Origin of the sequence: Actinoplanes regularis, assembly GCF_900188005.1 — a bacterium.
In the GTDB taxonomy this organism is placed as follows: Bacteria; Actinomycetota; Actinomycetes; order Mycobacteriales; family Micromonosporaceae; genus Actinoplanes; species Actinoplanes regularis.
On the sequence record NZ_FZNR01000023.1, the window covers coordinates 55901 to 113571 of the forward strand.

Sequence of the window (57671 nt, forward strand, 5' to 3'; positions counted from 1 at the left end):
GAGGTGCTCGCCGTCGGGCGTGAGCAGTTGGACGAAGCCGCCGGCCGGAGCATCCCCACCTGGTATCCGGTCCACCGCGCCGTCAGCGGGCGCCGGTGGCTTACCCCCGGCTTTGCGTTCGCCTTTCGCCATCCGTGTCTCCCTGTTCCTCTCTACGCCCGCGGCGGGTGTCGCCCGACCACGAGGCGGACCACTCGGTGCCGCGCGTGTGCCTGGTGAGGCTGCTGCGCGGCGTACCGGCGGGACTGCGCCCCTGCCGGGACGGCCCGTCGTCGCCTCGCTGATCGGCGGAAGGCGACGGCGGCGGTGCCGTCGCCCCCATCCTGACAGAGGGAGTGAGCGGCGTTACAGCCTGCGTGGATCACGAATGAAAATTTTCTGCTGACACATCGTTAAGGGTATTTGTCCGATTTAGGAGTTTTTGTACGGCCACTACCGTACGAATGGTCAGAATCTGCCGCTGCCGAACGGGTCGTGCGTCGTTCACTCCTTTGACCGGGACGGATCCAGGTTGATCTTTGGTTCGAAGGGGATGTTCACGTGCCGCACCTGCCCGACGACGACGGCTACGAGCCGCCCCTGAAGGTGCTCAGGAAGCGGTTCAACGGCGTGTACCGCGAGGATCACGGCCTCTCCGGGCCGACCCGGCGATACCTCCTGATGGTCGTCATGCTGGTCGCGCTCGCCTCGCTGCCGACTCTGGCCGTCATCACCGCGGGCACCAGCGAAATCGCCGATAACGGGCGGAATCGCGCACTGGACGAACCGTTCCTGCCGACGCCGATGGCCGGCCCGGTCCGCCCTTCCCCGACGACACCCCAAAGACGTTCCCGGTACGACGAACCGAGCCGGCCGCTGTTCGAACCCGGCGCGACGCCGATCAGGACACCGGGTGTGTCGCCCCCGGAGGGTACGAGTGCCGACGTCTCGATCATCTCGGGCCGGCCGCCGGCGCCGGACGGCCGGTTCTCACCCGGGGTCGCCCGGAGCCGGCCACGGTCCGATGTGGACTCCCGCTCACGGCCGGCTGACCAGGGAAAATCACGGCCGGGTTCGATCACGGTGTTCCCGACGGTTCCCGGACTTCCCGCGGTTCCGGACGATGACTGGGACGTTCCGCTGGCCCGGAAGGTGCCCGTCGTCCGGGATCCCGGAGCCGAGAAACCGATCGGGCAGAACGATTCCTTATCGGACAAAACGGGTTTTTCAGATGGCGCTGATTCCTCTGGCGACCCGAGCTCCCGGAGCGATGACAGCGACTCGGCGGATCAGGACGACTCCGAAGATCCGGATCAAGACGACCTCGCGCACCACGAGTGCGAGGTAGCCCTCCGTTCCATCATCTCCGACCGGCCACGCGGCTGGTCCCGCTTCAGCGGAGGTCAATCGTGACCGAACGCCCGCACATCAACGCCGCCCGGATCGTCGACTACAGCTACGCCTCCGGCGGCGACCGCAACGTCCGCCACTCGATGATCCAGCCCCGCTCCGACGAGAACCGGATCACCAACCGTCCGTACCGCGGACATCACCGCGCCGAGCACACTCTGCACGACGAACTCGTCCCGGCACGTCAGCGCAGCTCGCGAGTCGGCCGGCACCACGCCGAGTCCCCGGGCGAAGGGCGGCACGTCAACCACCGCTGAGCAGCCGGACCAGTGCCTGAGCGGCACGGACCACCGCAGCCGCCGATCATTCGTCGCCGAGACGGTCCTGGTTGGCCTGGATCCAGGCGTCGATCGCCGCGGAGTCGTTCGGGTCGACGCCCTCGGCGATCAACTGGGCCACCGCCGCGGTGGCCGGGCTGCGCCGCTCGCCGGTGGTGTAGAGCCGGGCGAACTCCGGCACCAGCTTCTCCACCTCGGCGTCGGTCTCGGCGATCGCGGCCGGCGGCAGCCCGCGCCGCCAGGTCGCGTAGGAGGACCAGGCCCGGACGACCCGGGGCAGCATCGCCGCGTCGTCCATGTCCAGGACCGCCCGGCGATGCACCCAGTCCAGCAGGAACAGGCCGGCCACGGCCGGGCTCCAGCGCAGCGGGTCGGCGCCGGGCAGGGTGGCCGCGTGATCGAGGAGCAGGCCCAGGCAGAACCGCAGGGACGGCTGGTCGGCGTCCGGCTCGGTCAGCCCGGCGCGCGCCGCCTCGGGTGAGGCCAGGAAGTCCCGCATCAGCTCGGTGACGTCCGGCCCCTCGGGCTCGTCCAGCAGCGGGGTGGTCGGCGCGGGCAACAGCGCCAACCGGGCGGTGGCCAGCGCGCGGTCGGTGGCCAGCGAGCTGTCCGCGGGCAGGTCGCCGAGCTCGTCGGTGACCTGCAGGTGCCGGTCCACCTCGTCGCGCAGCCGGCCCGGATCCTCGTCCCGGAACCAGGTCAGCTCGTCGTGCTCGCACACCGTCCGGACCTGGGCGAGGACCCGCTCGGCCGAGGTCGCGACGAACACGTCCTTGACGATGCCGATGTTGTGGTCGACCAGGGCCACCACGGCGTGCTCGGGGCCGCCGTCGGAGCTGTCGTCGTAGGCGTAGGTCACCAGGTACGACGTCTGATCGCCGTACACGTCGCCGTAGGCATAGCAACCGGTCGGCCGGACCCGGCCCAGCTGCCCGGCCCACGACGGACCGCGCGTGTCGTGCCCGACCTGGTCGGCGCCGTCGGCATCCGGCACCAGGGTGGCGAAGACCTCGCGGATGGTCGCGGCGGCCGGCTCCGGGCGCTGGTCGGTGACGGACAGGAAGTCACCGACGAAATCGCGGACAGCGGCCGCACGGTCGGTCTCCGCGACCGAGTACACGCTGCCGAGCAGCGCTGTTCCGAGCATCTCGGCGTCGAGCGCGCAGCCCAGCTTGATCACGTCGCGGGCCGCGTGCAGCACCGCCTCGTACACGCTCTGGGGTGCCGGCATGCCGCGAGCCTACCGCTCGCGGCATGTTCCGGGACTACTCCGAACGCACCACGCCGAGCGCTTCGCGCGCCTGGGCGTACGCGTTCAGCACCTCGCGCACCGGCGCCACCACGTATCCGCGGCCGACGTCGGTGATCGCCGCCCGCAGCCGCTGCTCGGCCCGACGCCGGGCGCGTCGCCCGCCGATCTCGACGAGTGGCTTCAGCAGCAGCCAGACCAGCAGCCCGGCGAAGAGCCCGCCGAGCAGCAGCACGGTCGAGAGCGGAACCGAGCCAACCTCGGGCCCGCCGATCTCGGACAGGCCGAGGGCGCTCATCACGTAGCCGAGGAGCAGCCAGATCAGGCCGGCCGTAGCCGTGGCGAGCAGCACCCACTGCGCGACGCCGGCCACGCGCCACCAGGCCGGCTGGTGGTCGGTGCCCAGGTCGGTGGTGGCGATCGCCCGGTCGAGCGCGTCCGGAAGGTCGCCGTCCCGGGACCGGGCGGCGGTGTTCAGCGCCGGTGCCCAGACCTCCGGCAGCGGTGCCGCGGCCCGTGCGGCGACCGCGCGGACCGAGAGACCGACCGCCGACTTCTGCGCTGCGTCGGCCTCCGGCAGGGACGTGCGCGGTACGACGTCGGTGGAGACCGCATCGGTCTTGACCGGCTCCCCGAGGTGCAGCTTGCGCAGCGGGTCGGGTCGCAGCCGGCGCAGACCCCGGACCAGCGGCCAGCCGGTGGCCGCGGCGGCCCGGTGCCGATAGGCGGCGGCAGCGGCGTCAGCGACCGCGGGCACCCCGGCGGAGGCCGCGAGCGTCTCGGTCAGCTGCCGCACGGTCGCCCGGTCCACCTCGTCCTCGGCGGCCGGCGGGCCCATCATCGCGGCCAGTTCCTCGCTCGCCGCGTCCAGGTCGGCGGCGAGCCGGCGCAGTGCGGCCTGCCGCCCGGCCACCGTCGTCTCCAGGGCGTTGCGCAGGTCACCCAGCATGCCGGGCTGCTTCGCCGAGGAGGCCAGCACCGGCGCGCCGGTCAGCCCGTCCTCGTCCACCAGTCGCCGCAGGTCGGTGAGGACCGTCTCGGTGTCCGCGGTGGTGAGCCGGTCGGCCTGGTTCAACACCACGATGGTCACGCCGGCGTGCGTGTTGAACTGGGAGATGTAGGCGCGGTGCAGGATCCGGTCGCCGTATTTCTGCGGGTCGACCACCCAGACGATCTGGTCGACCAGCCCGAGCAGCCGGTCCACCTCCAGCTGGTGGGCCTGCTCCACGGAGTCGAAGTCGGGCAGGTCCAGCAGGACCAGGCCGCGCAGCGCGGCCTCGTCGTCGCCGTCCAGCGCGCTCTCCCGGACGAACCGCTGCCGGGGCAGCACGCCGACCCAGTCCAGCAGACGGCTGGCCGGTTCCAGCGGACCCCAGACCACGGCGTGTGCGGTGCCGGTGGTCGGCCGGCGTACCCCGACCGGCGACAGCTTGAACCGGGCCAGCGCGTTGAACAGGCTGGACTTGCCGCTGCCGGTGCTGCCGACGAGCGCCACCACGGTGTGCTCCAGCGAGAGCGTGAGCCGCCCGCTGGCCCGCTCCACGACGGTGTGCGCCGTGACCAGCTCACTGTCCGGCAGATACGGATCGACCAACCGCAGGAACCGGGTCAGCGCCTCCAGGCGCCGGCTCAGGTCCTCCGCGTCCACCCGATCGGTGCCCCGTACCTTTTCCACCAGACTCATGACCCCGATCCGGTCAACGCGATTTCCCTCCTGGCGCTCTCCACCTCAGCGGCGGCTCGGCGCAACAGTGTGCCGGGTTCCGCCTCGCGGCGCACGGCGGCGGTCAGCTCCGTGTACCGGACGGCCTCGGCGTCGAGCAGTTCGTCGAAGCGGGCGACCAGCTCGTTGCGGGCCCGTCCGGCGAGATTACGGATGGCCTGGTCACCGAAGATCGCCTCGAGCACCTTCTGCGCGGCGACCGTGGTGCCGGCGCCGACCGCGACCTCCAGCCCGGTCGGGATGAACGCGGTCGAGGTGAACACGGCGATCATCACGGCCAGGCCGGCGCCGTTCATCGCGTACGCCGTACCGCGTGCCACCGAGCGCTTGTCGCCGGCCTCCCGGCGGACCAGGTCCAGCACCCAACGCTGCCAGTCACGGACCATCCGGTCGGTCCGTTCCGGCAGTCCGGCCGAGATCGACTTCAGCTCCGGAATCAGCAGCGCCTCCCCGGCCGGGTGCGCCTGCCACGCCGCGTAGGACTGCTCAGCGGCGTCCGTCGCCACCCCGCGCAGCAGGGTGACCAGCTGGGACTCCAGCGCGATCCGCAGGTTGCGGCTGGGCTCGGGGCGGCCGGTGACCGCCGCGACCAGCTTGTCGCGCAGCTGGCCGACCCGGGACTCCAGCCCGCGGGCGAGGTCGCCGGTCCCGATGAACTCCTGCCAGCGGGCCAGCACCTCACCGCGGAGCAGCCGGCCGTCCTGCAATCCGTCGCGCACCGTCCGCTTGGCCGTCCGGTACGCCCCGTCGACCCGCTCGTCCAGCGCCCGCGCCGTACGCTCCTGGTCCTCGGCCGCCTCGGCCAGGCCGTCCACCGCCGGGACCAGCGCGGCCAGCGCGCCGTCGAGGGTCTGGCGGGCGACCGCGTCACGCGCCGCGGGGCTGGCCGAGAGCTGGGCGAACCATTGCCGCATCGGCTGGATGACCTGGGCGGGGAGCATCCCGCGGTCGTCCATCTGGGTTTCCGGCAGCACGAACAGCGGAGCGTTGCCCAGGTTGTGCTCGATCAGCATCTCGCCGAGGTGCGCGGAGATCTCGGCGGCCGCGTCGAGCGGCACCCGGTCCAGCACCAGCGCGATCACCGTGCCGCGCAGGCGGGCGGTCTTGAGCAGCTCCCAGGGCACCGCGTCGGCGTACCGGGAGGCGGTGGTGACGAAGAGCCAGAGGTCGGCCGCGGCCAGCAGCTGGGCGGCGAGTTCGCGGTTGTGGTCGACCACCGAGTCGACGTCCGGCGCGTCCAGCAGGGCCAGGCCGGGGCCGATGCCGCGAGCGCCGATCACCTGCAAAGAGTTCGGGTCGTCGCTGGTCTTGACCGTGCGGATCAGCCCGGGCAACAGGTGCGGCTGCTCGAACCAGCCGAGGTTCTCCGGGTGGGCGACGAGCACTGGCGAGCGGGTGGTCGGGCGCAGCACCCCGGAGGTGGTCACGGGCTCTTGGATCAGGCTGTTGACCAGTGTCGACTTGCCGGCACCGGTGGAGCCGCCGACCACCACGAGCAGTGGGGCGTCCAGCCGGGCGAGGCGGGGGAGCAGGTAGTCGTCGAGCTGGGCGAGCAACGCGGAGCCGACCCGTTTGGCCTCCTCCGCGGAGGGCAGCGTCAACGGGTACGAAACAGCGCCGAGGGCCGCCCGCAATCGGCGCAGTGCCGCCGCGAGCCGGCCCACGGCCGGTTGGGGTGCGACCGGTGGGGTGATGCCGTTCTCCTTGTTCGTGGGACGGGCAGGACCGTTCCCCGTACGATCGAAAAGGTCTGCTCGCGCTGCGCTGACCTGGTCTTTTTGGTTCGTTGTAGCGGGGACGGCGGATGGGGCCGACGGGCCGCCCGCGTCTCCGTGAGTCGTCACGGATTAAAGCGTGCACGATCTATCCAGGTCCAGCAACGGGTACCGGTATGCCGTGACCGGACAGGTATATAGGTGATTTTCGCGTGGCGCGGGCGCTCAGCGTCCGACTTGCGCCGCCCCGGCTCAACTTCGATTTGACGCGTCGCGACCCCGTGGCATCATTGAGTCGGTTCCACTCAACCCTGTACGGACCAGCCGGTAATGAAGCGAGGAACACCATGGCACGTGCGGTCGGCATCGACCTCGGCACCACGAACTCCTGCGTCAGCGTTCTGGAAGGAGGCGAGCCCACCGTCGTCGCCAACGCGGAGGGCTCCCGGACGACGCCGTCGATCGTGGCCTTCGCCCGGAACGGCGAGGTGCTCGTCGGCGAGGTCGCCAAGCGTCAGGCGGTGACGAACCCCGACCGGACCATCCGGTCGGTGAAGCGTGAGGTCGGCACCAACTGGTCGATCGACATCGACGGTAAGAAGTACACCCCGCAGGAGATCTCCGCGCGGGTGCTGATGAAGCTGAAGCGCGACTCCGAGGCGTACCTGGGCGAGACGATCACCGACGCGGTGATCACCGTCCCGGCGTACTTCAACGACGCGCAGCGCCAGGCCACCAAGGAGGCCGGCGAGATCGCGGGGCTGAACGTCCTGCGGATCGTGAACGAGCCGACCGCCGCCGCGCTGGCGTACGGCCTGGACAAGGGCTCCAAGGAGCAGACCGTTCTCGTCTTCGACCTGGGCGGCGGCACCTTCGACGTCTCCCTGCTGGAGCTGGGCGACGGCGTCATCGAGGTGAAGTCGACCTCCGGTGACAACCACCTGGGCGGCGACGACTGGGACCAGCGGGTCATCGACCACCTGGTGAAGACGTTCCGCGGTGAGCACGGCATCGACCTGTCCCAGGACAAGATGGCTCTGCAGCGTCTGCGCGAGGCGGCCGAGAAGGCCAAGATCGAGCTGTCCGCGGCCAGCACCACCAGCATCAACCTGCCCTACATCACCGCCGGGGCGAACGGCCCGCTGCACCTGGACACGTCGCTGTCCCGCGCCGAGTTCCAGCGGATGACGCAGGACCTGCTGGACCGCTGCAAGGGCCCGTTCGAGTCCGCGATCAAGGACGCCGACGTCAAGCTCGCCGACATCGACCACGTCATCCTGGTCGGCGGCTCGACGCGTATGCCGGCCGTGACCGAGCTGGTCAAGAGCCTGACCGGCAAGGAGCCGAACAAGGGCGTCAATCCGGACGAGGTCGTCGCCGTCGGCGCCGCGCTCCAGGCCGGTGTGCTCAAGGGCGAGGTCAAGGACGTCCTGCTGCTCGATGTCACCCCGCTGTCGCTGGGCATCGAGACCAAGGGCGGCATCATGCACAAGCTGGTGGAGCGCAACACCACCATCCCGGCGCACCGCTCCGAGGTCTACACGACCGCGGACGACAACCAGCCCTCCGTGCTGATCCAGGTTTACCAGGGCGAGCGCGAGATGGCGTCGTACAACAAGAAGCTCGGCACCTTCGAGCTCAGCGGCATCGCGCCGGCCCCGCGCGGCGTCCCGCAGATCGAGGTCTCCTTCGACATCGACGCGAACGGCATCGTGCACGTGTCCGCCAAGGACCTGGGCACGGGCAAGGAGCAGAAGATGACGATCACCGGCGGCTCCGCGCTGCCGAAGGAAGACATCGAGCGCATGATGCGCGACGCCGAGTCGCACGCCGAGGACGACAAGAAGCGGCGCGACGACGCGGAGGCCCGCAACCTGGCCGAGCAGCTCCAGTGGCAGACCGAGAAGTTCCTCGCGGAGAGTGGCGACAAGCTCCCCGAGGAGAGCAAGAACAAGATCGGCGAGGCGCTCGGCGAGCTGCGCGGCGCGCTCGGTGGCACCGACATCGAGAAGATCAAGTCGGCGCACGAGCGGCTGTCGCAGGTCTCCCAGGAGGCCGGTTCGCTGCTCTACTCGCAGAGTGAGGCCCCGCAGGCCGGTCCCGCGGGCGCGGGTGCGGCCGATGGCGCGCCCGGCGCCGGCCCGGCGGCCGGTGGCGACGACGTGGTCGACGCCGAGATCGTGGAGGACGACAAGAAGTGAGTGCCAGGGACGACGAGAACGACGGTCAGGCGACCGAGCGGGAAGTCATCCAGGGCGAGATCGACTCTACGACCGAGGAGACTTCCGCGCCGAAGCCGGGCAAGCGTGGGGGCGCACACCGCGCACCTGAGGACGAGGAGCCGGCCCCGGCGGCCGAGACCGCCACGACCGGCCTCGGCGCCGAGCTCGCGGCGGTCCGCGGTGAGCTCGAGGAGCGGACCCGTGACCTGCAGCGGTTGATGGCCGAGTTCGCCAACTACCGCAAGCGGGTGGACCGCGACCGGGGCGCCGCGGCCGAGCAGACCACCGGTGCGGTGCTCACCGCCCTGCTGCCGGTGCTCGACGACATCGACCGGGCCCGCGAGCACGGCGATCTGGTCGGGCCGTTCGCCTCGGTGGCCGAGCAGCTCACCGCGGCGACCGGCAAGCTCGGCCTGGTGGTCTTCGGGGAGAAGGGTGACCCGTTCGACCCCAATCGCCACGAGGCGGTCGCGCACCAGACGTCCGCGGACGTCACGGAGCCGACCTGCGTCGAGGTGATGCGCCGCGGCTACACCCTGGGCGAGCGACTGCTGCGCCCGGCGATGGTCGCCGTCGCCGACCCGGAGTGAGTTTCCGTTTCTGTCCCGCCCGCCGGTCCGCCGGCGGGCGGGACTTCACCCATGATGAGTCGAGGAGGGAGGCCGAGTGAGCTCGAAGGACTGGCTTGAGAAGGACTTCTACACCGTTCTCGGCGTGAGCAAGTCCGCCTCGACCGACGAGATCAAGAAGGCGTACCGGAAACTCGCCCGCGACCTGCACCCCGACCGCAATCCGAACAACAAGGAAGCGGAAGAGAAGTTCAAGGCCGCGTCCGAGGCGTACGACGTCCTCGCCGACGACAAGAAGCGCAAAGAGTACGACGAGATGCGCTCCCTGTTCGGTTCCGGTGCGTTCCGGCGTGGGGCCGGTCGGCCCGGCGCGGGTGGCCAGTTCGATCCGTCCGACCTGTTCGGCGGCTTCACCGGGGCGACCGCCGCCGGTGGTGCGGGCGCCGACCGCCGGTTCGGCGGCACGGGCTTCTCCGACATCTTCAGCTCGATCTTCTCCGGCGGCGCCGGTGCTCCGGCCGGGCGGCGCGGCCCGCAGCGCGGCCGGGACGTGGAGACCGAGGTGACGCTCGACTTCACGCAGGCGGTGCGGGGCACGACGTTGCCACTCTCGCTGCGCACGCCGGGTGCCTGCGATACCTGCCAGGGCAACGGGGCCAAGCCCGGGACCACCCCGCGCTCCTGCCCGAAGTGCCACGGCACCGGCCTGATCTCCAGCAACCAGGGTTCGTTCAGCTTCTCCGAGCCGTGCCGGGACTGTCAGGGTTCGGGCAGCATCGTGGACGAGAAGTGCCCGGAGTGCCGGGGCAGCGGCGGCGTCACCAAGACCCGGACGATCAACGTCCGGTTCCCGGCGGGTGTCGCCGACGGGCAGCGGATCCGGCTCAGCGGCCGAGGCGAGCCGGGCGACCGGGGCGGCCCGGCCGGTGATCTGTATGTGCAGGTCAAGGTGCGTCCGGACGAGCTCTTCGGACGGAGCGGGGACGACCTCACGCTGACCGTGCCGATCACTCTCGCCGAGGCCGTTCTCGGCACCGACCTGCGGGTTCCGACCCTGGACAACCCGGTCACGCTGCGCGTCCCGGCGGGCACGCCGAGCGGTCGCAAGCTGCGGGCCCGGGGCAAGGGTGTGGCCCGCAAGGAGGGCCAGTCGGGCGACCTGATCGTCACCGTCGATGTGCAGATCCCGTCCGGCGTGACCAGCGAGGCTCGGGACGCGCTGGAGAAATTCGCGAAACTCACCCCGCCGGCCGGGCGGGACCGGCTCGAAGCGCGCCTGCGCAAGAGCGACTAGGGATCCTTCCGGAGGTGGCACATGTATGAAGAGATCAGCATCTCGGTGGAACAGGCCTCCGACGCGAAGGTCCTGATCATCTCGGTGGCCGCGCGGCTCGCCGGCATGCATCCGCAGACGTTGCGCCAGTACGACCGGCTCGGCCTGGTGCAACCCGGCCGCACCGGCGGTGGTGGCCGGCGGTACAGCGAACGGGACGTGGCGTTGCTCCGCGAGGTGCAGCGCCTGAGCCAGGAGGACGGCGTCAACCTGGCTGGCATCAAACGGATCATCGGTCTCGAGCAGATGGTCGGCGACCTGCAGCATCGGGTCGCTGAGCTGGAGCAGCAACTGGAGGACGCGTATACGCGGATCGCCCAGATCGAGGCGATGAATCCGTACGTCGGACGGGGCGACCTGGTCCGTCAGGAGACCCAGTCCACGGCGCTCGTGGTGTGGCGGCCGCGTCGCTCACCGGATAAGTAGAACGGCGGCCCCCGATGGGAGGGCCGCCGTTACTGCACGTAGTTACTACCTGATCACCGTCGGTTGAAGAGTCCCAGCCGGCGCGGGTTACGCACCAGGCCGCCCTCCATCCAGTCGTGGTGGTCGAACAGCTCCGGCCGGGTCATCAGGACCCGGCAGTTGTGAGCCCAGATCTGCATCGGCTCGTCGCCGACCTGCTCCGCGCGCTCCATGAACTTCTTCAGCCGCCGCTTGCGCTGGCTGCTCGCGTTCTGCCGGACCCCGTCCGCCGCGTAGATGTACATGCAGTGCTGCGCGAACCGGCGGGCCGGGCACTGCCGGTCCATGGCCAGTTCGAACAGGGTCGGGCCGAGCACATCGCCGGAGATCAGCAGATCCCAGTCCCGTGGCATCGCGCTCAGCGGTACCGACTCGGGCTGGTAGGCCCATGTCTCCAGTTCGGTCGATCGCGGATCGACCGGGTTTTCGAACCCGAGGAAAGTCGCCTCTCGCACACTCAACGCCGCCGCCTTATTCACCGCTCGTACCGCGACAGGAATCACATCGTCCGTCGCACGTGTCGAACGTCCCAATACAGAGAGTCGTCGCGGCGCAACGTTAGCGCGATCAAGGAGTGAACGGAAGTGTCAAGACTTCACATTCAGATACTGGATGGTAACTTTTTGGCACCGGCCTGGGTAACCGAGATCACTCGACGCTGGGTACGGGTTTCGCCGCGGCGCGCTGGGCCGCCAATCGACGGTGGACCAGGGTCTTGAACCACGTGTAATCCGGCAGCCGGGCGAGTATCGGGCCGAAGACGACGGTGATCAGAACGTAGGCGGTGGCGAGTGGAGCGAGCGACGGCTCCACCCCGGAGGCGACCGCGAGGCCGGCGATGACCACGGAGAACTCGCCGCGCGGGGTGAGCGCGAGACCGGCTCGCAGCCGGCCGGGCAACGCGATCCCGGCGCGCCGGGCGGCCAGGTATCCGGTGGCCACCTTGGTCAGCATGGTCAGCACGGCCAGGCCGAGCGCCGGGAGCAGCACCGGCGGCATGTCCGCCGGGTCGGTGGAGAGCCCGAAGAAGACGAAGAACACCGCCGCGAACAGGTCGCGCAGCGGCGACAGGATCTGGGTGGCGTGGTGTGCGACCGGGCCGGAGAGGGCGATTCCGACCAGGAACGCGCCGACCGCGTCGGAGACCTTCAGCTCGGCGGCCACCCCGGCCACGAACAGGGTCAGCCCGAAGACGCTGAGCAGCAGCGCCTCCGGATCCTTCACCGACATGAACCGGCTGATCTGGGTGCCGTACCGGATCGCCACCACCAGGACCGCGACCACCGTGACGACCGCGACGCCGAGCGCGCTGAGACCACCGAGCATCCCCGCACCGGCCAGCACCGCGGTGGCGATCGGCAGGTAGAACGCCATCGCCAGGTCCTCGATGACCAGGACCGAGAGGATCATCGGGGTCTCCCGGTTACCGAGCCGCCCCAGGTCGCCGAGCACCTTGGCGATCACTCCGGACGAGGAGACCCAGGTGATCCCGGCGAGTACCAGCGCCGCCTTGATGTCCCAGCCCAGCAGGATCGCGAAGAGCGCGCCGGGTAGCGCGTTCAGCGACATGTCGAGGAAGCCGGCCGGGGCCGCGGTGCGCAGGTTGTCGACCAGTTCGTCGGCCGAGTACTCCAGGCCGAGCATGACCAGGAGCAGGATCACCCCGATCTGGGCGCCGATGCCGATGAACTCCTCACTGGCCGAGAGCGGGAGCAGGCCGCCCTTTCCGAAGCAGAGGCCGGCGAGCAGGTAGAGCGGGATCGGCGAGAGGCCGAAGCGGCGCCCGGCCCGGCCCAGCATGCCGAGCGCGAACAGGAGTGCGCCGATCTCGATGAGCAGGACCGTCGTCTCGTGATGCACCGGAGCGTCAGCTGTCGGTGTCACCGGCCAGGATGGCGGTGACGCCGTCCAAGCCGTCGCGGGTGCCGACGGCGACAACTACGTCGTTCGCCTCGAACTGGAAGGACGGTCCGGGAGAGGCGATCACCTCGCGGTCACGCAGCACCGCCACGATCGACGCGCGGGTGCGGCTGCGGGCCCGGGTGTCGCCGAGCCGGCGGCCGACGAACGGGGAGCCGGCCGGCAGCGCGATCTGCTCGGTGACCAGCCCGGCCGCCTGCTGGCGTAGCCCGGCCAACTGGCCCAGCATCAGCGAGGCGCCGAGGACGTCGGCCAGGGCCTCCGCCTCGTCATCGGTCAGTGGGATCGAGGCCAGGCAGGAATCCGGATCGTCGACGTCGTAGAGGACCAGGTCGCGGCGCCCGTTGCGGTGCGAGACCACCCCGACCGTGCGCCCGGAGGACGTCACCAGGTCGTGTCGGACGCCGATTCCCGGCAGCGGAGTCTGTTCCACCCGTACTCGCACGAGCACCACGTTAACCCGCGAAAGTGATTTTCGTCGCAGGTGTCAGGGGTTGTCGGCGCTGACCTCCGGGAGGGGCTTGCTGGCCGGGCGGGCCGTCGGCCTCGCCGTCAGGAGCAGGAGCAGGCCGAGGGCGGCGAGGATCAGATTCATGACGTACGCGAGGCGGTAGCCGTACTCCTGGGCCAGTCCGAAGAGCGGGGCGGTGAGAATCTGCCCGAGCGGAAACGTATTGGTGAACAGGGTGGTCGCACGTCCGGGTTGCAGCGGCATCAGGTCCTGCACGTAGGAGATGCCCAGCCCGGAGCTGGCCGCGATGAACAACGCGTTCAGCACCTGGGCGGCGGCCAACATCCAGATCGACTGGGCGGAGGCGGCCAGCGCCTGGTAGGCCACCGCGAACACCGCGCCGATGAGGACCAGTCGACGGACCGGGATCCGGGTGCTCAGCGCGCCGAAGCCGAGCATCAGCGGGATCTCCAGCGCCGCGCAGAGCCCGAGGATCAGGCCGGAGTCGCCGACCGTACCGCGCAGGTCGGTGCTGACGTAGAGGGACATCGCCTGCACGCCGAGCACCATGGTGGTGGTGAGCAGGGCGAAGCCCGCGATGATCCGGTAGATCCCGCGCGGCGGCCGGGCGCTCTCGTGGCCCTCGGTCGGTGCGGCGGGAGGTGCCGCGATCTCGGGCAGCCAGCGCGTGGCGATCAGTGCCGCGGCCAGGTAGAACACCGCGGCCGCGCCGTAGACGTACCGGAAATCGGTTTTGTCCAGGATGATGGCGGCCACCGGCGGCCCACCGACCCAGGCGATCGAGAAGATCGTGCGCAGCGTGCTGATCCCCATCGCGGCCCGGTCCGGGTCGTCTCTGGTCAACGCCTCCCGGGCATACGCGAAGGACTGTGGATAGAGCGTTCCGGCGACGGCGGTCGCCGTGACCGTGAGCGCCAGCAGGATCCAGTAGTTCCGGACCACCGAGGTCAGCCCGGTGCTGGCGAAGCCGGCCAGGGCCGCGGCGATGAGCAAGGTCCGCCGCATCGGGCGGCTGTCGGAGATCCGGGCGATCCCGTGCGCCATCGCGACGCTGGAGAGTGACGCGACGGTCATGAACGCGGAGACCTGCACCGGGCCGGCGTGGATCGCGCTGCTGAGGAACAGCCCCAGGAACGGGAGAACCACCGCGCTCGCCATCCCGGAGGCAAGAAAGATGAAGCCGAGCGGGAGCAGTCGCCGGGACAGGAGGCGCGTCACGCTTCGTACGTTACGGCCGTGACCGAGAGAGCGCTCTCGTGGGTGGCGACCGTCACGCCTCGTTTCCGGGCCCTCGCCCTGGCAACTCAAGTTGAGTGGAATACGCTCAAGTCTGTTGGGTTACACCCGGAGGGAAGCTGATCAGGGGAGCTCATGAACGCCGAACGTTTGACCACCAAGAGCCGCGACGTGATCAAGAGTGCCGTCGCCACCGCCGCGCAGAGCGGGCACGCCACGGTGGAGCCGTGGCACATGTTGCTGTCATTGCTGGACACCGCCGGATCGACCGCGCCGGCACTGCTGCGCGCCGTCGGTGCCAACCCCGCGGACGTCCGCCGGGCCGCCGCCCGTGCTGTCGAGCAGCTGCCCAGCGCCCGGGGCGCCAGCACCGCCGAGCCCAGTCTGTCTCGCGAGTTCGTCAACGCGATCGGCGAGGCGGAGCTGATCGCCAAGCCGCTCGGGGACGAGTACGTCTCGACCGAGCACCTGCTGGCCGGACTGGCCCGGGTGGGCGGCGCGGTGGGCCAAACGCTCAAGAGCACCGGCGCCACCGAGGAAGCACTGGTCAACGCATTCCCGCAGGTGCGCGGTGGGGACCGGAAGGTGACCAACGCCGACCCCGAGCAGACGTACAAGTCGCTGGAGAAGTACAGCGTCGACCTGACCGCCCTGGCGCGAGAGGGCCGGATCGACCCGGTGATCGGCCGGGACACCGAGATTCGCCGGGTGGTGCAGGTGCTCTCCCGGCGTACCAAGAACAATCCGGTGCTGATCGGTGAGCCGGGCGTCGGCAAGACCGCGATCGTCGAAGGGCTGGCCCAGCGGATCGTGGCCGGCGACGTGCCGGAGACCCTCCGCGACAAGAAGCTCGTCTCGCTCGACCTCGGCGCGATGGTCGCCGGCGCGCAGTACCGCGGGCAGTTCGAAGAGCGACTCAAGAGCGTGCTGGAGGAGATCCGCAGCTCGAACGGCCAGGTCGTCACGTTCCTCGACGAGCTGCACACGGTCGTCGGCGCGGGCAAGGGCGAGGGCTCGATGGACGCCGGCAACATGCTCAAGCCCATGCTGGCCCGCGGTGAGCTGCGCATGGTCGGCGCCACCACGCTCGACGAGTACCGCGAGCACATCGAGAAGGACCCGGCCCTGGAGCGGCGCTTCCAGCCGGTCGTGGTCGGCGAGCCGACGGTCGAGGACACCATCGGCATCCTGCGCGGCCTCAAGGGACGGTACGAAGCGCACCACCGGGTGCAGATCACCGACGCCGCGCTGGTCGCCGCCGCCAGCCTCTCCGACCGCTACATCAGCGACCGGTTCCTGCCGGACAAGGCGATCGACCTGATCGACGAGGCCGCCTCCCGGCTGCGGATGGAGATCGACTCCCGGCCGGTCGAGCTGGACCAGCTGGAACGCCAGGTGAACCGGATGCGGGTGGAGAAGCTGGCGCTCAGCAAGGAGACCGACCCGGCGTCGGTGGCCCGGCTGGAGCGGCTCGATCGCGATCTGGCCGACCGGGAGGAGGAGCTCACCGCGTTGAGCGCCCGGTGGGAGCGCGAGCGAGGCGGCCTGAACCGGGTCGGTGAGCTGAAGAAGCATCTCGACGAGGCGAAGGCGGCCCAGGAGCGGGCGCAGCGTGACGGTGACCTGCTCCAGGCGTCCCGCCTGCTCTACGAGGTGATCCCGAGCCTGGAGAAGGAGATGGAGGCCGCCGCCGAGTCGGAGGAGGAGAGCGCCGAGCCGCCGATGGTCAAAGAGGAGGTCGGCGCGGATGACATCGCCGAGGTGATCTCCGCGTGGACCGGCATCCCGGCCGGCCGGATGATGGAGGGCGAGACCGCCAAGCTGCTCCGCATGGAGGAGTCCCTGCAGGCCAAGGTGATCGGCCAGCGGGAAGCGGTCGCCGCTGTCGCCGGCGCGGTCCGCCGCGCGCGGGCCGGCATCGCCGACCCGGACCGGCCCACCGGCAGCTTCCTCTTCCTCGGCCCGACCGGCGTCGGCAAGACCGAGCTGGCGAAAGCCCTGGCCGGCTTCCTCTTCGACGACGAGCGGGCGATGGTCCGGATCGACATGAGCGAGTACGGGGAGAAGCACTCGGTCGCCCGGCTGCTCGGCGCCCCGCCCGGTTACGTCGGGTACGAGGAGGGCGGCCAGCTGACCGAGGCGGTGCGTCGACGGCCGTACAGCGTGGTGCTGCTCGACGAGGTCGAGAAGGCCCATCCGGACGTCTTCGATGTGCTCCTGCAGGTGCTCGACGACGGGAGACTCACCGACGGCCAGGGTCGTACGGTCGACTTCCGCAACGCCATCCTGGTCCTGACCTCGAACCTGGGCTCGGCGAGCACCGACTTCACGATGAGCGACGAGGAGCAGCACGAGGAGGTGCTGGCCGCGGTCCGGGCCCACTTCAAGCCGGAGTTCCTGAACCGGCTGGACGACATCGTGGTGTTCCATGCCCTGACCAAGGCCGACCTGACCAGGATCGTGGACATCCAGCTCGAGCGGCTCCGGACCCGGCTCGCCGAGCGCCGGCTCAAGCTGTCGGTGTCCGATCAGGCGGTCGAGTGGCTCGGTGAGCACGGTTACGACCCGACCTACGGGGCCCGGCCGCTGCGGCGGTTGGTCCAGGCCACGATCGGTGACCTGCTCGCCAAAGCACTGCTGGCCGGGGAGATCCGGGACGGTGACACCGTGCTGGTCTCGCTCAACTCGGCGAAGGAAGGTCTGACCGTCCAGCGTGGGCTTTGACCTCCCGCCAGACGAAAGGCCCCGGGTCTCACCCGGGGCCTTTCGCCGTTCGTTACGAGGCGGTCGCCCGGTGCCGGTAGGCGTGGGTCATCAGGACGTCCGTGATGGCGTGCTCGCCGTCCGCGGACCAGATCCTGATCCCGTCCCGATGGAGTTGATACCGGACGTCTTTGAAACGGGTCCGGGTGTCGTCATGGTGAACGACGGTCAGGGTGTCTGCGTGGGGCATGGGACTCACCGGTCCTTGTCAGGTCGGGGGCGGCCGCGGAGTGGTCACGCGGCATGCGCAATCGGAAGGGTGCCCGAAATCGGTCTGCCTCGGCCCCGGCGATATATGAGCGGGGCGGGCGACTCGTGCGGGCAGAGGGCGTCGCTGGAGGTCTCTGGTGCCTGCCGGACGCCACGTCATGGAAGTGTAGGGGCTGGTGTCCAGCGGTGTCGCCCCTCGAACGAGCGACACTTTGCGGCATTTGAGCGGCGACGCCCGATGTTGGCACGGGGTTGCGCAACGTGTACTCCGGTCACGGGAGACGGCCTTTGCCCGATACCGTGAATGGATCTAGAGGAGGGTGTTGTGACCGTTCCCACATATCCACCGTCGTACCCGATGGCACAGCCACCGCCGGGACGTCCGGCCACCGTCACGGTCGCGTCCGTCCTTCTTTTCGCGGTCGCCCTGATCCAGTTGGTGTACTCGATCCTGGTCTTCTCCGTGCTCGACCAGGCCGGGGAGGTCTACGACACGGAGTACAGCGGCACCGAGCTCGAGAACGTCGGGACCGTCATCGGCGGGTTCGCGGGCATCCTGATCGTGCTGTACCTGATCATCGGGATCGGCATGGCGCTGCTCGGTGTCTTCAACCTGCGTGGCAGTCAGCCGGCGCGAGTGATCACCTGGGTTCTGTCGGGCGTGCTGATGTGCTGCACGGTGTTCGTGCCGCAGACCGCGACGGGTCTGGTGACGAGTTTCGCCTCGGCGTTCGCGGACGTCGAAGGCAGCGGATTCGGTCTGCCGACCCAGCGGGAACTGGACGCTCGGCTCGTGGACGTGGTGCCGGGGTGGTTCGGGTCGATCGGCGTGCTCGTCACGTTGTCGGGGATGCTGGCGCTGATCGCGGTGGTCATCCTGCTGGCGCTGCCGCCGTCGAACCGGTTCTTCCGGAAGCCGGTGGCGGGCGGGTGGAGCCCGTATCAGCAGCCGGGGTATCCGGGTGGGTATCCGCAGCCGATGTACGGACAGCCGTATCCGGGGGGATTCGGGCAGCCGGGTCAGTCGCCGTTCGGACAGCCGCCTTCCGGGCAGCCGGGCCAGCCGCAAGGTGGGCAGCCGCCTTCCGGGCAGCCGGGGCAGCCGCAATTCGGGCAGCCGCCGTTCGGGCAGCCGGGGCAGCCGCAGGGTGGGCAGCCGGGTCAGCCGCCGTTTGGGCAGCCGCCTTCCGGGCAGCTGGGGCAGCCGCCGTTCGCGCAGCCGGGTCAGCCACCGCTCGGTCAGCCACCGCTCGGTCAGCCGCCGTTTGGGCAGCCGCCTTCCGGGCAGCTGGGGCAGCCGCCGTTCGGGCAGCCGCCGTTCGCGCCGCATGGCCAGCCGCAGGGTGGGCAACCGTCTTTCGGGCAGCCGGGGCAGCCGGCGCCGGGGTTGCCGCCCTATCCCGGGCAGGCGGGTGGGCCTGGTGCCTTCCCGGCTCCTGCTGTCCAGCCGGGCGAGCCAGGGTTCCCCGGCAACCCGTGGCAGCCGCCGGCGTCCGCTCCACCGGCGTCCGCGCCGCCGGTCTCGGGGCCTCTCTCCGGGCCGCCTTCGTATGGGGCACCGCCTTTCTCCGGGCCGCCGTCGTATGGGCCACCGCCCTTCTCGGGACCGCCTTCTTCGTATGGACCGCCTTCCTACGAGCCGTCGGCTTTCCAGCCGCCGGTTTCGGAGCCATCGACCGGCTTCGGGCCGCCGAGCGACCCGTGGCAGTCGCCGCCCCCGCCTCCGGACGTCTCCTTCGACCGGCCCTCGGGTGGTGAGCAACCTCTGCCCAGTTCGGATTCGGGTGAGCAGGACGAGCGGCCGCCGTCCGCACCGCAGTCGGCGCCTCCCTCCGACGAGCAACGGCCGCCGCGCGACTCGGCCTGACCCGCGACGTCAGCCCATCCTCTCCGACGTTTCCTGAACCGGCTCGCCTGTCCACAGGCGGGCCGGTTCGCTATCCACAGGCGTTCCGGTCGGCCCGCGGCACGTCTCGGACACGCGATAGGTTTCGTGCCAGCCGAACACCGCGGGAGCCATCGATGTCCTACGCAGCCGTGCCACCCGTCACCGCGCCGCCGCCACCCACCGGTGGCCGGCCGCCAGCCGTGACAACCGCCTCCGCCCTGCTCTGGCTGATGGGTGCGGCCGGGCTCTGCTACGCCATCGTCACCGTCGTGATCGCCGCCGGCACGGTCAGCCGTTTCCGGGACGTGGCCAGCGGAAACGAGGCGGACAACTTCGTCGCCGTGATCTGGCTCGATGCCGCGCTCGCCGCGGTGCTGTCGATCCTGTTCTTCGCGCTCCTCGTGGTGCTCGGCATCGGCCTGCGCCGGGGCAGCCGGGTCGCCCGGGTTACCTCCCTCGTGATTTGCGTGCTGGGTGTGTTCGGGGGGCTCGTCTCGTTCGTCACGGTGCTGGTGCAGCGCGCCGGAGACCCGGTGCCGGGGTCGGTCAGCGACGTGCTCGGGTCGGCGTACCCGGAAGGGTGGATCGGCCTCAACGTCGTGGTCGCGGCTCTCCAGGTCCTTGCCTACCTCGCCGTCAGCGCGATGCTGTTGGCCGCCCCTCGGGCGTTCTTCGGCCTTGCGCCCAAGCCCCTCTCGCCTCGTGGCACTCCGCCCGCGCCGCCCTATGGGGTTCCGCTCGGCTCAGCTGCCGCGCCCTACGGCGCTGCTTCGGGCGGACCTTATGGCCCGCCGCAGCCGTCCTACGGTGCCCAGCCCGGCACGCCCTACGGTGCCCAGCCCGGCACGCCCTACGGTGCCCAGCCCGGCACGCCCTACGGTGCCCAGCCTGGTCCGTCTTACGGCGCGCAGCCCGGGTCGCCCTACGGCGCGCAGCCCGGGTCGCCCTACGGCGCGCAGCCCGGGTCGCCCTACGGCGCGCAGCCCGGGTCGCCCTACGGCGCGCAGCCCGGGTCGCCCTACGGCGCGCAGCCCGGGTCGCCCTACGGCGCGCAGCCCGGGTCGCCCTACGGCGCGCAGCCCGGGTCGCCCTACGGTGCCCAGCCCGGGTCGCCTGACGGCGCCCAGCCAGGGTTGCCTTATGGCGCCCAGCCCGGAGTGTCCTATGGCGCGCAGCCGGACGGTTCCTACGGCCTCCAGCCCGGCGGGCCGTATGGGGCGGCGCCGTGGTCATCGCCGGGAGCGCCCGGTGAGATGACTTCAGGGGCCCCCTATGGTGCGCTCTATCCGGGGACTGCGGGCCCGCAAGCGGGATACCCGCCGGTCGGTGGCTTCCCCGCCACGTCACCTGTCGGCAGCCCGCCGTCTGCCGGTTCCCCGAGCGGTGCGCCTGAGGGCTCGTCAAGCGGTGTGTCCGCTGGTTCCTCGAGCGGTGCGCCTGGGGGCTCGTCAAGCGGTGTGTCCGCTGGTTCCTCGAGCGGTGCGCCTGGGGGCTCGTCAAGCGGTGTGTCCGCTGGTTCCTCGAGCGGTGCGCCTGGGGGCTCGTCAAGCGGTGTGTCCGCTGGTTCCTCGAGCGGTGCGCCTGGGGGCTCGTCAAGCGGTGTGTCCGCTGGTTCCTCGAGCGGTGCGCCTGGCGGCTCGTCAAGCGGTGTGCCTGCCGGTTCCCCAAGCGGTGCGTCCGCTGGTTCCCCAAGCGGTGCGCCCGGCGGCTCCTCAAACGATGCACCCGCTGGCCCCCCAAGTGATGGACCGGGTGATGCCACCCTGGCGGTCCCGTCTGAGGGTGGTGCGTCGGGTGACGAGGGCGCCGACAGGTAGCCGGGCCTCTGGAGGCTGCCGTCGCTGCCAGCCCTAAGGAGTGACGGCCCGGTCGGATTGCCGACTGGGAGGGGTCTCGAGGGAAGCGGACGGCCGCCTCGGGCGCCTCGCTCGCTCTCGGTGGATACGCGCCGGGCGATGTGACGCAGGGTCCGAGAGCGGAGCCGGCCGCGGGTTCGGCTACGGAGAGTGTTCAAGGGCATCCCGAAGTGGTCTCGCGGCCGCCTGATCGGGCCGTAAACCGGCCCGCGCCTGGATCCGATGACGAATACTGGCGTCGGACGCCCGAGTGACCATGCGGAAGCGTGCCTAGATCCGGTTCCGTATCGACGACTGTGGGTCACTCGAACGGGTACAGACGGTTTCCTTCGCTGTCACTCGATCGGCTGTCCGGATAGCGGCAGATCGGCCGTCCGGTGGGTGTTTTTGCCTGGACGGACAAACGTGATTCCAGGCGTTCACAGCACTCTCACAGCCCGGCTACCAGGTGATCCTGGGGGATGGATGGGTACCGTGACGGTGTTACCCGCTTTGAGCTGCATCTATGGTCACGGGAAAGGTCGAGCCCACTTGCGTGATCGGTAAACTTTCTTTACAGAGCCATGTAGAGCCCTGGGTCAATAGTTCCGTTACGCCCCGGCGGGGCGAAAGATTCCGGTTTCCTTCAAGCCAGTACGCTCGATGTCGTGGAAGCACGGCAAGACCTGGGTAAATTCATCACTGAATTGCCCGTCGCACAGCGTGGCGTCGTGCTTTCATCGGGTCGTGAGGCGCGCAGCGACCCGTTGATCGCGCAGCGTGGCGTGACTGCCTCGACGCGTTCCGTGCCGAGTCATCGTTCGGATCGGTGAAACGAAACAATCGATGAATAGACAATGTGGGTTGGCTCACTCCCGAGAAGGGGATCGAGGGCTCGACACGGATAGGTAGCGACCAAGTGGCGGCTGAGGCGTTGCAGGAGGCAGAGACCGAAGTCGTGTTGCCGGGAAGGTTGATCGGATGAGCGGTGCGGTACGGGGTTCCGAACCGTGTCGGCGGTTGACCGACAAGGCGATCGATGTCGGCCTTACGGCCTGAAAGTTAGCCGGTTCGTTCCTGCTCACATGCAGGAGAATCGATGCAGTTGGTGGAAGGATGGAGATCGTGGGAACTGCGTTGGCGGAAATGACGATGCCTCAGATCTCGCCGCTTGCCGGCGAGCCAATTGAACGCGCCGACGCCGAGCGCCTGGCGGGAGTGCTGAAGGCGCTCGCCGACCCGGCACGGCTGCGGCTGCTGAGCCTTATCCAGTCCGCGACGGACGGTGAGGCCTGTGTCTGCGACCTCACGGCTCCGCTGGGCCTCTCACAGCCGACCGTGAGTCACCACCTGCGGATTCTGACCGAGGCGGGTCTGCTTGAGCGTGAGAAGCGGGGAGTCTGGGCGTACTACCGCCTGGTGCCGACCGCGATCGCGACCATCGCGGACCTGCTGACGCCGCCCCGCAAGCGGGCGACCAAGAAGGCTCGCTGAGCGGTGGGTAATGCCTGGCGTCACTGACACATGGGGGCGTGACGCCAGGCCGAGGACCTCTTCCCTGGCCACCCCTGGCGATTCGAGGAGGAACGCGTGAACTACGTGCCCGGTGACCTGCGTGATCAGCTCGCGCACGTGGGTTACGACGTGGTCCAGGCCGGACTCGTCTGTGGCTCGGGCGGCAATCTGTCCGCCCGGATCCCCGACGAGGACGCCATCTGGGTCACCGCGAGCGGCGCCTGGCTCGACCGGCTCAGCCGGGCCACCTTCGCGCCGGTTCGGATCACGGACGGTGAACTCGCGACGGTCGGCGCCCTGCCACCGCCGCGCATCGAGCCGACCAGCGAGCTCGCGTTGCATCTCGCGCTCTACCGCGCCCGGCCGGACGTCAACGCCGTGGTGCACCTGCACCCGCAGACGGCGTTGCTGCTCGACGCGATCGGGGAGCACATCCGGATCGTCACCACGGACCATGCGTACTATCTGCGCCGGGTGTCGACCGTGCCGTTCCGGCTGCCGGGTACGACCGAGCTTGCCGCCATGACCGCCGCGATGGCCGCTGACGGGACCGACTGCCTCGTCCTCAGCCAGCACGGGTGTGTGGTTGTGGGCGACTCGGTGGAGCTGGCGCACAAGCGCGCCCGCAACCTCGAGGAGGCGGCTGCCTTGACGTTGAAGGCGCTGACCGCCGGTCGTTTGGAAAATCTCCGGGACTGCCCGGAAGAGTTCCTGGGCCGGCTCTCCGGGTCCGCGGCGGTCACCGTCTAGTCCGGACCCTTTGACGCTGCCAGCCGGCCGTCCCTATGGCCGGCTGGAATGCGTCTACGCTGAGCCTGGCCGTCACGGCCAGGCTCTTTCTGTGCCGGGGACGTCTTCGAGCCCTGGATGCATCTCAGCCGGCCCTGGGGCTTCAGGACCGGCTGAGTGGTGGACTTCCGGTCAGGCGCGGTGCGAACGCGGCCGACGGTTCCGCTCGTCGTCCTCGTTGTCGAGGAGGTGGGCCGCCTCCGCGAGCCCGGCGATGCTGGCCGCGGCGACCACACCGACCGCCGCCGACGGCTGCGGGCCCTGGTGGGTGCCGTTCTTCTTCGCCTTCCGTTCGCGCAGCATCTCGATGAAGATCGGTAGCGCGGACAGGAGCACGATCACCACGACGACCGGCAGGATGTAGCGGTCGATCTTGTCGCCGATGGCGTTGTAGATCTGCTTGGCGAGCGCGTAACCGATCAGCAGCACGCCGTCGGTCCAGAGGATGCCGCCGACCACGTTCCAGATGAAGAACTGCCGGGCCGGCATGCCGAGGGTGCCGGCCACCGGGTTCAGGAACGTCCGCACGATCGGGATGAACCGGGCCAGCACCACGGCCTTGGCCGGCCCGAACTTCTGGAAGTAGTACTCCGCCTTCTCCACGTACTCGCGCTTGAAGAGCTTCGAGTCGGGCCGGTCGAACATCTGGCGGCCATACCGGGCGCCGAGCCAGTGGCCGAGTTGGGCGCCGACGATCGCGCAGATCGGGGCACCGATCAGCAGGCCGATCAGCGAGATCTGGGTGCCGCCGCCGAAGATCGCGTCGGCCACCGGGGACGCGGCGATACCCGCCAGGAACAGCAGCGAGTCACCTGGGAAGAAGAAGCCGACCAACAGGCCGGTCTCCGCGAAGAGGATGGCCCACACGCCGGGCAGCCCGAAGGTGTGCAGCAGGTCCTTCGGATCCATCGGGTTCAGGGCGAGCTGCTCGGTGAGCGCACGGATGTCCACGAGTAGCCAGGGTACCGGCCCCCTGGTCGCCCCGGCCTGTACGACCGCTGTGGATATCTTGTGCTCGCGGACAGGAAACGAGAGGTCACCCGGGGTGCCGGCCGGGTGATCGGCCGGTCCCCGAGGATGCTCGGGGACGCGGCTCGATCGGTTCCGACCCGGTGATCAGGATGCTGACCGGCCGGCACCTGGGGTGCTCAGAGACGCGGGTCGACCGGCTCCGACTCGGCGGCCAGGATCGCGAAGACCAACTCGTGGACCCGCCAGGACGGCGCGCCCTCGGCCAGCCGGTCCAGCGCTGCCAGGCCGAGCCCGTGCTCGCGCAGCGCCAGACCCCGCTTGCGGCCGAGGTTGCGCCGCCGCAGACCGTCGAGCTGCTCCCGCCGGGTGTACTCCGGGCCGTAGATGATCCGGAGGTACTCCCGGCCACGGCACTTCACACCGGGCTGCACCAGCCGACCCTTGCCGTCCACGGCGGCGAGGCCGGCGTACGGCTTCACCACCATGCCCTCCCCGCCCGCCCCGGTCAGGGTCAGCCACCAGTCGGTGGCCTCGGCCTCGGCGGCGGGATCGGCCAGGTCGAGCACCATCCGCCGGGTCGGGGTGAAGATCTCCGGATCGGCGGCGACCAGTCGGTCCGCGATCGCCAGGTGCCAGCCGTGATCCTTTTTGGCGAACGTCGTCCCGGCACCGGCCAGCACCGCGAACGGCGCGAGCGTGACACCCTTCAGCCCGTCGGTCGGTTTCACGTACGCCCGGTACGCCGCCGAGTAACCGTCGATCTCCGCCGAGCGCAGCTCGATCCGTTCCCGCAGGTCAGCGACGTCCAGGCCACGACGGGCTGCCCTGCCCAGCAGGTCCAGGGCGGTCGGCAGAGCGGCCCGGCCGGCCACGCCCACCCCGGCGTAGTGGTCACGGATCAGGCTGCCCGCCTTCGCCGACCAGGGCAGCAACTCGGTGTCGAGCAGCAACCAGTCGGTCTCCAGCTCGACCATGATCGGCTCGGCCGCGGCCCGGACCCGGGCCAGCAGCGGCTCGTCCAGTTCCGGGCCGAAGAACGGCCGGCCGGTCCGGGTCCAGATGGCGTCCCCCGTTCCGGACAGCGACACCCGGACCACCGCCCGGGAGCCCATGTGCTTCTCCTCGCAGACCACCCGGTCGATACCGGCCGAGCGCAGATCGGCGAAAGCAGCGGACGGGTGTTCCAGGTAGCCCTCGACGGTCGAGCTCGAGCACGGCGCCATCGTCGGCGGCAGCCAGATCAGCGTCTCCGGGTCGACCGCGAACCGGCCCATCACCTCCAGGGCGGCCGCGGCGTTCTCGGCGGGGACGGTGGTCCGGCCGTACCCGTAATCGAGGTGTTTGCGGCCGGTGACGTCGGCGATGTCCAGACCGCGGTCCGGCTCCGCCTCGACGGTGCGCAGCGGCCGCACCGGCGCGTAGTACTCCTTCGCCGCCGGCGTGTCGATCAGCTGCCGCTCCGGCCAGCGGAGCGCGGTCAGCGCGCCGCCGAAGACGCAGCCGGTGTCCAGGCAGATGGTGTTGTTGATCCACTCCGGCTGCGGGGTGGGCACGTGACCGTAGACGACGGCGGCGGAGCCCCGGTACTCCCGCGCCCACGGGTAGCGCACCGGCAGGCCGTACTCGTCGGTCTCACCGGTCGTCTCGCCGTACAGCGCGAAGCTGCGCACCCGGCCGGAGGCGCGCCCCTGGTACGCCTCCTTCAACCCGGCGTGCGCCACCACCAGCTTGCCGTCGTCCAGCACGTAGTGGCTGACCAGGCCATCGATGAAGGATCGCACCTCACCGACGAACTCCTCCGGCTCCGCGGCCAGCTGCTCCAGCGTCTCCGGCAGCCCGTGGGTGAGCTGGACGTTGCGCCCGTTCAGCTTGCGGGCCAGCTTCTGCTCGTGGTTGCCCGGCACACAGATCGCGTGACCGGCCGCGACCATGCCCATCACCAGACGCAGCACGCCGGGCGAGTCCGGGCCGCGGTCGACCAGGTCACCGACGAAGACGGCCTTGCGGCCCTCCGGGTGCACGGCGTCGACCGGGCGGCCCGACCCGTCCCGGATCAGCTCCCAGCCGAGCTTGCCGAGCAGCGCCTCCAGTTCGGCGCGGCAGCCGTGCACGTCGCCGACGATGTCGAACGGGCCGTGCTCGTCGCGCCGGTCGTTGAAGAGCTTCTCGTAGCGGATCTCGGCACCGGCGATCTCCTCCGAGCCGCGCAGCACGTGCACCTTTCGGAAGCCCTCGCGGGCCAGCTGGCCGAGCGAACGCCGCAGGTCGCGCTGCATCCGGGTGAGGACCTGGCGGCCGAAGGCCCGGTCCGTTCGCGCCTGTGTGCGCTCCCAGGCCACCGACTCGGGGACGTCCAGGACGATCGCCACCGGCAGCACGTCGTGCTCGCGGGCCAGCTTGATCAGGCCGGCGCGAGCGTGCGACTGCAGGTTGGTGGCGTCCACCACGGTGAGCCGACCGGCGGCCAGCCGCTTGCCGGCCACGTAGTGCAGCGCGTCGAAGGCGTCCGCCGAGGCCGACTGGTCGTTCTCGTCATCGGCGATGAGACCCCGGAAGAAGTCCGAGGAGAGCACCTGGGTGGGCGCGAAATGGGCGCGGGCGAAGGTGGACTTGCCGGATCCGGAGATGCCGACCAGCGCGACCAGGCTGAGCTCGGGAATGTCGATCATGCGGTCACCTCCGTCGAGGTCTCGGTCTTGGTGAAGAGGGCGAGCTGGGTCGGTGCACCGGTGGTCTCGTCCGGATCGCCGACGCCACGGGTGGTCACCGTGTAGCCGTAGCGCTCGGCCACCTCGTTCGCCCAGGTGGCGAACTCGGCGCGGGTCCACTCGAAGCGGTGGTCGGAGTGGCGCATCCCGGTCAGGCCCTCGTAGTGCACGTTGTACTCCACGTTCGGCGTGGTCACGATGACGGCACCGGGCCGGGCGCGACCGAACACGCTGGCCTCCAGGGCCGGGAGACGGGGCAGGTCGATGTGCTCGATCACCTCCATCAGCACGGCCGCGTCGTAACCGTTGAGCCGGTCGTCGTGGTACGTCAGCGCGGTCTGGACCAGTTTGATCCGGTCACGCTGGCGCGGTGCCATCCGCTCCAGCCGGAGTCGGCGGGCCGCCTGTTCCAGCGCCCGGGAGGAGACGTCGGCCCCGACGATCTCGGTGAACCGGGCGTCCTTGAGCAGCGCGGACAGCAGCGCACCGGGCCCGCAGCCGAGGTCGAGCACCCGGGCGGCGCCGACCTCGGCCAGCGCGGCGAGCACCGCGTCCCGGCGCTGCTCGGCCAGCGGCGCCTTGCGGGTCACCGGAAGCTCCGACTCCTCCTCGGTGACCGGCTGGTCCGCCTCGAGCAGTTCCAGGGCGGTGGTGGCCAGTGACTTGCGGTGCGCCAGGTAGCGCCGGGCGATCAGAATCCGCTCCGGGTGACCGGCGAGCCAGCCCGAACCCGCGCGGAGCAGCTTCTCGATCTCGTCCGGGGCGACCCAGTAGTGCTTGCCGTCGTCGAGCACCGGCAGCAGCACGTACAGATGGTTGAGCGCGTCGGCGAGCCGGAGCGTGCCGGTCAGGAGCAGGTCGACGTAGCGGCTGTCGCCGCCGATCTCCGGCTCGAACGGGAGCGGGGTGGCGGTCACCGCCCAGCCCAGCGGGGCGAACAGGCGGGTGACCAGCTCGGTGCTGCCGCGGAGCACGGGCACCCGGATCTCCAGCGGGATCGCCTCGGCGGCCAGCTCGGGGCGGTCTTTCGAGGCGCCGCGCAGGGCGCTGCGGAAGACCTTGGACAGGGCGCTGGCGAGCAGGCTCGAGGCGGCGTAGGGCCGATCGTTGACGTACTGACTCAGCTCGAAGGCGTCGGCTCGGGCGCGGAGCTTTTGCGGATCGACGTCCAGCAGCAGGGCGGCGGTGCACCGGTCCTCGGCGGCCTCGGGATACATGACATACGCCGTACCGGTGGGCATCTCGAACGAATGGACCTTGTCGGGATGCTTGACCAGCAGGTATCCAAGATCTGTCGCAGGGCGGTGGGTCGTCGTCACGGTCAGCAGCACGCCGTCGATGGTCGCAGCGCCGCGTCGCCGGTGCGATCGAAATTTCTGTTCCTGTGGACAACGGGCGCAATGCTTCCGGTGCCCGAACCCGTCATAGGAGCGGAGGTGGTCGTGACCTACGAGGAGTTCGCCGACAGCAGGCTCAGCGCGCTGCTGCGTTATGCCGTCATGCTGACCGGCGACCCCGTCCTCGCCGAGGACCTGGTTCAGGAGACCATGCTCCGCGCCCAGCTGCACTGGTGGCGGGTGGCTCGCAGTGACTCGCCCGACGGCTACGTGCGCAAGATCTTGACCAACCAGTTCATCGAGTCACGCCGCGCCTCGTGGTGGCGTCGTGTGCTGCTGCGAGCCGATCCTGATCCGGTGGTCGCGGCGCCCTCCGATCATGCCGCCGAGAGCGCCGAGCGGGACCGGGTCTGGTCGATGCTCGCCGGCCTGCCGCGCCGGCAGCGCGCGGCTCTCGTCCTGCGGTACTACGAGGACCTGCCCGACCAGGAGATCGCGGACATCCTCGGCTGCGCCGTCGGGACGGTCCGATCCGCCATCTCGCGGGGGCTCGTGGCGCTGCGCGCCGAGTTGGTGGAGGCCCGATGAACAAGATCGAGGAATCGGACGGAGCGATGAGCAGGGTCGAGGAGGAGCTGCGGGCCGCCTTCGAACGACAGGAGGCGCTGGTCCCGGATGCCGCTCCGATGCGGGACCGCATCGATTTCGCCTGGGTGCGGGTGAAGCGCCGTCGCGCCAAGCGACGGGTGATCGGCGCGGCCGTCGCCGTGCTGATCGCCGGGGTCGCGGTACCGGTCGTGTCCACCTCCTGGTGGCACGGGGGACAACCGGTGCCGGCGATCGGTACGGCGGATATGCGTGCTCCCGTCTCCGGCCCGGTCGACGTCCTGCTGCTGGGCACCGATCGTCGTGCCGGTTCCGCGGCACGCCGGGCGGACACGATCATGCTGCTGCACGTGCCAGCCGACCGGAACTCGGCCTGGATGATCAGCCTGCCACGCAACGGCCTGGTCGAGATCCCCGGCCACGGCCGGCAGAAACTCACCGCGTCGCTGGCGCTGGGCGGCCCGGAGTTGACCCGAGCCACGGTTGCGAAACTGACCGGGGTCGACCTGGATGCCACCGTGACGGTCGATCTCGCCGCCCTGAGCGCGGTCACTGAAGGGGTGGGTGGCGTGACGGTCTGCCTGGACCAGGCGATTCCGCCACAGGCCGGTCGCAAGGGCCTCGCCGCCGGCTGCCAACGGATCGAGGGCGACGACGTGGCGCCGCTGCTGCAGGGACAGGACGGGCTGAAGAGGTTCGCCCTGGACCGGGATCAGAACAATCGGCGATTCCTGCGCGCGTTGGCGACCCGAGTGACGACCGACGACTCGATGGCCGATCCGGCTCGGTTCCAGCAGCTGTTGGATGCCGGTCGGGAAGGTGTTCGGATCGACAGCGATGCGATCGATCTGCTGGGCGTGGTCGCGAAGCTGTGGAAAGCGGATCTGGTCGGGGTCGGCCAGCCGACGTTCAACAGCGCGGCTGACGGCGAGATTGTCGACAGTGCGCCATGGCTGAGCCTCTACCAGGCGATTCGTGACGACCAGCTGCCGAGCTGGGCCGAGGCCAACCCGAGTTTCATCGATCACTGACGGTCCGGGCCGCACTCGGCCCGGACGAGCACGTCAGCGGTACTCGTCGTCGAACTCGACGACGCGGTTCTGTTCCTCGGCGTCCCACTCGTCTGCTTCGGCGGAGGTCGGTGCCGTCATCCCGATGTAGGCAGGCTTCTCGTCGGAATCGTCGTCCAGCCAGGCCGGAATCGCCTGCTCGGCGGCGTCCACCTCGGGCGTCTCCAGGTCAACTTCGTCAATCAGGCGCGTCATCCTCGGCTCCCTTCTCGTGTCGCCAGGCCCCCGTCTCATGGTGCACGCTTGCCCGGTCGGATGCTGCACAAACCGCACCCGCCCATCAGGCATCACGGAGAGTGGTGGGCGGCGCAGGTCGCCGGGAAGCGATGCCCGTCGTGGTCCCAGCAGCGTGGATCCGTCACAGAAGTGCGGACATGACCCAGCACCGATCTCCCCTCACGGCGTGTCCGGAAAGATCGGGCGGGGAATTTCGGGGCGATTTACGCTACGCAACGCGACTGCGGAATACTGCCTGCTGGAGGACAGCGCGGTCCTGCCCTCTGCCCGTTTGAATGAGCAAGGAGCGCACCGATGCCTATCGCTTCTCCTGAGGTCTACGCCGAGATGATCGATCGCGCCAAGGCCGGCGCGTTCGCCTACCCGGCGATCAATGTGACGTCCTCGCAGACGCTCAACGCGGCCCTCCAGGGCTTCGCGGAGGCCGGCAGCGACGGCATCGTCCAGATCTCCACCGGTGGTGCCGAGTACGCCTCCGGCCCGACCATCAAGAACATGGTCACCGGCGCGGTCGCGCTGGCCGAGTACGCCACCGAGGTCGCGAAGCACTACCCGGTCAACATCGCGCTGCACACCGACCACTGCCCGAAGGACAAGCTGGACTCGTACGTCCGGCCGCTGATCGCGATCTCCCAGGAGCGCGTCAACAAGGGCCTGGCCCCGCTCTTCCAGTCGCACATGTGGGACGGCTCGGCCGTGCCGCTGGACGAGAACCTGCAGATCGCCGAGGAGCTGCTGGCCTCCGCCGCGGCCGCGAAGATCATCCTCGAGATCGAGGTCGGCGTCGTCGGTGGCGAGGAGGACGGCGTCTCCGCCGCGATCGACGACAAGCTGTACTCGACCGTCGAGGACGGCCTGGCCACCGCCGCCAAGCTGGGCCTGGGCGAGAAGGGCCGCTACCTGACCGCCCTGACCTTCGGCAACGTGCACGGCGTCTACAAGCCGGGCAACGTCAAGCTGCGCCCGGAGATCCTGAAGGAGATCCAGGACGCGATCAGCGCGAAGTACGGCAAGGAGAAGCCGCTCGACCTGGTCTTCCACGGTGGCTCGGGCTCGCTGCTCTCCGAGATCCACGGCGCGCTGGACTTCGGCGTGGTGAAGATGAACATCGACACCGACACCCAGTACGCCTTCACCCGGCCGGTCGTGGACCACATCATGCACAACTACGACGGTGTGCTGAAGATCGACGGCGAGGTCGGCAACAAGAAGGCGTACGACCCGCGCGCCTGGGGCAAGCTGGCCGAGAACGGTCTGGCCAAGCGCGTCGTCGAGGCCTGCGAGCACCTTCGTTCGACCGGAACCACTTTCTCGAAGTAATCGTTGGACATCGGCCGGTCCCCATTCGGCGGGGGCCGGCCGACGTCGTATTGCGTTGTTACACAGCGACACGGGTACGATCGTGCGGTCTTGATCAAGGGACGGTGATCGTGCTCGCTATCGAGGGCTGGAAACCCGAGTGGCATCACGATGCCGAGGCCCTCGCCGCCTCGCACCGGCACATGTTCGTGCGGCTCATCGGGCGGAGACTGCGATCAAGCTGGCTGCTCTGGGACATCGCTCAGCGTGGCTGGTTCGCCGACGGCCCAGTCATCCTCGACTTTGGACCGAGTAGCGTCGAGATCACTCACCGTAAGTTCGATGAGTGTGCGATCACCTGGGGCCAGATCGACATGTCGGTCCCGATCGGCGACTACGGACACTTCGACTGGCGACCCGACCCGCATGCCGCGCTGCGGAAAGCCCGGGGCCGCCCGCTGCGCGCGGTCAACATCATCGAACGGACCACTTCGGTCGACTGGCGTCCACGGGTCCTGCACGCGATCGAGTTCCTGTTCGACGGCGCCCGGCTCGCCGTCTACAACGCGATGGACGAGAACGGGCTCACCGACGTACCGGAAGAGGATCTGCCGGCGGCGCACTGGCGCCGGGTGCACATCGCCTGAGCAAGTCGCGAGCGGCAGGCCGGGTAGCTGCCGCAACGAGCCGGAGAGGCCCGAGTGGCGGGCTCAATCGCTGCCGCCGCCGCCACCGCTGTCGCCGCCACCGAACGAGCCCCCGCCGTCGCCACCCCACGACGAGCCGCCGTCGTGGTGCCCGTGCCCGCCGTGATGGTGCCCGGAGGAGTCCCAGGAGGTGCTGTCGGCGCCCTCCGCGCCGAAGTACGTCGTTCCCGCGGCACCGTGCCGGCCGCGGCTCCGCCGCCCGACCACCGCGGCGAGGATCACCATCAGGATGATGCCCACGAGGAGTAGCAACAGAAACGTCATGTCCGCAGTGTGCGCCCCGCTGCCAAATCCCTGCGACCAGGGATTATGCGGCCAGTGCCGTCATCGCCTCGTCGAGCGAGTCGGTGACCACGATCAGCCCGGACTGGTCACCGTGCGGTGATCGCGCCAGGAGCGTGCCCAGCAGGTCCACCACTGGAAGATTGGTCCAGTGCGCCACTCCGAGGAAGACGAACGCCCCGGACGGCCCGTCGGTGCGGTAGAACGTCTTCGTCGCGGCCTGGAAAACCTCCTGCACCGTGCCGGCCCAACCGGGCGCGAAGACGATCCCGCCCCGGGACAGCCGCAGGATCGAGTCCTCGCGGACGGCGTTGGAGAAGTATTTGCCGATCTGCCCGGCGAACAGGTTGGCCGGCTCATGGCCGTAGAGCCAGGTGGGCAGCGCCAGGCCGCCGTATCGGAGCCGGTCGGCGAGGTCCACTGCGGGCAGTGGATAGGACGCCCGGACGTTCAACGCCGCGGCGGTGTACGGATCGTGGTCCAGGAAGTCCGTGGCGGGCGCCAGCATGTCGATCGCCGTGTCCAGTTCCCGCTCGGTCCGGGAGGCGAAGTACGCACCCAGGTTGGCCGCCTCCATCACACCGGGACCGCCGCCGGTCACGATCAGCCGCCAGTCCTTGGCCAGCCGCCGGGCCAGCGTCGCGGCCATCCGGTACGACTGGGACCCGCGCGGCTCCGCGTGCCCGCCCATGATCCCGACCGCGCCCGCGGTGCCGTTCGCCGACGCCCAGGCGGCCAGCGTCTTGCCCAGCGCGTTGTCGATCGCGGCGTCGTGCATCCGCTGGGCGAGCGCTTCGCGGATGTCCGGGGACGCGCCACCGCGATCGACGAAGTGCCGGTAGACGACGGTGTCGTACATGCCGGCGAAGCCCGCCTCGGTGAACCCGGCGGCCAGGTCCTCCGGGGTGTAGAGCAGCGCCGGGTGGGTCGGGTAGGGCAGCGTGCGGAACGGCGGCACCACGTGCGCGCCCCGCCGGATCAGGTCGATCTCCACCTCGGGGGAGGCGAACCGGCATCCGACGAAGAGGGTGTCGGACACGTCGACCGAGGTCAGAGCGGGCGGGTTACGGTCCAGCCGTAGACCGAGAACGATCAGTCCGGCCAGGGTGTTCTGGACGAGATGGATGTCGAGCTCTTCACGAGACTCGATCTCGAACGCGGTGGCGTCGAACGGCACGTCGCCGCCGAGCACCGGCTGTAGGGGGTCCGGCATCCGTACATGGTGCTCCGCCCGTGCGAGCGGCAGGCGCACACCCCGCCCGTTGACGCGGAACCTAGAGTTGCAACATGCGAGCTGCGTCGGGATCGATGTTCGGGTTGGCCTACGGGGATTCGCTGGGTAAGCCCACTGAATTCATGGACTACCCGGCGATCGTCTCCCGATACGGCCCCGGCGGCCCGCGACAGCTCCAGGGCGAACCGGCCCTGGTCACCGACGACACCCAGATGGCGCTCGCGGTCGGCGAGGCGCTGCTCGAGGTGCGCGACCCGACCCCGGAGCGGCTCGAGCCGGTGCTCCGCCGCCGCTTCCTGGCCTGGGCGTACAGCCCGGAGAACGATCGCGCGCCGGGCATGACCTGTCTGCGGGCGATCGGTGCGCTGGCCGAGGGCGGGCCGTGGACCGAGGCGACCCAGTCCGGCTCCAAGGGCTGCGGGGCGAACATGCGGGTCACCCCGGTCGGCCTGGTCCCCGGGCTGACCGACGACCAGCGTGCCGGCGTGGCTCAGCTGCAGGCCGGCCTGACCCACGGGCATCCGACCGGTCTCGCGGCGAGCGAGCTGACGGCGTACGCCGTCTTCTGGCTTCGCGGTGGTCTCGCGCCGGCGGACCTCCTCGCCGCCCTCCGCAACCGCTGCGACGAGCAGCGAAAAATCTACCGCGGGGAGTGGCTGGGCGACCTCTGGCGGCGGCCGATGATCGACTCGCCGGAGGAGTTCATCGGGCGGGGCTGGGACGAGTGCGCGGCCGCGCTGGACAAGGTCGCCGCGGGACTCGCGGCCGGCCGCTTCGAGGGCGACCCGTGCCTGGTCACCGGTGCGGGATGGATCGCCGAGGAGGCGCTGGCCAGCGCGCTCTACTGCTACCTGATCTCCCCGGAGGAGCCGGTCACCGTCCTCGGCCGGGCCGCGGCCTCCTCCGGCGACTCCGACTCGATCGCCTGCCTGGCCGGGGCCTTCGCGGGCGCCGCGCTCGGCCTGGGCGTTTGGCCGGGCGGCTGGCAGACCCAGATCGAATATGCGGACCGCTTGCTCAGGTTGGGTACTGCCTGGGATTGAGCAACGGGTTGAATGAGGTCATGCAGAACCTCCTTCCCGAGCCGCCGGCGACCCGACTGCCGGCTGACGCCGAAGCCGACCAGGCCCTGGCCGCCGCGGCGATCGCCGGTACCGACGAGGCGTACAAGGCGGTCGCGGCCAAGTACCCCGCCTACAGCGCGGCGTGGGCGCCACTGGCCGCGAACGCTCTCGCCGAAGGCGAGCCGGTGACCGCTTACGCCTACGCCCGCACCGGCTACCACCGCGGCCTCGACGCGCTGCGCCGCAACGGTTGGAAGGGCCACGGCCCGGTGCCCTGGTCGCACGAGGCCAACCAGGGCTTCCTCCGTTGCCTGCACGCGCTGTCGCAGGCGGCCGCCACCATCGGCGAGGCCGACGAGGCGGCTCGCTGCGCCCAGTTCCTCCGGGACAGCGACCCAGCCGCCGCCGACGCCCTGACCTGACGATGAGCCGGCCGGGGTCAGGCGTAGACCGCCCAGGCCCCGGCCTCGGTCCACCAGGACTTCTTACGGCTGGTCGAGCCGGCCACGCCGTCGTCGAGGAACTGCAGCTCACCCTCGCGGGGCAGGACCGACACGGCACGTCCGCTGGCGCGGCGCACCTCGATCCGTACCCGCGTGCCCTTGAAACGCTGTTTGACGATGATCGGGACCGCCACCGCGACCTCGACCCGGCCGTCCGCCGGGTTCCCCTCGGCCAGCAGCCGCAGCCCGTCGAACTCGGCGTAACCGCCACCGTTGCCGATCGCGCAGGCCAGGATGGGCTCCTCGCCCTCGGTGAGAACGCTGTCGTCCACCTCGACCCGGCCGCGCCACGGCACCGCCGCGCCCCGGTCGTCGGCGCCGCCGAGCAGCGCTCCGTCCAGGGTCACCGAGCCGCCGTCGTTGCGCAGCAGATCGAGGCGGCGCACCGCACCGGCGAGCACCGCCTTCGCCACCTCGTCCGGGGTGCGCGGCAGGCCCAGCTGGGCGGCGAGATCCGTGCTGTTCCCCGGGTCGAGCGGGAGGATCGCCAGCGGCGGCAGATCCGGCACGGTCCGGGTGGCCTCGAGATCCGAAGGGCGCTTGCTGGGCGGCGGCGCCCAGCGCCGGACCATCCGGCGCAGGACGGCGCGCAGCTGGCCGTCACTGGCGCTGGCCACCACCAGCCGGCGGTCGGCCGACAGCGAGGGCCAGGTCAGGCCGTCCGACCGGGCCGGCCCGTCGAACCGGGCCAGCACCGCGTCGATCTCCTGATCCGAATCGGCCACCACCGTCTCCACCTGCGCGCCGGCCTCGCGGAGTACGTCCGCGCAGGCCAGCACCGGGGTCCGCGGGGTGGCGCAGGCGGTGTTGCAGCCGCCGCACCCGGAACCGCACGAGTCGCCCGACCCCTCGGCCAGGCTGAGCAGCACGACCTCCATCAGGCGTCGCCAAGCACCGAGTGCCGCTCGATGACCGCCTCGCGGCCGGGGCCGACGCCGACGATCGAGATGCGCGCGCCGATCCGGGCCTCGACGAACTCGACGAAGGCCTGCGCCTCGGCCGGCAGGTCCTCGAACTTGCGGCAGCCGGAGATGTCCTGCTTCCAGCCGGGCAGCGTCTCGTAGATCGGCTTGGCGTGGTGGAAGTCGGTCTGGTTGATCGGCATCTCGTCGTGGCGGACGCCGTTCACGTCGTACGCCACGCAGACCGGGATCTCGTCCAGTCCGTCGTAGTTGTCCAGTTTGGTCAGCGCGAAGTCGGTGACCCCGTTGACCCGCTGCGCATACCGGCCGATCACCAGGTCCAGCCAGCCGATCCGACGCGGACGGCCGGTGGTGGTGCCGTACTCGTGGCCGACCTCACGCAGGTAGTCGCCCCACTTGTCGTGCAGCTCGGTGGGGAACGGGCCCTCGCCGACGCGGCTGGTGAACGCCTTGAGCACCGCGACGACCCGGTCGATCCGGGTGGGCGGGATGCCGGAGCCGGTGCAGGCGCCGCCGGCAGTCGCGTTCGAGCTGGTCACGAACGGGTAGGTGCCGTGGTCGACATCGAGCAGGGTGGCCTGGCCGGCCTCGCAGAGCACGACCTTGTCCCGGTCGATCGCCTGGGACAGCTCCAGGGCGGTGTCCGCCACGTACGGCCGGAGCCGGTCGACATAGGACAGCAGCTCCTGGACGACGTCCTCGGCCTTGACCGCGCTGCGGTTGTAGATCTTCGACAGCACCTGGTTCTTGTAGACCAGGGCGGCGGTCACCTTCTGCCGCAGGATCGACTCGTCGAAGAGGTCCTGCACCCGGATGCCGACCCGGTTCATCTTGTCGGCGTAGGTCGGGCCGATGCCCCGGCCGGTGGTGCCGATCCGGCGGGCGCCCAGGAACCGCTCGGAGACCTTGTCCAGCGAGCGGTTGTAGGACGCGATGACGTGCGCGTTCGCACTGATCCGCAGCCGGGAGGTGTCGATGCCGCGGGCCTCCAGGCCGTCGATCTCCTGGAACAGCACGTTCAGGTCGACGACGACACCATTGCCGATCACCGGTACGACGTTCGGGGAGAGGATTCCGCTCGGCAGCAGGTGGAGCGCGTACTTCTCGCCGTCGATGACGACGGTGTGGCCCGCGTTGTTGCCACCGTTGAACTTCACCACGTAGTCGAGCCGGTCACCCAGCAGATCCGTGGCTTTGCCCTTGCCCTCGTCGCCCCACTGGGCGCCGACCAACACGATCACCGGCACTGGAGTGTTGCCTTTCCCGAACAAGCAGGTCGTACCTGGAGGAGCCCGGGTACTGCCGAAGTTTACGCGACCGTGTCACCGGTAGGATGGGCCGTCGTGCGCGTACTTCTGATCGGCTCCGGTGGGCGCGAGCACGCGCTTGCCGTCGGGCTCGCCGCCGACCCGTCCGTCGACTTCCTGGCCTGTGCGCCCGGTAATCCGGGCATTGCCCAGGTCGCCGAGCTGCACGAGGTGAAAGCTGTCGATCCCGCGGCGGTCGCCGCGCTCGCCGTCGAGCTGAGCGCCGACCTGGTCGTGATCGGCCCGGAGGCCCCGCTGGTGGCCGGCGTCGCCGACGCGGTGCGCGCCAAGGGCATCGCCTGCTTCGGCCCGAGCGCCGCCGCCGCGCGGCTGGAGGGCTCGAAGGCGTTCGCCAACGAGGTCATGGCCGCCGCCGGGGTGCCGACCGCCCGCTCCTTCGCCTGCACCTCCGTCGCCGAGGCCGCCGCGGCCCTCGACGAGCTCGGGGCGCCCTACGTGGTGAAGAACGACGGCCTGGCCGCGGGCAAGGGCGTCGTGGTCACCGACGACCTCGACGAGGCGCTGATCCACGCGGAGGCGTGCGGCAAGGTCGTCATCGAGGAGTTCCTGCCCGGTCCCGAGGTCTCCCTCTTCGTGGTCACCGACGGGACGGCGGTGGCGCCACTGATGCCGGCGCAGGACTTCAAGCGGCTGCTCGACGGCGACGAGGGTCCGAACACCGGCGGCATGGGTGCCTACGCCCCGCTCGACTGGGCGCCGGCCGACCTGACCGAGCGGGTGCTCCGGGAGACCGTCGAGCCGACGCTCGCCGAGATGCGCAAGCGCGGGACGCCCTTCGCCGGCCTGCTCTACGTCGGCCTCGCGCTCACCCCGGACGGCCCCAAGGTCATCGAGTTCAACGCCCGCTTCGGCGACCCGGAGACCCAGGTCGTCCTGGCGCTGCTGGCCACGCCGCTGGCCGGCCTGCTCAACGCCGCGGCCACCGGCACGCTCGCCGATCACCCGCCGCTGACCTGGCACGAGGGTTCCGCGATCACGGTCGTCGTGGCCAGCCACAACTACCCCGGAGTCCCGCGCGTCGGTGACGTGATCACAGGAGCCGAGGTGCCCGGCGTCATCCACGCCGGCACCGCCCGCGACGCGGACGGCGCGCTGGTCTCCGCCGGCGGCCGGGTGCTCAGCGTGACCGCGACCGGCGCGGACCTGACGGCCGCCCGCGAGGCCGCGTACCGGCTGGTCGAGGGGGTCCGCCTGGACGGCGCCCAGTACCGCACCGACATCGCGCTCCGCGCCGTCGAGAAGAAGATCAAAATCTGAATCCCGCTCCGGTACGACCGATGGAGCTCCGTGGCCGGCCCTCGCGGGCCACGTCCCGTGCTGCTCTCGCGCGGCGCGGTCCCGGCGGCGTGGTCCCGGCGGCGCGGTGCGGCCGGAAGTGGGCAGCCGTGTCGCGCGAGATCGTCACGGGGCTTGGCCGGAGCCTGCCCAGGGGGCTCCATCGTTCGTACCGCAAAAGGGTGTGAGGCCGGGTCGCGTGAACCGCAACCGGACCGCACACCCTTTCCGCGCGGGCCCTGGATCCGAAAGACGGACCCGGACCCGAAGTCAGGCCTTGCGGGGGATCACGCCTTGGGCAGGTCGAAGAGCTTGGCGATGCTGGCGGCCAGGGCCAGGTCGCCCTTCGCCTTGATCTTGCCGGTCATGAACAGCATCATCGGGTTGCCGTCGCCCGCGACGACCTTGAGGAACGTGACCGCGTCCATGGTCATGGCCAGCTTCGGCTCGCGCGCCGGCTCGTTGGTGACGGTGCAGGCACCGTTCTCGATCACGGTCTCGTAGGTGTTCGAGGCGTCCGACCCGGTGATGATCCAGTGGATGACGGCCTGGGCGTCGCCGGCCTTCTCGGCGCGGAACAGCGAGGGCATCCGGTTGAAGACCTCGTCGAGGATCTTGCCGCGCGCGTCCGACGCCAGGGTCTCGGCGAGCTTCGCGTCCGGGGTGGACTTGACGAGCTGAGCGAACTCCTTCGGGCCGATCGAGGAGAGCGACTCGGTGTTGAATTCAGTCATCGGTGGACCTTTCGGAATGAGCATCGAACCTACTCGCCAGTAACGTTAGCGAGGATGCCGCCTTTTCGTGCAGTGTGCCACTCTCAAACAACTGTTGGACGGTCGACCCGCCCGTCGCCTAGGCTCCCCAATATGTCTTTGGGGGAAGCGGCACGAGGCGATCAGGCCGCCTTGCGGGCGCTGGCACATCCGGTCCGGCTGCGGATCCTCTCCCTGCTCACCGGTGCGTCGCTGACCGCCGCCGAGGTGGCCCGCGAGCTCGGCCTCACCCATGCGAACGCGAGCTACCACCTGCGCAATCTGCTCTCCAGCGAGCTGATCCAGACCGCCGGTGAGGAGCGGATCCGTGGCGGCCTGGCGAAGCGATACCGCTACGACCCGGCGAGCCGCTCCAGCCCGTTCACCCCGGAGCAGACCAGGTCGTTCTATCCGGCCGCGGCCGACGAACTGGCTCGGCGCGCCGCTGAGGGGCACCGGCCCGGCGGCGTCGGCGTGATGGGTGACGCCGAGGTCTGGGTCGACCCGGCCATCTGGCAGAGCGTCCGCGACCGAATAGCCGCCGCGTTGCACGATCTGCACGCGGCCGCCCGCCCGCCGGGCACCTCCGGGACGATTCGCACCAGCACGACGGTCGCCCTCTTCGAGATGGAACCCGGGTTCCACGGCCCGTCGAGGCCGTCGGGGTTCCACAACTCGGCGCCGATGGATCGAGGGCCGCGGTGAGCAGTTGGTCCGTGTTGCGCCGGCCGGCTTTCCGCCTGTTGATCGCCGGCCGCGCCGTGGACGCGTTCGGCAACGCGTTCGCCCCGATCGCACTCGCGTTCGCTGTCCTCGACCTCACCGGCTCGGCCCGTGACCTCGGCCTGGTCGTCGGCGCTCGCACCCTGCTCAACGTGCTCTTCCTGCTCTTCGGCGGCGTCCTCGCCGACCGGCTGCCGAAGAACCTGCTGATGGTCGGCTCGAACGTGGCCGCCGCGCTGACCCAGGTCGCGGTCGCGGCCCTGGTGCTCACCGGCACCGCGACGATCCCGTTGCTGATCATGCTGTCGGCGATCAACGGCGCGGTCGCCGCGGTGGCCATGCCGGCCAGCGCCGCGCTGGTGCCGCGCACCGTCGCCGCCCCGGACCGTCAGCAGGCCAACGCCATCAACCGGCTCTCCGTCACCAGCGCGGCGATCGTCGGCGCTCCGCTGGCCGGGGTGGTGGTCGCGGCGCTCGGCCCCGGCTGGGGCATCGCCGTCGACGCCGGGACGTTCGTGCTCTCCGCGCTCTGCTTCGCCCTGATCCGCCTGCCGAGCCAGGAGCGCCCGCCGGCTCGCGAGAGCGTCTTCACCGAGTTGCGCACCGGTTGGTCGGAGTTCCGCTCGCACACCTGGCTCTGGGTGGTCGTGGCCGGTGCCTGCGTGATGAACATGGCCTGGTCGGGCGGCACGCATGTGCTCGCCCCGGCCCTCGCCGACGTCACCATCGGCCGCCGGGCCTGGGGCCTGGTCCTGGCGGCCCAGACCGCCGGCATGATCGTCGGCGGCCTGGTGGCGATGCGCCTGCGGATCCGACGATTTCTGCGGTACGGCGTGATCGCCCTGATCGCGATGGCCGCACCCCTGATCGTTCTCGGTCTCCACCCGCAGGTCCTCCCGCTGGCCGCCGCCGCGTTCGCCGCCGGGGTCGCGCTGGAGCAGTTCGCCGTCGGCTGGGAGACGACGATGCAGGAGCACATCCCGCCGGACCGGCTCGCCCGCGTGTACTCGTACGACATGGTCGGTTCCTTCGTCGCCGTCCCGATCGGCGAGATGGCCGTCGGTCCGATCGCCGACCGGTTCGGTCTGCAACCCACCCTGCTCGGCGCGGCCGGGGTCCTGCTGGTCGCCGTCCTCGCGATGCTGAGCAGTTCGGACATCCGCACCCTGCGTCACCGGCTGCCGAGGACCGACCCGGAGCACATGGAAGAATCACTGTCGTGACCATCCCGAACGTGCTCGCCAGCCGCTATGCCTCCGCCGAACTCGTCACTCTCTGGTCTCCGGAGGAGAAGATCCGGATGGAGCGCCGGCTCTGGCTGGCCGTCCTGAAGGCCCAGCGGGACCTCGGCATCTCGGTGCCCGACGGCGCCGTCGAGGCGTACGAATCCGTTCTCGACCAGGTCGACCTGGCCTCGATCGCGGCCCGCGAGCGAGTCACCCGGCACGACGTGAAGGCGCGCATCGAGGAGTTCTCCGAGCTCGCCGGCTTCGAGCAGATCCACAAGGGGATGACCTCCCGCGACCTCACCGAGAACGTCGAGCAGCTGCAGATCCGGGCGTCGCTGGAGCTGATCCGGGACCGGGTGGTGGCCACCCTGGCCCGCCTCGCCGCGCTCGCCGTGGAGCACTCCGACCTGGTGATGACCGGCCGTTCACACAACGTCGCGGCCCAGGCCACCACGCTTGGCAAGCGGTTCGCCTCGGCGACCGAGGAGCTGTTGATCGCCCACGAGCGGCTGGACGACCTGATCGGCCGCTACCCGCTGCGCGGCCTCAAGGGCCCGGTCGGCACCGCCGCCGACCAGCTCGACCTTCTCGACGGTGACGAGGAGAAGCTCGCCCGGCTGGAGACGAAGGTGGCCGAGCACCTCGGCTTCGCCCGGGTGCTGAACAGCGTCGGTCAGGTCTACCCGCGCTCGCTCGACTTCGACGTGGTGTCCGCGCTGGCCCAGATCGTCGCCGCCCCGTCCTCGCTGGCCACCACGATCCGCCTGATGGTCGGCCAGGAGCTGGTCACCGAGGGCTTCAAGCCCGGCCAGGTGGGCTCGTCGGCGATGCCGCACAAGATGAACACCCGGTCGTCGGAGCGGGTCAACGGCCTGGCCGTGATCGTCCGCGGTTACCTGTCCATGGTCGGCGAGCTCGCCGGTGACCAGTGGAACGAGGGTGACGTCTCCTGCTCGGTGGTGCGCCGGGTCGCGCTGCCGGACGCGTTCTTCGCCGCCGACGGGCTGTTCCAGACCTTCCTCACCGTGCTGGACGAGTTCGGGGCGTACCCGGCCGTGATCGCTCGCGAGCTGGACCGCTTCCTGCCGTTCCTGACCACCACCAAGCTTCTGGTGGCGGCGGTGCGCAAGGACGTCGGCCGGGAGGTCGCGCACGAGGTGATCAAGGAGCACGCCGTCGCTGTGGCGCTGGCCATGCGGGAGAAGGGCGCGGCCGTGAACGATCTCTTCGACCGGCTCGCGACCGACGGCCGGTTGGGGCTGACCCGGGCGGAGATCGACACCCTGGTTGCCGACCGGGCCGCCTTCGTCGGCGCCGCGCCCGCTCAGGTGCGCGCGATCGCCGACCGGGTCGCGGAGATCGTGGCGCGGTACCCCTCGGCCGTCGGCTACACCCCCGCGCCGATCCTCTGAACTGCCCCAACGCCCGGCCGAGTCGGCCGCCTGACAGCGGTCGCCGGTTCGGCCGGAGGGTTGACCAGGTAGGCTCCTCCGTGCTTACACCTATCAGTCAGGAGTGCCCGTGGCTCGCGTCGTGGTCGACGTCATGCTCAAGCCGGAGATCCTGGATCCGCAAGGTCAGGCGGTAGCGAACGCGCTGCCCCGGCTCGGCGTCACCGATGTCTCCTCTGTCCGCATCGGCCGTCGGATCGAGATCGAATTCGATGGCGAACCCGATCTGGATCGGGCTCGCGAGATCGCCGACAAGCTGCTCGCCAACCCGGTGATCGAGGACTACACGATCCGGGTCGAGAGCGCGGCGGAGGTCGCCTGACCATGCGGATCGGTGTGGTCACCTTCCCCGGATCATTGGACGACGGGGACGCCGCCCGCGCCGCCCGGATCGCTGGAGCCGAGGCGGTCCGCCTCTGGCACGGCGACCCGGATCTGCACGGGGTCGACGCCGTGGTCCTGCCCGGCGGCTTCTCGTACGGCGACTATCTGCGTTGCGGCGCCATCGCGCGATTCGCTCCGGTCATGGAGTCGATCATCGATGCGGCCCGCGGCGGCCTGCCCGTGCTGGGCATCTGCAACGGTTTCCAGGTCCTCTGCGAGGCGCATCTGCTGCCCGGCGCGCTGACCCGGAACCAGCACCTGCACTTCCGTAACCGGGACCAGTGGCTCAAGGTCGAGGCGACGAACACCGCCTGGACCAACGGCTTCACCCCCGGCCAGGAGATTCTCATCCCGGTGAAGAACGGCGAGGGCTGCTTCGTCGCCGATCCGGCAACGCTCGACAAGCTCGAAGCCGAGGGCCGGGTGATCGCGCGCTACGTCCGCGGCAACCCGAACGGCTCGCAGCGCGACATCGCCGGGATCACCAACGAGGCCGGCAACGTCGTCGGCATCATGCCGCACCCGGAACACGCCGTGGAGGCGCTGACCGGTCCGTCGCTCGACGGCCTCGGCTTCTTCACCTCCGTCCTGCGGGCCCTGGCAGGGGCGGCCGCGGGTGGTCAGCTCGCAGGGGGACAGCAGTGACGACGCAGCAGGACAAATCCGGTTTCGCTGCGACCGACGTACTCGCCAACGAGTTCGAGGACGGGCCGGATACTGTCGCGAAGGCCGAGCAGTCTCCGGACGAGCTCCAGCCCTTCGCCGACCTGGGTCTCAAGGACGACGAGTACGCCAAGATCCGCGACATCCTCGGCCGCCGGCCCACCGCGTCCGAGCTGGCGATGTACTCGATCATGTGGAGTGAGCACTGCTCGTACAAGTCGAGCAAGGTGCACCTGCGTGAATTCGTCGCCAAGGTTCCGAAGAACACCCGGATGCTGGCCGGCATCGGCGAGAACGCGGGTGTCGTCCAGGTCTCCGACGACCTGGCGGTGACCTTCAAGGTCGAGTCGCATAACCACCCCAGCTACGTCGAGCCGTACCAGGGCGCGGCCACCGGCGTCGGCGGCATCGTCCGGGACATCCTGGCGATGGGTGCCCGTCCGATCGCGGTGATGGACCCGCTGCGCTTCGGCGCGGCCGACCACCCGGACACCGCCCGGGTGCTGCCCGGCGTGGTGGCCGGCATCGGCGGCTACGGCAACTGCCTGGGTCTGCCGAACATCGGCGGCGAGATCGTCTTCGACCCGTGTTACCAGGGCAACCCGCTGGTCAACGCGCTGAGCATCGGTGTTCTCCCGGTCGAGCGGCTGCAGAAGAAGGAGGCGACCGGCACCGGCAACATCGTCGTGCTCCTCGGCGCGCGCACCGGCCGGGACGGCATCGGCGGTGTCTCCGTGCTGGCGTCCGCCACCTTCGACGAGGAGGCCGAGCAGCGCCGCCCGTCGGTGCAGGTCGGCGACCCGTTCATGGAGAAGCTGCTGATCGAGAGCTGCCTGGAGCTGTACGACGCCGGCCTGGTCTCCGGCATCCAGGACCTCGGCGGCGCCGGCCTCACCTGTGCGCTCACCGAGACCGCCGCGGCGGCCGGCACCGGTATGCGGGTCTGGCTGGAGCGGGTTCCGCTGCGCGAGCCCTCGATGTCGCCGACCGAGATCCTGGCCAGCGAGTCGCAGGAGCGGATGCTCCTGATCGTCACGCCGGAGAACCTGGACGCGGTGCTCAAGGTCGCCGAGAAGTGGGGCGTCTGGGCCACCGCGATCGGCGAGGTCACCCCGGCGGGCGAGGACGGCACTCCCGGCCGCCTGCTGATCACCTGGAACGACCACGTCGTGGTGGACGTGCCGCCCGGCTCGCTCGCCGACGACGGTCCGATCTACGAGCGGCCGCTGCGTGAGCCGTCCGACCTGATCCTGCTGCAGGCGGATCGGGCGGAGACGCTGCCGCGCCCGTCGACCGGGGCCGAGCTGCGGGAGACCGTGCTGCGGATGATCGCGTCGCCGAACCTGTGCGACAAGACCTGGGTGACCGAGCAGTACGACCGGTACGTGCTCGGCAACACCGTCCTCGCCCAGCCGGAGGACTCCGGCGTGCTGCGGCTCGACGAGGAGACGAACCTCGGCGTGGCGCTCTCGGTGGACGGCAACGGCCGTTTCGCCCGCCTCGATCCGTACGAGGGCGCGAAGCTGGCGCTGGCCGAGGCGTACCGGAACGTCGTCGTCACCGGCGCCGAGCCGATCGCTGTCACCGACTGCCTGAACTTCGGCTCGCCCGAGGACCCGGCCGTGATGTGGCAGTTCGCCCGGGCCGTGCAGGGTCTGGCGGACGGCTGTCAGCAGCTGGGCACCCCGGTGACCGGCGGCAACGTCAGCTTCTACAACCAGACCGGCGCCGTGGCGATCCACCCGACCCCGGTGGTCGGCGTGATGGGTCTCTTCGCGGACGTCACCCAGCGCGTCCCGATGGGCTTCCCGGTGCCCGCCAAGGCCGGCGGCGACCTGCTCTTCCTGCTCGGCGAGACCCGGGCGGAGCTGTCCGGCTCGGAGTGGGCCTGGGTGACCCACAGCCACCTCGGTGGCCGTCCGCCCAAGGTCGACCTGGCGGCCGAGCAGGCGCTCGGCAAGGTGATGACCCGGGCGTCGCAGACCGGTCTGGTCAGCGCGGCGCACGACCTCTCCGACGGTGGCCTGGCTCAGGTGCTGGTGGAGAGCTGCCTGCGGTACGGCGTCGGCGCGAAGGTGACCTTCCCGGCGGAGGGCGAGTCGGCTTTCGTTCAGCTGTTCAGCGAGTCGGCGGGACGGGCCCTGGTGTCCGTGCCGCTCGGCCACGAGAAGGCGTTCGTCGCGCTGGCGGCCGAGTTCGGGGTTCCGTGCACGCAGATCGGTGTCACCTCCGAGGAGGCGACGCTGGACGTGGCGGACCAGTTCTCGATCCCGCTGGAGGAGCTTCGGGCGGCGTGGTCGGCGACCCTGCCCCGACTGTTCGGTGCTCCGGTTCTGGGCGGGCAGCCCGAGGCGGAGACCGCGGTCCGGTCGGTGACGCTGGAGCTGACCGAGCCGAAGCAGCAGCCGGGCGGTCCGATCGAGTCCTGATCGGACGAGTCAGCTGAGAAGAGCCGGTCGGGGATCTCCCCGGCCGGCTCTTTCAGGTTCAACGGGAACGAAAAGGCCCCGCACCGAAGCGCGGGGCCTTTTCTCAGATCAGATCATTGTTCCCAGTTGCGGCGGTTCGGGTCCTGCCCGTACGTCCCGCCGTGCTGGTCGTAGCCACCCTGCTGGTTGCCGTAGCCGTTGTTCTGCTCGTACCCAGCGGCCTGACCACCCTGACCACCCTGGCCACCCTGGCCACCCTGGCCGGCGTAGTTGCCGCCGTGCTGGTCGTAACCCTGGTTGTCGTAACCGCCCTGGTCGTAGCCGCCCTGAGCGCCGTAGCCGCCGCCCTGGTCGTAACCACCCTGGGCGCCGTAGCCGCCCTGCGGGCCGTATCCGTCACCGTTGTCGGGCTGGTTGCCCCAGCCGGCCTGGTTGCCCTGGTTGCCGTAGCCACCCTGGTCGTAGCCGCCCTGAGCGCCGTAACCGCCCTGGTCGTAACCACCCTGGGCGCCGTAACCGCCCTGGTCGTCATACCCGGTGCTGTTCGGCTGGTACATGTTGGTCTGCTCGTCGTACCGCTGCTGACCGTTGTCGTAACCGCCGGCCTGGCCGCCCTGACCACCCTGGCCGCCGTAGACGCTGGTCGCACCGCCGTAGTTGCCACCGGCGCCCTGGTCGGCCCACTGGCCGTTGCCCGCCCCGACGAAGCCGCCCTGCGGCGGGATCGGAGCGCCGTACGGGTCGGGGAACTCGTCCTCGACCGGCGGCCGGTGGATCATCGTCGGCGCGTCACCCAGCCCGCTGGCGCTCATTCCGGCTCCGGCGACCATCGTGGCGTCCTGCCCACGGCCGGCGCCCACCGGCGCGGCCACCCGGGTGGCGTCGGCGCCGCCGAATCGGCCGGGGCCGGCCGGGCCGCCGGTCGGGCCGCCGAATCCGGCACCGGTGTCCGAGTCGTCGTTGCCGGCGGCGTTCCTGCGGCGCATCCAGACCATGACCATCACGCCGATACCACCGGCGACCAGCAGACCGCCCATGAGGATCATCATCCAGGAGGTGCTGCCGCTCTCCGCGGAGGTCTTATCGGTGGCTGCCTGCGTGTTCGTCTCGTTGGTCTCGTCGGTGGTCTCTTCGTCGGTGGGCTCTTCCTCGGTCGCTGCCGCGCTGACCGAGGCGGTGGGCGACGCGCTCGCCGAGGCGGACGGGGTGGTCGCGGCCTTGAGCGTGATCGGAGCGTTGACGGTCTTGTCCGCGCGGCCGGTGACGCTGGTCTCGGCGCCGGTGTAGCCGTCGAGCACCGCGGCGACCGTGATCTTGCCCACCGCGATCGGAGCGGAGTCCGACGAGGTGAAGGAGTAGAGGCCGGCGCCGTTCGTGGTGGTGCTGTACTGATGCCCCTGGCTGTCGCTCATGGCGACCCGGGCGCCGCTGAGGGCCTTGCCCGAACCGTCCTTGACCTTGCCGGAGACCTGCCGCACGTTCGTCGGGGCCGCAGGACCGTTGACCGTGATGGTCACTTTGTCCCTGACGTTGTCTCCGGCATCCACGGTGACTTCGACCTTTTGGTTCGCGCCTGCCGCGACATTCGGCATTCTGACCACCGCGGAGCCCTTGACGTTGGTGGCCCCGGCGGGGACTTTCAGGGGGTCGCACTGCACGCATTCGGCGCTGCCCGGGGAGATCTGGACGGTGATGTCCTTACCGTCCTGGCCGGGCTCCGTGGGGTTACTAACCGTGTATGAAACGGTTACTCTGTCACCGGAGTTGGCGGTGTCCTGCGCGCCGGCCTCCAGGCTGGGGGCTGCCAGGGCAGCCGTCTGCACGCCAGTCACCAGACCAACGACCAGGGCCAGGAACGCACCGGCCTGAACAGCCCGGCCTCGTAGGTGCGTCGTCACGTCCACCGCCTTCCGTGTCGCGTCCTGGCGGTTCCTTGCCCGTCAGATCTCCCACGACTTGTACGCCGTCGGCAACTATGCCTTGTCACACGCCTTTTGCGCGACCCAGGGGAGTGTGCCGTTGTCGGCGAACCGCGTCGTATCGTCCCGACATGTCGTCTGAGCACAGCAAATTCGAAGCGGTCTCCGAGGCATTGGACACGCTGGACCGGGGTGTCGAACCCGACCGGGCAGTGCTGCGTGACGCGGTCCGAGCGCTGCTGACCGAGTTGTCCCGACGCACCCCTGGCCGTTCGGTGGAGGTGCGGATTCCACCTTTCGGTGCGATTCAGTGCGTCCCCGGTCCGCGGCACACCCGCGGCACACCGCCCAATGTGGTCGAAACGGACCCGATGACCTGGCTGCTCGTGGCCACCGGCCGCATTGAATGGGACGAGGCGGTTCGTGACGGACGTCTCCGGGCCAGCGGAATCCGTACCGATCTGAGCGACTACCTGCCGCTGACCCCGGAATGAGCCCGGTTCGGGTGGCTCCGGGCTCGCGTACACTTGGCGATCGGAGCGATCGGAGTTCAGGCAGACCAGCGGTTCCGGTTTGGCAGGCCAGCGGTTCGGCTTGAGCAGTGGCTCAGGTCGGGTGGTCGCGGGTCGATCAGCGGGTGCGAACTGGTCGGCGCTTCGAGCAGTTCGTGCGGATCCGACATGAGGGAGCGAGCAGGTGCCCCGAGGCGACGGCCTACTGACCGACGATCTCGACCCCCAGGAACGCGGCCCCCAGGACGCCTGCGGCGTCTTCGGTGTCTGGGCCCCCGAGGAAGAGGTCGCCAAACTCACGTACTTCGGGCTCTACGCTCTGCAGCACCGCGGCCAGGAGGCCGCCGGCATTGCGGTGAGCGACGGTTCCGGGGTCGTGGTCTACAAGGACGTCGGCCTGGTCTCGCAGGTGTTCGACGAGCCGACGCTGGCCAGCCTCCGCGGCCACCTGGCGATCGGCCACGCGCGGTACTCGACGACCGGTGGTTCGAACTGGGAGAACGCGCAGCCCACGATCCGGGCCACCACGGCCGGCACGACCATCGCGCTGGCCCACAACGGCAACCTGGTGAACACCGCCGAGCTGGCCAAGGAGGTCGCTGACCGCGGCCTCGACGTGGGGGACTCCACGTCCGACACGGCCCTGGTCACCGCGCTGCTGGCGGGCCGCCCCGACCTCTCCGTCGAGGCCGCGGCCCTGGAGGTGCTGCCGACCCTGCGCGGCGCCTTCAGCTTCGTCTTCATGGACGAGCACACGCTCTACGCGGCGCGGGACGCTCAGGGTGTCCGCCCGCTGGTCCTCGGCCGGATGGAGCGTGGCTGGGTGGTCGCCAGCGAGACGGCCGCCCTGGACATCACCGGCGCCAGCTTCGTCCGTGAGGTCGAGCCCGGCGAGATCATCGCGATCGACGAGCACGGCCTGCGGTCCTCGCGGTTCGCCGCGCCGGAGCCCAAGGGCTGCCTCTTCGAGTACGTGTACCTGGCCCGCCCGGACACCACGATCGCCGGCCGCAACATCTACGCCGCGCGGGTCGAGGTCGGCCGCAAGCTGGCCAAGGAGCACCCGGTCGAGGCCGACCTGGTGATCGGTGTCCCGGAGTCCGGCATCCCCGCCGCCATCGGTTACGCCGAGGCCTCCGGCATCCCGTACAGCGCCGGCTTCATGAAGAACGCGTACGTCGGCCGCACCTTCATCCAGCCCTCGCAGACCATCCGCCAGCTCGGCATCCGGCTCAAGCTGAACCCGTTGCGCGAGGTGGTCCGGGGCAAGCGGATCGTCGTGATCGACGACTCGATCGTGCGGGGCAACACCCAGCGTGCCCAGATCCGGATGCTGCGTGAGGCCGGCGCCCTGGAGGTGCACGTCCGGATCTCCTCGCCGCCGGTGAAGTGGCCGTGCTTCTACGGCATCGACTTCGCGACCCGCGCCGAGTTGATCGCCAACGGCCTGGAGATCGACGGGATTCGCCGCTCGATCGGTGCCGACAGCCTGGGCTACGTCTCGCTGGACAACCTGGTGCAGGCCACCGAGCAGCCGAAGACCCGGCTCTGCATGGCCTGCTTCGACGGGGAGTACCCGATCGAGCTGCCGGCCGCCGACCTGATCGGCAAGCACGTGCTGGAAGGCGTCGGCCGCCGAGCCGGCATGCCGGGCGCCTCGGGGCAGGCGGCCGAGGCCGCCGTCACCGAGTTCGAGGCCGGTTACGAGGTCCGCGAGCAGGCAGACGATCATGCGGCACCGGAGCCGTTGGTCGCCAGCCCGGGCGGCGCGAACGCGCTGCACCATCCGTGACTTTTCCACATTTTGCAGAACCGCTAAGGGGAGAACCGTGACGCACGTGTCCGAGCGCAGTGCCGGATCGAACGGCGCTGAGGGCGGCGATCGACAGCCGTGGACGGCGGGCGCCGGCCGTGGGCCGCGCAAGCGCTCCGCGACGTACGCGGCGGCGGGTGTCTCGATCGACGCCGGCGACCGGGCCGTCGAGCTTCTCAAGGCCAAGGTCAAGAAGACCACCCGGCCCGAGGTGATGGGTGACCTGGGCGGCTTCTCCGGCCTGTTCCGGCTCAACACCGCGAAGTACAAGAGCCCGATCCTGGCCTCGTCCACCGACGGCGTCGGCACCAAGCTGGTGATCGCCCAGCAGCTCGACATCCACGACACGATCGGCATCGACCTGGTCGCCATGGTCGTCGACGACCTGGTGGCCTGTGGCGCCGAGCCGCTGTTCCTGCTCGACTACATCGCCTGCGGAGAGGTCGTGCCGGACAAGATCGCCGAGATCGGCGCGGGCATCGCCGACGGCTGCCGGTACGCCGGTTGTGCTCTGCTCGGTGGCGAGACCGCCGAGCACCCGGGCGTCCTGCGCCCGGATGAGTACGACGTCTCGGCCACCGGCGTCGGCGTCGTCGAGGAGAGCGAGATCCTCGGCCAGGACCGGGTCGAGGTGGGTGACGCGGTGATCGCGATGCGCTCCTCCGGCCTGCACTCGAACGGTTACTCGCTGGTCCGGCACGTCCTGCTGGGCGCCGGCCGGATGCGTTTGGACACCGTGGTCGACGACTTCGGCACCTCGCGCACCCTGGGCGAGGAGCTCCTCACCCCCACCAAGATCTACGCCAAGGACTGCCTGGGCCTGATCGAGGAGACCGACGTCCGGGCGTTCTCGCACATCACCGGTGGCGGCATCCCCGGCAACCTGAACCGGGTGCTGCCTCCGACGATGGACGCAGTGGTGGACCGGTCCACCTGGCGCCCGCAGCCGATCTTCGACCTGATCCAGGCCAAGGGCCGGATCGAGGACTCGGAGATGGAGGCCACCTTCAACATGGGCGTCGGCATGTTCGCGGTCGTCTCCTCCGACGACGCGGACCGCGCGATGGCCTACCTGGCCGGCCGCGGTGTCGAGGCCTGGCAGGTCGGCGAGGTCCTGGAGGGCACCGGGCAGGTGCAGATGATGGGCTCGTACACCCGGGGCTGACAGCGCGTGACGGTTGCTGTGACCTCGTTGTGAGATCACTGGCCGCCGGATCGTGAGTCTGGTTCGCTGTAGACCGAACGTGAAATGATCCGTGTGTGCTGATGTCCGGCACATACGGATCTTTCGCATGAGTGGTGGACCGCGGGACCTAGCCTGGCCGTGTGTCACTGGCCAGGACGGGAGGTGCGCGATGGCGGACGCGTGGAGCGGGATGCGGGGCATCTCGGCGGAACCCGGTTACGTCGTCATGCAGCCGACTACTCTCTGCAACCTAGCCTGTAACTACTGTTACCTGCCGTTCCGGCGGGAGAACCGGAAGATGCCGGTAGCCGTCGCCGAGGCGGTGGCCACCGAGATCGCCGACTTCGCCCGGTCCGGTCGGTTCTCCGTGGTGTGGCACGGCGGGGAGCCGCTCGCCGCGGGGGCGGACCATCTGGCCGCCCTCTTCGCTCCGTTCGGCGCGGGCGTGGAGCACCATGTTCAGACGAATGCCACGCTGATCGACGATGCCTGGTGCGAGTTCTTCGCGGCCCACGATGTCCGCGTCAGCGTGAGCGTGGACGGCCCGCGCGGCCGCAACAGCGACCGGGTGGACCGTGCCGGCAAGCCGGCCTATGACCTGATCGCGAAGGGGATCGGCGCGCTGCGACGGCACGGGATCCCGTTCTCCACCCTCTGTGTGGTCTCCGATCCGCGACCGGGCGTGGCCACCGAGCTCTACGAGTTCTTCCTCGGCCTGGGCTGCGACGTGCTCGGCATCAATGTGGAGGAGCAGGAGGGCGTGAACCTCCGACTGAATCGTTATGATCCGGTCGCGGTGAGTGCGTTCTGGGCCGAGCTGGTCGGCGCCTGGCGTAGGACTCCCCGGATTCACCTGCGGGAGGTGGAGTGGTCGCTGCGGTATGTCGCCGCGGTCCTCGACGGCACCGCCGACAGCCTGCTGCCCCGGCGGCTGGACCCGATCCCGACCATCGCCCAGGACGGCTCGGTGGTGCTGCTCTCGCCCGAGCTGGCCGGCTTCCACGATCCCCGATACGGCGACTTCAGCAGCGGCAACGTGCTCACCACCCCGCTGCGGAAGATCCTCGCGAGCGCGGCGGAGACGCCGTGGATCGGTGAGTTCCTGCGGGGGATCGAGGCGTGCCGGCAGAGCTGCCCGTACTTCGGTTTCTGTGGCGGCGCCCATGCGGCCAACCGCTACTTCGAACACGGCAGGTTCGACGTCACCGAGACGAACCACTGCCGGAACAGCAAGATTCGCCTACTGGAGGGAGTGCTCGACCATGCCCGAGACCACGAGGCCACGGCTGTCTGACGGCGTGGAGATGGATCCGGTGACGGCACGGGTGCACGACACCCGAAACGGGTTGGCCACGCTGATCGCGGAAGCGGAGGAGGCCCGCCGGCAGCGCGCCGAGGAGGCGCCACGCGATGGCGGCTCGGCGGTCTGCGCCTGGAACCACTTCGAGAACATTCCTACGTTCTACAACTGGAACAACCGCCCGCGCTGAGCGCAGGTGGTTGAAGCCCACGCGGGCTACCCCGCGTGGGCTTCATTGCAACTGTAGGAAGGTGACCGCGACACGCCGGAGCACGCGGTCACGCCTCGTGCTCTGTGCGATGCGGATCAGCGCCTTGTCGGCGACCAGGTATCCCGGTCGTCTTCCGCGTCGTCGTCATCCTCATCATCATCGACGAACTCGTCGTTGTCGTCGTCGAAGTGATGATTCGACTTACCGGCACCCGCCAGTTCGCGCTGCAAGGCGGTGAGGTCGGTGTTCGGGGAGTGGTACTTCAACTCCCGCGCCACCTTCGTCTGCTTGGCCTTAGCACGGCCGCGCCCCATGGCTCGACCCCCTCGCACAGAATTCGGGGCAGCCCGAAGGCGGGCCCCGATGACGTCAGGCATCTCTCGTGGGTCTTACGGTACATGGACGATGCCGCGTTCGGCACCTCGGGTTGCGTGTGACACTGCCGCGCGTCGCGGTTCTCCTTCCTCCACGCCGCGCGGCAGGCCATGAACCGGTCTAGTTCAGGTAAATCGAACGCAGTCGGCCGACCTCGGCCATCCGGCGCTCGGCGAGCCGGTCGGCGGCCACGGCGGGCGGCACGCCCTCGTCGCCGGCGAGCTGGAGGATCCGGCGGGTGGTTTCGAAGATGCCGGTCGCCCGGAGCTTCGCGCGGTCGAAGTTGAAGCCCTCGATCTCGTCCGCAACCTGGATCACGCCACCGGCGTTGACCACGTAGTCCGGCGTGTAGAGGATGCCGCGGTCGTCCAGCAGCTTGCCGATGCCCGGGTGGGCGAGCTGGTTGTTGGCCGCGCCGGTGACCACCTTGGCGCGCAGCAGCGGGACCGTGTCGTCGTTCAGCGCGCCGCCCAGGGCGCACGGCGCGTACACGTCCAGGTCCGAGGCGATCAGGGCCTGGTTGTCCGGCACCAGGTTGACCTCCGGGTAGGTGGTGCTGGCCCACTCCAGGGCGGCCGGGCTGACATCGGTGGCGACCACCGTGGCGCCGTCCTCGACCAGGTGGCCGACGAGGTACTTGCCGACCTTGCCGAGGCCGGCGATGCCCACCGTGCGGCCGGTCAGCGTCGGGCTGCCCCAGGTGTGCTCGGCGGCCGCTCGCATGCCCTGGTAGACGCCCCAGGCGGTGAGCACCGACGAGTCCCCGGCGCCGCCGTGCTCGACGCTGCGGCCGGTGACGTAGCGCGTCTCACGGGCGATCACGTCCATGTCCGGCACGTAGGTGCCGACGTCACAGGCGGTGTAGTAGCGGCCGCGCAGGGTCTCGACGAATCGGCCGTACGCCCGCAGGAGCGCCTCGGACTTGGTCGTGGCCGGGTCGCCCCAGATCACCGCCTTGCCGCCGCCGAGGTCGAGGCCGGCCAGCGCGTTCTTGTACGCCATCCCGCGGGACAGCTTGAGTACATCGGCGAGAGCGGCTTCCTCGCTCTCGTACGGGTAGAACCGTGTGCCGCCGAGCGCCGGCCCGAGGGCCGTCGAGTAGATCCCGATGATCGCTTTCAGACCGGAGACCCGGTCCTGGCAGAAAACGACCTGTTCGTGTCCGGAGGCGTCGTTGCCGTCGGTTTCGAACACACCCATCGTTGCTCTCCTGACTCTTCTGTGCGGGCCTTCGTGGGGCCCCGGGCCCGGCGGGGTAGGCCGGACAAAGCGAGCCTAGCTGTGTGAGTGGCACATCGATTACGCCCGCGCGGGAAGTTCCACCCGGCCGGATCTGTGAAACGATCGCGCCGTGCCGTCACTGTTCGCGTCGTACCTACGGATTTACGAGCCGCTGACCGCCTTCGACCGGGACCGTCAGGTCTTCTGGCGTCGTTACGCCAAGGAGGGCCGCGACCTGGGCCTGATCGAAGGCCCGGCGAAGCAGCGCACCGCCGTGCTGGAGGCCCTCGGGGCGGGTTGGACCCGGCTGCCCGACCTGCCCGACGAGGCGTATGTGCTGGAGTGGGAGAACTCCCTGCTGATCTGCCCCTGGAACCTGCGCCTGCGGGTCGCCGAGGCCGCCCTGAACGCCCGGGACGGCGTTCCAGCCGTGCTGGCCGACGCGTTCGTACCGCCGGTGCTGGCCGGACAGGCCAAGGCAGTCGTGGAGGACTGGCGCAGCGGCGCCAAGGTGCTGGAGCAGGGCGTGCCCCGGGTGCACGAGCAGATCGCCACCTGGGGGGTGCCGCTGCGCTGGTTCGCCTTCGTCGACCTGGAGGAGCGGGAGATCTCGCTGACCGGCCGGCGGCGTGGGCTGCGCTACCGCACCGAGATCTCCAAGGCCCGCCGGCGGGCGCATCGGGCGGTCTCGGTGCTGCGCAAGTCGCTCGGCGACGCACCGATCACCGAGGCGGTCGAGGAGGGTGCCCGGTGGTTGGAGGAGTTCCATCCCCGATCGGTGGTCGAGTTGGATTACGGGGGGCTGGTAAACCTCCTTCCGGAGGACAAACTGACCGGTGACGACTCCCCGGGTCTGGTGGCCGCCGGCCTGTCGGCGCTGTCCCGTGGTGACGCCGACGCGGCCAGCGAGGCTTACGAGAAGTTGGTCGCCAGATGGCGGGTCGTCCAGCTTCTGGAGCGGTGCAACTGACCTGCGGAAACGGGACAGACCGGGAAGTTTCTCCGCCCGTGGAAGCGCTCCCGAAGCGAACACTCTTCGTGATCGCCGACCGACGAAGCGTGATAATCGGACTAAACGAGACACTATCTGGCGTAGAAAACACGTAAAAATCGGGCATGCTTCATCCGTCTATCTGGGGACGTTCGTCCGTTCGGCCCATGTCGGACATCGGGGACTAGCCGGACCATGAGAGACGCACCGGCCGGCGGGACCCCGGCCGATGTTTTTAGGTACCTGTGGAGGAGTGACCGATGGCATCGCGTACGCACGATCCTGAGCCGCTACTAACGCCGGCCGAGGTGGCGTCGATGTTCCGAGTCGACCCGAAAACCGTCACCCGGTGGGCGAAGGCGGGCAAGCTCAGCGCTATTCGCACGTTGGGCGGCCACCGTCGCTACCGGGAGTCGGAGGTTCGCGCCCTGCTGCAGGGGCAGATTCCCACGCAGCGTCAGGGTGACTGACCGGTTCGACCTAGATCGTTGTAAGGGGCGTGCGCTGGGGAAGGCGTATCGCCCCTTCTTCGTTTCTTAGATCAACGAGCCGGGTCGGGGCAGGATACGAGGAATGATCCCGAATCGCCCTGTGCCGTTGTGAGCAGGACATACTTCCCCGAGCCGAGTTGCTCCCGCGCGGCCGTGCCAGAAGAGTAGTGGCCATGGAGCAGCCGACGATCGGCGACGCCTTTGGCGAAATGATCAGGGACGCGTACGCGGTCCGGACCGGCATCGGCCCGCGCCCGCTGGCCGGCGGCCGCCTGCCACGGCCGGTGATCGAAGTGATCGAACGGGACGACGGCCTGATCAACGGCGCGCCCGCCGATCACTATCTGGACGAGCCGGAGTCCTGGCAGCCACACGACCACCGGGCCCTGCGCCTGTGCCGCGGGCACGTGCTGGACATCGGGGTGGGCGCCGCCCGGATCGCGCTGGAACTGCAGCGTCGCGGCATGGCGGTCACCGGCCTGGACACCTCACCCGGCGCGATCGAGGTGGCACGTAAGCGCGGCCTGCGCGACACCGTCCTGAGCACCGTGGACGGGTATGCCCGGGCCCGCGCCCGGTACGACACGTTCCTGCTGCTCGGCAACAATCTGGGCCTGCTGGAGGGCCCGGCGCGCGCGCCGGTCTTCCTGGAGGCGCTGGCCCGGCTGGCGAACCCGGGCGCGCGGATCCTGGCGCAGGGCGCCGACCCGTACGGGACCAAGGACCCGGTGCACGTGAGCTATCACCAGCGGAACCGGGCCCGTGGGCGCCTCGGCGGGCAGCTACGGCTGCGACTGCGCTACCGGCTGGTGGCCAGCGAGTGGTTCGACTACCTGAACTGCTCGGTGGACGAGTTGGAGGAACTGCTCAAGGGCACCGGGTGGCGGCTGAAATCGATCGACCAC

The 57671-nt window shown here is 70.0% G+C and carries 53 protein-coding genes (2 of these 53 running past the window's edge); 31 read left to right on the top strand and 22 right to left on the bottom strand.

Translation table 11 applies throughout. The annotated features are described in order from the left end of the window. Positions 1-132: the 5' portion of a pyruvate dehydrogenase (acetyl-transferring) E1 component subunit alpha gene (gene pdhA / locus CHC09_RS37200; protein ID WP_239138870.1), read on the bottom strand. 1056 nt of this gene lie to the left of the window's left edge; only the first 132 of its 1188 coding nucleotides appear in the window; it begins with the start codon at positions 130-132; the stop codon falls past the left edge of the window. A gap of 537 nt (positions 133-669) precedes the next feature. Here pdhA and CHC09_RS37205 point away from each other — a divergent pair. Together CHC09_RS37205 and CHC09_RS37210 are read left to right on the top strand one after the other, a co-directional pair. Continuing rightward, positions 670-1392, top strand: a complete 723-nt coding sequence (locus CHC09_RS37205; protein WP_143232801.1) for a hypothetical protein — start codon at positions 670-672, stop codon at positions 1390-1392. After that, positions 1389-1646, top strand: a complete 258-nt coding sequence (locus CHC09_RS37210; protein WP_089297972.1) for a hypothetical protein — start codon at positions 1389-1391, stop codon at positions 1644-1646. The genes CHC09_RS37205 and CHC09_RS37210 overlap by 4 nt, the downstream gene beginning before the upstream one ends. 46 nt (positions 1647-1692) lie before the next feature. On the opposite strand, the gene CHC09_RS37215 is transcribed toward CHC09_RS37210, so the two are convergent. From CHC09_RS37215 to CHC09_RS37225, 3 genes are read right to left on the bottom strand one after another with little or no spacing between them, the layout of a single operon-like run. Beyond that, a complete protein-coding gene (locus CHC09_RS37215) occupies positions 1693-2898 on the bottom strand; it encodes a hypothetical protein (RefSeq protein ID WP_089297973.1) in 1206 nt (401 codons plus the stop codon). Positions 2899-2932: 34 nt separating this feature from the next. Beyond that, positions 2933-4600: a GTPase family protein gene (locus tag CHC09_RS37220; RefSeq protein ID WP_089297974.1), complete on the bottom strand. Its 1668-nt coding sequence runs from the start codon at positions 4598-4600 to the stop codon at positions 2933-2935. Beyond that, a complete protein-coding gene (locus tag CHC09_RS37225; protein WP_373872021.1) occupies positions 4597-6483 on the bottom strand; it encodes a GTPase family protein in 1887 nt (628 codons plus the stop codon). Before CHC09_RS37225 ends, CHC09_RS37220 begins: the two co-directional genes overlap by 4 nt. A gap of 218 nt (positions 6484-6701) precedes the next feature. On the opposite strand from CHC09_RS37225, the gene dnaK reads away from it, so the two are divergent. The 4 genes from dnaK (at position 6702) to CHC09_RS37245 (ending at position 10904) form a co-directional block, all read left to right on the top strand. Then, positions 6702-8555: a molecular chaperone DnaK gene (dnaK, locus tag CHC09_RS37230; RefSeq protein WP_089297976.1), complete on the top strand. Its 1854-nt coding sequence runs from the start codon at positions 6702-6704 to the stop codon at positions 8553-8555. Continuing rightward, complete coding sequence (grpE, locus tag CHC09_RS37235) at positions 8552-9166, top strand: nucleotide exchange factor GrpE (protein WP_089297977.1); 615 nt, start codon at positions 8552-8554, stop codon at positions 9164-9166. The genes dnaK and grpE overlap by 4 nt, the downstream gene beginning before the upstream one ends. A 76-nt stretch (positions 9167-9242) precedes the next feature. Further along, positions 9243-10439, top strand: a complete 1197-nt coding sequence (dnaJ, locus tag CHC09_RS37240) for a molecular chaperone DnaJ (RefSeq protein WP_089297978.1) — start codon at positions 9243-9245, stop codon at positions 10437-10439. 21 nt (positions 10440-10460) lie between these two features. Continuing rightward, positions 10461-10904 carry a heat shock protein transcriptional repressor HspR gene (locus CHC09_RS37245; protein ID WP_089297979.1) on the top strand — a complete coding sequence of 148 codons (444 nt, stop codon included), beginning with the start codon at positions 10461-10463 and terminating at the stop codon, positions 10902-10904. A 53-nt stretch (positions 10905-10957) separates the two neighbouring features. On the opposite strand, the gene CHC09_RS37250 is transcribed toward CHC09_RS37245, so the two are convergent. From CHC09_RS37250 to CHC09_RS37265, 4 genes are all read right to left on the bottom strand, one after another. Further along, positions 10958-11404, bottom strand: a complete 447-nt coding sequence (locus CHC09_RS37250) for a hypothetical protein (RefSeq protein WP_089298032.1) — start codon at positions 11402-11404, stop codon at positions 10958-10960. A 187-nt stretch (positions 11405-11591) separates the two neighbouring features. Next, positions 11592-12743: a cation:proton antiporter gene (locus tag CHC09_RS37255; RefSeq protein WP_239138871.1), complete on the bottom strand. Its 1152-nt coding sequence runs from the start codon at positions 12741-12743 to the stop codon at positions 11592-11594. A gap of 67 nt (positions 12744-12810) precedes the next feature. Continuing rightward, positions 12811-13308, bottom strand: a complete 498-nt coding sequence (locus tag CHC09_RS37260; RefSeq protein WP_089298033.1) for a cation:proton antiporter regulatory subunit — start codon at positions 13306-13308, stop codon at positions 12811-12813. Between the two features lie 42 nt (positions 13309-13350). Then, positions 13351-14553: a sugar efflux transporter gene (locus tag CHC09_RS37265; RefSeq protein WP_089297981.1), complete on the bottom strand. Its 1203-nt coding sequence runs from the start codon at positions 14551-14553 to the stop codon at positions 13351-13353. A 153-nt stretch (positions 14554-14706) separates the two neighbouring features. On the opposite strand from CHC09_RS37265, the gene clpB reads away from it, so the two are divergent. Next, positions 14707-17295, top strand: coding sequence for an ATP-dependent chaperone ClpB (gene clpB / locus CHC09_RS37270; RefSeq protein ID WP_089297982.1), 2589 nt, complete (start codon positions 14707-14709; stop codon positions 17293-17295). Positions 17296-17347: 52 nt separating this feature from the next. Here the strand turns inward: clpB and CHC09_RS46810 are convergent, their stop codons facing one another. Further along, the gene (locus CHC09_RS46810) at positions 17348-17524 is read right to left on the bottom strand and encodes a hypothetical protein (protein WP_179277440.1); all 177 of its coding nucleotides are present in this window, start codon (positions 17522-17524) and stop codon (positions 17348-17350) included. 345 nt (positions 17525-17869) lie between these two features. Between CHC09_RS46810 and CHC09_RS37275 the strand changes: the two genes are divergently transcribed. Beyond that, a complete protein-coding gene (locus CHC09_RS37275) occupies positions 17870-19411 on the top strand; it encodes a hypothetical protein (protein ID WP_089297983.1) in 1542 nt (513 codons plus the stop codon). 271 nt (positions 19412-19682) lie between these two features. Here CHC09_RS37275 and CHC09_RS46815 read toward each other — a convergent pair whose 3' ends face one another. Continuing rightward, on the bottom strand, positions 19683-19847 hold the full coding sequence (locus CHC09_RS46815; protein WP_179277441.1) for a hypothetical protein: 165 nt from the start codon (positions 19845-19847) through the stop codon (positions 19683-19685). Positions 19848-22383: 2536 nt separating this feature from the next. Here CHC09_RS46815 and CHC09_RS37280 point away from each other — a divergent pair. Next, positions 22384-22761 (top strand): ArsR/SmtB family transcription factor, encoded by a 378-nt coding sequence (locus tag CHC09_RS37280; protein WP_014440216.1) that lies wholly within the window; start codon positions 22384-22386, stop codon positions 22759-22761. A 96-nt stretch (positions 22762-22857) separates the two neighbouring features. Continuing rightward, a complete protein-coding gene (locus tag CHC09_RS37285; RefSeq protein WP_089297984.1) occupies positions 22858-23532 on the top strand; it encodes a class II aldolase/adducin family protein in 675 nt (224 codons plus the stop codon). Positions 23533-23703: 171 nt separating this feature from the next. Here CHC09_RS37285 and CHC09_RS37290 read toward each other — a convergent pair whose 3' ends face one another. From CHC09_RS37290 to CHC09_RS37300, 3 genes are all read right to left on the bottom strand, one after another. Continuing rightward, the gene (locus CHC09_RS37290) at positions 23704-24522 is read right to left on the bottom strand and encodes a DedA family protein (RefSeq protein ID WP_239138905.1); all 819 of its coding nucleotides are present in this window, start codon (positions 24520-24522) and stop codon (positions 23704-23706) included. A gap of 197 nt (positions 24523-24719) precedes the next feature. Then, positions 24720-27212: a polynucleotide kinase-phosphatase gene (locus CHC09_RS37295; protein WP_089297985.1), complete on the bottom strand. Its 2493-nt coding sequence runs from the start codon at positions 27210-27212 to the stop codon at positions 24720-24722. Beyond that, positions 27209-28582, bottom strand: coding sequence for a 3' terminal RNA ribose 2'-O-methyltransferase Hen1 (locus tag CHC09_RS37300; protein ID WP_089297986.1), 1374 nt, complete (start codon positions 28580-28582; stop codon positions 27209-27211). Before CHC09_RS37300 ends, CHC09_RS37295 begins: the two co-directional genes overlap by 4 nt. Positions 28583-28687: 105 nt before the next feature. On the opposite strand from CHC09_RS37300, the gene CHC09_RS37305 reads away from it, so the two are divergent. Both CHC09_RS37305 and CHC09_RS37310 read left to right on the top strand, forming a co-directional pair. After that, a complete protein-coding gene (locus tag CHC09_RS37305) occupies positions 28688-29176 on the top strand; it encodes a SigE family RNA polymerase sigma factor (RefSeq protein ID WP_373872029.1) in 489 nt (162 codons plus the stop codon). Next, complete coding sequence (locus tag CHC09_RS37310; protein ID WP_089297987.1) at positions 29173-30225, top strand: LCP family protein; 1053 nt, start codon at positions 29173-29175, stop codon at positions 30223-30225. Before CHC09_RS37305 ends, CHC09_RS37310 begins: the two co-directional genes overlap by 4 nt. Before the next feature lie 33 nt (positions 30226-30258). Here the strand turns inward: CHC09_RS37310 and CHC09_RS37315 are convergent, their stop codons facing one another. Continuing rightward, on the bottom strand, positions 30259-30459 hold the full coding sequence (locus CHC09_RS37315; RefSeq protein ID WP_089297988.1) for a hypothetical protein: 201 nt from the start codon (positions 30457-30459) through the stop codon (positions 30259-30261). A 336-nt stretch (positions 30460-30795) separates the two neighbouring features. Here CHC09_RS37315 and fbaA point away from each other — a divergent pair, with 336 nt between their 5' ends. Both fbaA and CHC09_RS37325 read left to right on the top strand, forming a co-directional pair. Further along, positions 30796-31821 (top strand): class II fructose-bisphosphate aldolase, encoded by a 1026-nt coding sequence (gene fbaA / locus CHC09_RS37320; protein ID WP_089297989.1) that lies wholly within the window; start codon positions 30796-30798, stop codon positions 31819-31821. 104 nt (positions 31822-31925) lie between these two features. Then, positions 31926-32447, top strand: a complete 522-nt coding sequence (locus tag CHC09_RS37325; protein WP_239138904.1) for a hypothetical protein — start codon at positions 31926-31928, stop codon at positions 32445-32447. Positions 32448-32510: 63 nt separating this feature from the next. On the opposite strand, the gene CHC09_RS37330 is transcribed toward CHC09_RS37325, so the two are convergent. Both CHC09_RS37330 and CHC09_RS37335 read right to left on the bottom strand, forming a co-directional pair. Then, on the bottom strand, positions 32511-32771 hold the full coding sequence (locus CHC09_RS37330) for a hypothetical protein (protein ID WP_089297990.1): 261 nt from the start codon (positions 32769-32771) through the stop codon (positions 32511-32513). 43 nt (positions 32772-32814) lie between these two features. Next, a complete protein-coding gene (locus tag CHC09_RS37335; protein ID WP_089297991.1) occupies positions 32815-34002 on the bottom strand; it encodes an LOG family protein in 1188 nt (395 codons plus the stop codon). A 74-nt stretch (positions 34003-34076) separates the two neighbouring features. On the opposite strand from CHC09_RS37335, the gene CHC09_RS37340 reads away from it, so the two are divergent. Beyond that, entirely contained in the window at positions 34077-35066 is a 990-nt protein-coding gene (locus CHC09_RS37340; protein ID WP_089297992.1) for an ADP-ribosylglycohydrolase family protein, read from the top strand. Positions 35067-35086: 20 nt separating this feature from the next. Then, on the top strand, positions 35087-35509 hold the full coding sequence (locus tag CHC09_RS37345) for a DUF3151 domain-containing protein (RefSeq protein ID WP_089297993.1): 423 nt from the start codon (positions 35087-35089) through the stop codon (positions 35507-35509). A 17-nt stretch (positions 35510-35526) separates the two neighbouring features. On the opposite strand, the gene CHC09_RS37350 is transcribed toward CHC09_RS37345, so the two are convergent. Continuing rightward, the gene (locus CHC09_RS37350) at positions 35527-36471 is read right to left on the bottom strand and encodes a diacylglycerol kinase family protein (RefSeq protein ID WP_239138907.1); all 945 of its coding nucleotides are present in this window, start codon (positions 36469-36471) and stop codon (positions 35527-35529) included. Beyond that, entirely contained in the window at positions 36468-37760 is a 1293-nt protein-coding gene (locus CHC09_RS37355; protein WP_089297995.1) for an adenylosuccinate synthase, read from the bottom strand. Before CHC09_RS37355 ends, CHC09_RS37350 begins: the two co-directional genes overlap by 4 nt. Before the next feature lie 96 nt (positions 37761-37856). Between CHC09_RS37355 and purD the strand changes: the two genes are divergently transcribed. Further along, positions 37857-39098: a phosphoribosylamine--glycine ligase gene (gene purD, locus CHC09_RS37360; protein WP_089297996.1), complete on the top strand. Its 1242-nt coding sequence runs from the start codon at positions 37857-37859 to the stop codon at positions 39096-39098. A gap of 305 nt (positions 39099-39403) precedes the next feature. On the opposite strand, the gene CHC09_RS37365 is transcribed toward purD, so the two are convergent. Further along, positions 39404-39850 carry an SCP2 sterol-binding domain-containing protein gene (locus tag CHC09_RS37365; RefSeq protein ID WP_089297997.1) on the bottom strand — a complete coding sequence of 149 codons (447 nt, stop codon included), beginning with the start codon at positions 39848-39850 and terminating at the stop codon, positions 39404-39406. 132 nt (positions 39851-39982) lie between these two features. On the opposite strand from CHC09_RS37365, the gene CHC09_RS37370 reads away from it, so the two are divergent. The 6 genes from CHC09_RS37370 to purL all read left to right on the top strand — a co-directional run bounded on the left by CHC09_RS37370 (position 39983) and on the right by purL (position 46747). Then, positions 39983-40573 carry an ArsR/SmtB family transcription factor gene (locus CHC09_RS37370; RefSeq protein WP_089297998.1) on the top strand — a complete coding sequence of 197 codons (591 nt, stop codon included), beginning with the start codon at positions 39983-39985 and terminating at the stop codon, positions 40571-40573. Then, positions 40570-41814 carry an MFS transporter gene (locus CHC09_RS37375; RefSeq protein ID WP_089297999.1) on the top strand — a complete coding sequence of 415 codons (1245 nt, stop codon included), beginning with the start codon at positions 40570-40572 and terminating at the stop codon, positions 41812-41814. Before CHC09_RS37370 ends, CHC09_RS37375 begins: the two co-directional genes overlap by 4 nt. Next, on the top strand, positions 41811-43232 hold the full coding sequence (gene purB / locus CHC09_RS37380; protein WP_089298000.1) for an adenylosuccinate lyase: 1422 nt from the start codon (positions 41811-41813) through the stop codon (positions 43230-43232). Before CHC09_RS37375 ends, purB begins: the two co-directional genes overlap by 4 nt. 109 nt (positions 43233-43341) lie before the next feature. Continuing rightward, positions 43342-43593: a phosphoribosylformylglycinamidine synthase subunit PurS gene (gene purS, locus CHC09_RS37385; protein ID WP_089298001.1), complete on the top strand. Its 252-nt coding sequence runs from the start codon at positions 43342-43344 to the stop codon at positions 43591-43593. Next, positions 43590-44300, top strand: a complete 711-nt coding sequence (purQ, locus tag CHC09_RS37390; protein WP_089298002.1) for a phosphoribosylformylglycinamidine synthase subunit PurQ — start codon at positions 43590-43592, stop codon at positions 44298-44300. The genes purS and purQ overlap by 4 nt, the downstream gene beginning before the upstream one ends. Beyond that, positions 44297-46747, top strand: coding sequence for a phosphoribosylformylglycinamidine synthase subunit PurL (gene purL, locus CHC09_RS37395; RefSeq protein WP_089298003.1), 2451 nt, complete (start codon positions 44297-44299; stop codon positions 46745-46747). Before purQ ends, purL begins: the two co-directional genes overlap by 4 nt. A gap of 113 nt (positions 46748-46860) precedes the next feature. Here the strand turns inward: purL and CHC09_RS37400 are convergent, their stop codons facing one another. Continuing rightward, complete coding sequence (locus CHC09_RS37400; RefSeq protein WP_179277442.1) at positions 46861-48645, bottom strand: carboxypeptidase-like regulatory domain-containing protein; 1785 nt, start codon at positions 48643-48645, stop codon at positions 46861-46863. A gap of 152 nt (positions 48646-48797) precedes the next feature. On the opposite strand from CHC09_RS37400, the gene CHC09_RS37405 reads away from it, so the two are divergent. From CHC09_RS37405 to amcA, 5 genes are all read left to right on the top strand, one after another. After that, on the top strand, positions 48798-49160 hold the full coding sequence (locus CHC09_RS37405; RefSeq protein ID WP_179277443.1) for a sterol carrier family protein: 363 nt from the start codon (positions 48798-48800) through the stop codon (positions 49158-49160). Between the two features lie 202 nt (positions 49161-49362). Beyond that, a complete protein-coding gene (purF, locus tag CHC09_RS37410) occupies positions 49363-50970 on the top strand; it encodes an amidophosphoribosyltransferase (RefSeq protein ID WP_089298005.1) in 1608 nt (535 codons plus the stop codon). 37 nt (positions 50971-51007) lie between these two features. After that, positions 51008-52156, top strand: coding sequence for a phosphoribosylformylglycinamidine cyclo-ligase (gene purM, locus CHC09_RS37415; protein ID WP_089298006.1), 1149 nt, complete (start codon positions 51008-51010; stop codon positions 52154-52156). Between the two features lie 211 nt (positions 52157-52367). After that, the gene (amcB, locus tag CHC09_RS37420; protein WP_285558089.1) at positions 52368-53471 is read left to right on the top strand and encodes a cyclophane-forming radical SAM peptide maturase AmcB; all 1104 of its coding nucleotides are present in this window, start codon (positions 52368-52370) and stop codon (positions 53469-53471) included. Beyond that, positions 53440-53667 carry a multiple cyclophane-containing RiPP AmcA gene (amcA, locus tag CHC09_RS37425; RefSeq protein ID WP_089298008.1) on the top strand — a complete coding sequence of 76 codons (228 nt, stop codon included), beginning with the start codon at positions 53440-53442 and terminating at the stop codon, positions 53665-53667. Before amcB ends, amcA begins: the two co-directional genes overlap by 32 nt. Positions 53668-53783: 116 nt before the next feature. Here amcA and CHC09_RS37430 read toward each other — a convergent pair whose 3' ends face one another. Both CHC09_RS37430 and CHC09_RS37435 read right to left on the bottom strand, forming a co-directional pair. Continuing rightward, on the bottom strand, positions 53784-54002 hold the full coding sequence (locus CHC09_RS37430; protein WP_089298009.1) for a DUF3073 domain-containing protein: 219 nt from the start codon (positions 54000-54002) through the stop codon (positions 53784-53786). A gap of 181 nt (positions 54003-54183) precedes the next feature. Beyond that, positions 54184-55263: a Glu/Leu/Phe/Val family dehydrogenase gene (locus CHC09_RS37435; protein ID WP_089298010.1), complete on the bottom strand. Its 1080-nt coding sequence runs from the start codon at positions 55261-55263 to the stop codon at positions 54184-54186. A 151-nt stretch (positions 55264-55414) separates the two neighbouring features. On the opposite strand from CHC09_RS37435, the gene CHC09_RS37440 reads away from it, so the two are divergent. From CHC09_RS37440 to CHC09_RS37450, 3 genes are all read left to right on the top strand, one after another. Continuing rightward, positions 55415-56254 (top strand): DUF8083 family protein, encoded by an 840-nt coding sequence (locus CHC09_RS37440; RefSeq protein WP_089298011.1) that lies wholly within the window; start codon positions 55415-55417, stop codon positions 56252-56254. 281 nt (positions 56255-56535) lie between these two features. Further along, positions 56536-56745: a BldC family transcriptional regulator gene (locus CHC09_RS37445; protein WP_014687221.1), complete on the top strand. Its 210-nt coding sequence runs from the start codon at positions 56536-56538 to the stop codon at positions 56743-56745. A 194-nt stretch (positions 56746-56939) separates the two neighbouring features. Continuing rightward, on the top strand, positions 56940-57671 hold the 5' portion of the coding sequence (locus CHC09_RS37450) for a class I SAM-dependent methyltransferase (protein ID WP_089298038.1). The gene runs 45 nt beyond the window's last position; only the first 732 of its 777 coding nucleotides appear in the window; its start codon is at positions 56940-56942; its stop codon lies beyond the right edge, outside the window.

Coding starts and splice junctions, on each gene's coding strand:
- dnaK (WP_089297976.1), top strand. CDS start 6,702: ATGGCACGTGCGGTCGGCATCGACCTCGGCACCACGAACTCCTGCGTC.
- CHC09_RS37370 (WP_089297998.1), top strand. CDS start 39,983: ATGTCTTTGGGGGAAGCGGCACGAGGCGATCAGGCCGCCTTGCGGGCG.
- CHC09_RS37330 (WP_089297990.1), bottom strand. CDS start 32,771: ATGACGTTTCTGTTGCTACTCCTCGTGGGCATCATCCTGATGGTGATC.
- CHC09_RS37310 (WP_089297987.1), top strand. CDS start 29,173: ATGAACAAGATCGAGGAATCGGACGGAGCGATGAGCAGGGTCGAGGAG.
- CHC09_RS37340 (WP_089297992.1), top strand. CDS start 34,077: ATGCGAGCTGCGTCGGGATCGATGTTCGGGTTGGCCTACGGGGATTCG.
- CHC09_RS46810 (WP_179277440.1), bottom strand. CDS start 17,524: ATGCCCCACGCAGACACCCTGACCGTCGTTCACCATGACGACACCCGG.
- CHC09_RS37345 (WP_089297993.1), top strand. CDS start 35,087: ATGCAGAACCTCCTTCCCGAGCCGCCGGCGACCCGACTGCCGGCTGAC.
- CHC09_RS37255 (WP_239138871.1), bottom strand. CDS start 12,743: ATGCTGGGCCGGGCCGGGCGCCGCTTCGGCCTCTCGCCGATCCCGCTC.
- CHC09_RS37430 (WP_089298009.1), bottom strand. CDS start 54,002: ATGGGGCGCGGCCGTGCTAAGGCCAAGCAGACGAAGGTGGCGCGGGAG.
- CHC09_RS37295 (WP_089297985.1), bottom strand. CDS start 27,212: ATGATCGACATTCCCGAGCTCAGCCTGGTCGCGCTGGTCGGCATCTCC.
- CHC09_RS37335 (WP_089297991.1), bottom strand. CDS start 34,002: ATGCCGGACCCCCTACAGCCGGTGCTCGGCGGCGACGTGCCGTTCGAC.
- CHC09_RS37245 (WP_089297979.1), top strand. CDS start 10,461: ATGTATGAAGAGATCAGCATCTCGGTGGAACAGGCCTCCGACGCGAAG.
- CHC09_RS37365 (WP_089297997.1), bottom strand. CDS start 39,850: ATGACTGAATTCAACACCGAGTCGCTCTCCTCGATCGGCCCGAAGGAG.
- fbaA (WP_089297989.1), top strand. CDS start 30,796: ATGCCTATCGCTTCTCCTGAGGTCTACGCCGAGATGATCGATCGCGCC.
- CHC09_RS37220 (WP_089297974.1), bottom strand. CDS start 4,600: ATGAGTCTGGTGGAAAAGGTACGGGGCACCGATCGGGTGGACGCGGAG.
- CHC09_RS37315 (WP_089297988.1), bottom strand. CDS start 30,459: ATGACGCGCCTGATTGACGAAGTTGACCTGGAGACGCCCGAGGTGGAC.
- CHC09_RS37280 (WP_014440216.1), top strand. CDS start 22,384: ATGGAGATCGTGGGAACTGCGTTGGCGGAAATGACGATGCCTCAGATC.
- CHC09_RS37205 (WP_143232801.1), top strand. CDS start 670: ATGCTGGTCGCGCTCGCCTCGCTGCCGACTCTGGCCGTCATCACCGCG.
- amcB (WP_285558089.1), top strand. CDS start 52,368: ATGCGGGGCATCTCGGCGGAACCCGGTTACGTCGTCATGCAGCCGACT.
- CHC09_RS46815 (WP_179277441.1), bottom strand. CDS start 19,847: ATGCCGAGCACCACGAGGAGCGCGAAGAACAGGATCGACAGCACCGCG.
- CHC09_RS37435 (WP_089298010.1), bottom strand. CDS start 55,263: ATGGGTGTGTTCGAAACCGACGGCAACGACGCCTCCGGACACGAACAG.
- clpB (WP_089297982.1), top strand. CDS start 14,707: ATGAACGCCGAACGTTTGACCACCAAGAGCCGCGACGTGATCAAGAGT.
- amcA (WP_089298008.1), top strand. CDS start 53,440: ATGCCCGAGACCACGAGGCCACGGCTGTCTGACGGCGTGGAGATGGAT.
- CHC09_RS37215 (WP_089297973.1), bottom strand. CDS start 2,898: ATGCCGGCACCCCAGAGCGTGTACGAGGCGGTGCTGCACGCGGCCCGC.
- CHC09_RS37445 (WP_014687221.1), top strand. CDS start 56,536: ATGGCATCGCGTACGCACGATCCTGAGCCGCTACTAACGCCGGCCGAG.
- CHC09_RS37405 (WP_179277443.1), top strand. CDS start 48,798: ATGTCGTCTGAGCACAGCAAATTCGAAGCGGTCTCCGAGGCATTGGAC.